Annotated in this window: 51 protein-coding genes and 2 tRNA genes (1 of these 53 running past the window's edge); 28 read left to right on the top strand and 25 right to left on the bottom strand. The window is 69.1% G+C overall.

Translation table 11 applies throughout. The features are described from left to right. The first annotated feature begins 112 nt into the window (after nt 1–112). On the top strand, nt 113–1,222 hold the full coding sequence (locus AC07O8_RS21195) for a DNA alkylation repair protein (protein ID WP_495049912.1): 1,110 nt from the start codon (nt 113–115) through the stop codon (nt 1,220–1,222). 226 nt (nt 1,223–1,448) lie between these two features. Here the strand turns inward: AC07O8_RS21195 and AC07O8_RS21200 are convergent, their stop codons facing one another. Beyond that, on the bottom strand, nt 1,449–2,507 hold the full coding sequence (locus AC07O8_RS21200) for an aldo/keto reductase (RefSeq protein WP_495049913.1): 1,059 nt from the start codon (nt 2,505–2,507) through the stop codon (nt 1,449–1,451). Between the two features lie 244 nt (nt 2,508–2,751). Here AC07O8_RS21200 and AC07O8_RS21205 point away from each other — a divergent pair, with 244 nt between their 5' ends. The 4 genes from AC07O8_RS21205 to AC07O8_RS21220 are packed head-to-tail and all read left to right on the top strand — an operon-like array spanning nt 2,752 to nt 5,329. After that, nucleotides 2,752–3,303 carry a DUF2975 domain-containing protein gene (locus tag AC07O8_RS21205; RefSeq protein WP_495049914.1) on the top strand — a complete coding sequence of 184 codons (552 nt, stop codon included), beginning with the start codon at nt 2,752–2,754 and terminating at the stop codon, nt 3,301–3,303. 25 nt (nt 3,304–3,328) lie between these two features. Next, entirely contained in the window at nt 3,329–3,571 is a 243-nt protein-coding gene (locus AC07O8_RS21210) for a helix-turn-helix domain-containing protein (RefSeq protein ID WP_495049915.1), read from the top strand. Continuing rightward, nucleotides 3,558–4,268: a hypothetical protein gene (locus AC07O8_RS21215; protein WP_495049916.1), complete on the top strand. Its 711-nt coding sequence runs from the start codon at nt 3,558–3,560 to the stop codon at nt 4,266–4,268. Before AC07O8_RS21210 ends, AC07O8_RS21215 begins: the two co-directional genes overlap by 14 nt. Continuing rightward, nucleotides 4,265–5,329, top strand: coding sequence for a hypothetical protein (locus AC07O8_RS21220; protein WP_495049917.1), 1,065 nt, complete (start codon nt 4,265–4,267; stop codon nt 5,327–5,329). Before AC07O8_RS21215 ends, AC07O8_RS21220 begins: the two co-directional genes overlap by 4 nt. A 232-nt stretch (nt 5,330–5,561) precedes the next feature. On the opposite strand, the gene AC07O8_RS21225 is transcribed toward AC07O8_RS21220, so the two are convergent. After that, nucleotides 5,562–7,337 carry an acetate--CoA ligase gene (locus tag AC07O8_RS21225; protein WP_495049918.1) on the bottom strand — a complete coding sequence of 592 codons (1,776 nt, stop codon included), beginning with the start codon at nt 7,335–7,337 and terminating at the stop codon, nt 5,562–5,564. 273 nt (nt 7,338–7,610) lie between these two features. On the opposite strand from AC07O8_RS21225, the gene arsC reads away from it, so the two are divergent. Then, nucleotides 7,611–7,961: an arsenate reductase (glutaredoxin) gene (arsC, locus tag AC07O8_RS21230; RefSeq protein ID WP_495049919.1), complete on the top strand. Its 351-nt coding sequence runs from the start codon at nt 7,611–7,613 to the stop codon at nt 7,959–7,961. A gap of 4 nt (nt 7,962–7,965) precedes the next feature. Further along, on the top strand, nt 7,966–8,796 hold the full coding sequence (locus AC07O8_RS21235; RefSeq protein ID WP_495049920.1) for an MOSC domain-containing protein: 831 nt from the start codon (nt 7,966–7,968) through the stop codon (nt 8,794–8,796). Between the two features lie 6 nt (nt 8,797–8,802). Here the strand turns inward: AC07O8_RS21235 and AC07O8_RS21240 are convergent, their stop codons facing one another. After that, the gene (locus AC07O8_RS21240; protein ID WP_495049921.1) at nt 8,803–9,297 is read right to left on the bottom strand and encodes a GNAT family N-acetyltransferase; all 495 of its coding nucleotides are present in this window, start codon (nt 9,295–9,297) and stop codon (nt 8,803–8,805) included. A 77-nt stretch (nt 9,298–9,374) separates the two neighbouring features. Here AC07O8_RS21240 and AC07O8_RS21245 point away from each other — a divergent pair, with 77 nt between their 5' ends. After that, nucleotides 9,375–10,301, top strand: coding sequence for an alpha/beta fold hydrolase (locus AC07O8_RS21245; protein ID WP_495049922.1), 927 nt, complete (start codon nt 9,375–9,377; stop codon nt 10,299–10,301). On the opposite strand, the gene AC07O8_RS21250 is transcribed toward AC07O8_RS21245, so the two are convergent. Next, entirely contained in the window at nt 10,298–10,783 is a 486-nt protein-coding gene (locus AC07O8_RS21250) for an acyl-CoA thioesterase (protein WP_495049923.1), read from the bottom strand. The genes AC07O8_RS21245 and AC07O8_RS21250 overlap by 4 nt on opposite strands. 224 nt (nt 10,784–11,007) lie before the next feature. Between AC07O8_RS21250 and AC07O8_RS21255 the strand changes: the two genes are divergently transcribed. Then, nucleotides 11,008–11,868: a ParB N-terminal domain-containing protein gene (locus tag AC07O8_RS21255; RefSeq protein WP_495049924.1), complete on the top strand. Its 861-nt coding sequence runs from the start codon at nt 11,008–11,010 to the stop codon at nt 11,866–11,868. 257 nt (nt 11,869–12,125) lie between these two features. Here the strand turns inward: AC07O8_RS21255 and AC07O8_RS21260 are convergent, their stop codons facing one another. Further along, nucleotides 12,126–12,446 carry a DUF4212 domain-containing protein gene (locus AC07O8_RS21260; RefSeq protein WP_297528945.1) on the bottom strand — a complete coding sequence of 107 codons (321 nt, stop codon included), beginning with the start codon at nt 12,444–12,446 and terminating at the stop codon, nt 12,126–12,128. Nucleotides 12,447–12,649: 203 nt separating this feature from the next. Here AC07O8_RS21260 and prfB point away from each other — a divergent pair. The 3 genes from prfB (at nt 12,650) to AC07O8_RS21275 (ending at nt 17,578) form a co-directional block, all read left to right on the top strand. Next, nucleotides 12,650–13,754 (top strand): peptide chain release factor 2 gene (gene prfB, locus AC07O8_RS21265; protein ID WP_495049925.1). Its coding sequence is split into 2 segments (ribosomal slippage): nt 12,650–12,730 and nt 12,732–13,754, totalling 1,104 coding nucleotides; the frame shifts between segments, so codons are not numbered across the junction. Nucleotides 13,755–13,829: 75 nt separating this feature from the next. Next, the gene (gene pepN / locus AC07O8_RS21270) at nt 13,830–16,535 is read left to right on the top strand and encodes an aminopeptidase N (RefSeq protein ID WP_495049926.1); all 2,706 of its coding nucleotides are present in this window, start codon (nt 13,830–13,832) and stop codon (nt 16,533–16,535) included. 23 nt (nt 16,536–16,558) lie between these two features. Beyond that, nucleotides 16,559–17,578 (top strand): class 1 fructose-bisphosphatase, encoded by a 1,020-nt coding sequence (locus tag AC07O8_RS21275; RefSeq protein WP_495049927.1) that lies wholly within the window; start codon nt 16,559–16,561, stop codon nt 17,576–17,578. Nucleotides 17,579–17,688: 110 nt separating this feature from the next. On the opposite strand, the gene AC07O8_RS21280 is transcribed toward AC07O8_RS21275, so the two are convergent. The 4 genes from AC07O8_RS21280 to AC07O8_RS21295 all read right to left on the bottom strand — a co-directional run bounded on the left by AC07O8_RS21280 (nt 17,689) and on the right by AC07O8_RS21295 (nt 21,285). Continuing rightward, complete coding sequence (locus AC07O8_RS21280) at nt 17,689–19,080, bottom strand: DUF2130 domain-containing protein (protein WP_495049928.1); 1,392 nt, start codon at nt 19,078–19,080, stop codon at nt 17,689–17,691. 20 nt (nt 19,081–19,100) lie between these two features. Then, on the bottom strand, nt 19,101–20,489 hold the full coding sequence (locus AC07O8_RS21285) for an alanine racemase (RefSeq protein WP_495049929.1): 1,389 nt from the start codon (nt 20,487–20,489) through the stop codon (nt 19,101–19,103). Nucleotides 20,490–20,658: 169 nt separating this feature from the next. Then, nucleotides 20,659–20,734: transfer RNA gene (locus tag AC07O8_RS21290), tRNA-Thr, on the bottom strand. Nucleotides 20,735–20,829: 95 nt separating this feature from the next. Further along, the gene (locus AC07O8_RS21295; protein ID WP_495049930.1) at nt 20,830–21,285 is read right to left on the bottom strand and encodes a MarR family winged helix-turn-helix transcriptional regulator; all 456 of its coding nucleotides are present in this window, start codon (nt 21,283–21,285) and stop codon (nt 20,830–20,832) included. A 58-nt stretch (nt 21,286–21,343) separates the two neighbouring features. On the opposite strand from AC07O8_RS21295, the gene AC07O8_RS21300 reads away from it, so the two are divergent. Continuing rightward, a complete protein-coding gene (locus AC07O8_RS21300) occupies nt 21,344–22,129 on the top strand; it encodes a siderophore-interacting protein (RefSeq protein ID WP_495049931.1) in 786 nt (261 codons plus the stop codon). A gap of 45 nt (nt 22,130–22,174) precedes the next feature. After that, nucleotides 22,175–22,564, top strand: coding sequence for a VanZ family protein (locus AC07O8_RS21305; protein WP_495049932.1), 390 nt, complete (start codon nt 22,175–22,177; stop codon nt 22,562–22,564). Here the strand turns inward: AC07O8_RS21305 and AC07O8_RS21310 are convergent. Further along, complete coding sequence (locus AC07O8_RS21310) at nt 22,536–23,423, bottom strand: helix-turn-helix transcriptional regulator (protein WP_495049933.1); 888 nt, start codon at nt 23,421–23,423, stop codon at nt 22,536–22,538. The two genes, AC07O8_RS21305 and AC07O8_RS21310, sit on opposite strands and share 29 nt — an antisense overlap. A 301-nt stretch (nt 23,424–23,724) precedes the next feature. On the opposite strand from AC07O8_RS21310, the gene egtB reads away from it, so the two are divergent. Next, nucleotides 23,725–25,032, top strand: a complete 1,308-nt coding sequence (gene egtB / locus AC07O8_RS21315) for an ergothioneine biosynthesis protein EgtB (RefSeq protein WP_495049934.1) — start codon at nt 23,725–23,727, stop codon at nt 25,030–25,032. Continuing rightward, the gene (gene egtD, locus AC07O8_RS21320) at nt 25,029–25,943 is read left to right on the top strand and encodes an L-histidine N(alpha)-methyltransferase (protein ID WP_495049935.1); all 915 of its coding nucleotides are present in this window, start codon (nt 25,029–25,031) and stop codon (nt 25,941–25,943) included. The genes egtB and egtD overlap by 4 nt, the downstream gene beginning before the upstream one ends. An 88-nt stretch (nt 25,944–26,031) precedes the next feature. Here egtD and AC07O8_RS21325 read toward each other — a convergent pair whose 3' ends face one another. From AC07O8_RS21325 to AC07O8_RS21340, 4 genes are all read right to left on the bottom strand, one after another. Next, a complete protein-coding gene (locus AC07O8_RS21325) occupies nt 26,032–26,676 on the bottom strand; it encodes an N-acyl amino acid synthase FeeM domain-containing protein (RefSeq protein ID WP_495049936.1) in 645 nt (214 codons plus the stop codon). Between the two features lie 576 nt (nt 26,677–27,252). Next, the gene (locus tag AC07O8_RS21330) at nt 27,253–28,632 is read right to left on the bottom strand and encodes a lyase family protein (RefSeq protein ID WP_495049937.1); all 1,380 of its coding nucleotides are present in this window, start codon (nt 28,630–28,632) and stop codon (nt 27,253–27,255) included. Nucleotides 28,633–28,786: 154 nt separating this feature from the next. Further along, a complete protein-coding gene (locus AC07O8_RS21335; protein ID WP_495049938.1) occupies nt 28,787–29,530 on the bottom strand; it encodes a SapC family protein in 744 nt (247 codons plus the stop codon). Next, the gene (locus AC07O8_RS21340) at nt 29,527–30,828 is read right to left on the bottom strand and encodes a hemolysin family protein (RefSeq protein WP_495049939.1); all 1,302 of its coding nucleotides are present in this window, start codon (nt 30,826–30,828) and stop codon (nt 29,527–29,529) included. The genes AC07O8_RS21335 and AC07O8_RS21340 overlap by 4 nt, the downstream gene beginning before the upstream one ends. Before the next feature lie 99 nt (nt 30,829–30,927). On the opposite strand from AC07O8_RS21340, the gene AC07O8_RS21345 reads away from it, so the two are divergent. From AC07O8_RS21345 to AC07O8_RS21365, 5 genes are all read left to right on the top strand, one after another. Continuing rightward, the gene (locus tag AC07O8_RS21345; RefSeq protein WP_495049940.1) at nt 30,928–31,758 is read left to right on the top strand and encodes a symmetrical bis(5'-nucleosyl)-tetraphosphatase; all 831 of its coding nucleotides are present in this window, start codon (nt 30,928–30,930) and stop codon (nt 31,756–31,758) included. A gap of 53 nt (nt 31,759–31,811) precedes the next feature. Beyond that, a tRNA-Ser gene (locus AC07O8_RS21350) sits at nt 31,812–31,901 on the top strand. 118 nt (nt 31,902–32,019) lie between these two features. Beyond that, nucleotides 32,020–32,574: a hypothetical protein gene (locus tag AC07O8_RS21355; protein WP_495049941.1), complete on the top strand. Its 555-nt coding sequence runs from the start codon at nt 32,020–32,022 to the stop codon at nt 32,572–32,574. Further along, nucleotides 32,561–33,247 carry a hypothetical protein gene (locus AC07O8_RS21360; RefSeq protein ID WP_495049942.1) on the top strand — a complete coding sequence of 229 codons (687 nt, stop codon included), beginning with the start codon at nt 32,561–32,563 and terminating at the stop codon, nt 33,245–33,247. Before AC07O8_RS21355 ends, AC07O8_RS21360 begins: the two co-directional genes overlap by 14 nt. Nucleotides 33,248–33,262: 15 nt before the next feature. Then, on the top strand, nt 33,263–34,186 hold the full coding sequence (locus AC07O8_RS21365; RefSeq protein WP_495049943.1) for a cyanophycinase: 924 nt from the start codon (nt 33,263–33,265) through the stop codon (nt 34,184–34,186). 55 nt (nt 34,187–34,241) lie between these two features. On the opposite strand, the gene AC07O8_RS21370 is transcribed toward AC07O8_RS21365, so the two are convergent. After that, the gene (locus AC07O8_RS21370) at nt 34,242–35,045 is read right to left on the bottom strand and encodes an NAD(P)H-dependent oxidoreductase (RefSeq protein WP_495049944.1); all 804 of its coding nucleotides are present in this window, start codon (nt 35,043–35,045) and stop codon (nt 34,242–34,244) included. 100 nt (nt 35,046–35,145) lie between these two features. Between AC07O8_RS21370 and AC07O8_RS21375 the strand changes: the two genes are divergently transcribed. The 3 genes from AC07O8_RS21375 to AC07O8_RS21385 all read left to right on the top strand — a co-directional run bounded on the left by AC07O8_RS21375 (nt 35,146) and on the right by AC07O8_RS21385 (nt 38,279). After that, nucleotides 35,146–36,102 carry a LysR family transcriptional regulator gene (locus AC07O8_RS21375; protein WP_495049945.1) on the top strand — a complete coding sequence of 319 codons (957 nt, stop codon included), beginning with the start codon at nt 35,146–35,148 and terminating at the stop codon, nt 36,100–36,102. Between the two features lie 181 nt (nt 36,103–36,283). Then, entirely contained in the window at nt 36,284–36,709 is a 426-nt protein-coding gene (locus tag AC07O8_RS21380; RefSeq protein WP_495049946.1) for a tripartite tricarboxylate transporter TctB family protein, read from the top strand. Nucleotides 36,710–36,722: 13 nt separating this feature from the next. After that, nucleotides 36,723–38,279 (top strand): tripartite tricarboxylate transporter permease, encoded by a 1,557-nt coding sequence (locus AC07O8_RS21385; RefSeq protein WP_495049947.1) that lies wholly within the window; start codon nt 36,723–36,725, stop codon nt 38,277–38,279. A 156-nt stretch (nt 38,280–38,435) separates the two neighbouring features. On the opposite strand, the gene AC07O8_RS21390 is transcribed toward AC07O8_RS21385, so the two are convergent. The 9 genes from AC07O8_RS21390 to AC07O8_RS21430 form a co-directional block, all read right to left on the bottom strand. Beyond that, the gene (locus AC07O8_RS21390; RefSeq protein ID WP_495049948.1) at nt 38,436–39,749 is read right to left on the bottom strand and encodes a hypothetical protein; all 1,314 of its coding nucleotides are present in this window, start codon (nt 39,747–39,749) and stop codon (nt 38,436–38,438) included. 165 nt (nt 39,750–39,914) lie between these two features. Then, a complete protein-coding gene (locus AC07O8_RS21395; RefSeq protein ID WP_495049949.1) occupies nt 39,915–41,519 on the bottom strand; it encodes a hypothetical protein in 1,605 nt (534 codons plus the stop codon). A 130-nt stretch (nt 41,520–41,649) separates the two neighbouring features. Beyond that, nucleotides 41,650–42,339 (bottom strand): urease accessory protein UreG, encoded by a 690-nt coding sequence (ureG, locus tag AC07O8_RS21400; RefSeq protein WP_495049950.1) that lies wholly within the window; start codon nt 42,337–42,339, stop codon nt 41,650–41,652. Further along, nucleotides 42,336–43,067 carry an urease accessory protein UreF gene (locus AC07O8_RS21405; RefSeq protein WP_495049951.1) on the bottom strand — a complete coding sequence of 244 codons (732 nt, stop codon included), beginning with the start codon at nt 43,065–43,067 and terminating at the stop codon, nt 42,336–42,338. Before AC07O8_RS21405 ends, ureG begins: the two co-directional genes overlap by 4 nt. Continuing rightward, the gene (ureE, locus tag AC07O8_RS21410; protein WP_495049952.1) at nt 43,033–43,674 is read right to left on the bottom strand and encodes an urease accessory protein UreE; all 642 of its coding nucleotides are present in this window, start codon (nt 43,672–43,674) and stop codon (nt 43,033–43,035) included. Before ureE ends, AC07O8_RS21405 begins: the two co-directional genes overlap by 35 nt. Continuing rightward, a complete protein-coding gene (gene ureC, locus AC07O8_RS21415) occupies nt 43,675–45,393 on the bottom strand; it encodes an urease subunit alpha (RefSeq protein ID WP_495049953.1) in 1,719 nt (572 codons plus the stop codon). Further along, a complete protein-coding gene (locus AC07O8_RS21420; protein WP_495049954.1) occupies nt 45,393–45,698 on the bottom strand; it encodes an urease subunit beta in 306 nt (101 codons plus the stop codon). The genes ureC and AC07O8_RS21420 overlap by 1 nt, the downstream gene beginning before the upstream one ends. Continuing rightward, nucleotides 45,695–46,354, bottom strand: coding sequence for a HupE/UreJ family protein (locus AC07O8_RS21425; RefSeq protein WP_495049955.1), 660 nt, complete (start codon nt 46,352–46,354; stop codon nt 45,695–45,697). The genes AC07O8_RS21420 and AC07O8_RS21425 overlap by 4 nt, the downstream gene beginning before the upstream one ends. A 93-nt stretch (nt 46,355–46,447) precedes the next feature. Then, nucleotides 46,448–46,750, bottom strand: coding sequence for an urease subunit gamma (locus AC07O8_RS21430; RefSeq protein WP_067283776.1), 303 nt, complete (start codon nt 46,748–46,750; stop codon nt 46,448–46,450). Between the two features lie 279 nt (nt 46,751–47,029). Between AC07O8_RS21430 and AC07O8_RS21435 the strand changes: the two genes are divergently transcribed. The 4 genes from AC07O8_RS21435 (at nt 47,030) to AC07O8_RS21450 (ending at nt 53,049) form a co-directional block, all read left to right on the top strand. Beyond that, nucleotides 47,030–50,518 (top strand): hybrid sensor histidine kinase/response regulator, encoded by a 3,489-nt coding sequence (locus AC07O8_RS21435; RefSeq protein WP_495049956.1) that lies wholly within the window; start codon nt 47,030–47,032, stop codon nt 50,516–50,518. A 65-nt stretch (nt 50,519–50,583) separates the two neighbouring features. Further along, nucleotides 50,584–51,624, top strand: a complete 1,041-nt coding sequence (locus tag AC07O8_RS21440; protein WP_495049957.1) for a response regulator — start codon at nt 50,584–50,586, stop codon at nt 51,622–51,624. A gap of 71 nt (nt 51,625–51,695) precedes the next feature. Beyond that, a complete protein-coding gene (locus AC07O8_RS21445; RefSeq protein WP_495049958.1) occupies nt 51,696–52,166 on the top strand; it encodes an Rrf2 family transcriptional regulator in 471 nt (156 codons plus the stop codon). Continuing rightward, entirely contained in the window at nt 52,156–53,049 is an 894-nt protein-coding gene (locus tag AC07O8_RS21450) for an NAD(P)/FAD-dependent oxidoreductase (protein WP_495049959.1), read from the top strand. Before AC07O8_RS21445 ends, AC07O8_RS21450 begins: the two co-directional genes overlap by 11 nt. Nucleotides 53,050–53,133: 84 nt before the next feature. On the opposite strand, the gene secA is transcribed toward AC07O8_RS21450, so the two are convergent. Then, nucleotides 53,134–55,512: the 3' portion of a preprotein translocase subunit SecA gene (gene secA, locus AC07O8_RS21455; RefSeq protein ID WP_495049960.1), read on the bottom strand. 381 nt of this gene lie beyond the right edge of the window; the window shows 2,379 of its 2,760 coding nt (coding positions 382–2,760); the start codon falls outside the window, past its right edge — the gene reads right to left on this strand; it ends in the stop codon at nt 53,134–53,136.

The following is a 55,512-nucleotide window of genomic DNA, read 5'->3' on the forward strand; positions in this document are numbered from 1 at the left end:
GATTCTCCGCGCTGGCCGTGCCCGCGCGCTTGTACGAGCTTGCTGCGCCTGCTGACAGCCGATGGCAGCGCCCGCGCTACGCTCCGGCGCACTTCGTGTTCACCCAGCCCCCATGACGGACGCCGCCTCGCCCTCCAGCTACAACCTCAAGGACCTGATCGGCGAGACCGCGCTGCGATCGGTGGCGTCCGTGTTCGCCGAGTCCGCGCCCGGCTTCCAGCGCAAGCGCTTCCTGGCCGTGGCGACCGAGGGGCTCGAACCGCTGTCGATCATGCAGCGCGTGCACCGCGTGGCGGAGGCGCTGGACGCCGCCTTGCCCGGCAGCTTCGCGGCGAAGCTCGACGCCGTCGTCGCGGCGGCGCCGAAGACCGGCGGCGCGTTCGTGAACATGGGGCTGTGCGATTTCGTGGCGAGCTACGGCCTGCATGACCCCGTCGCGTCGCTGAAGGCGCTCAAGCGCATGACCGCGCATGGCACCGCCGAATTCGCGATCCGCCCTTTCCTGCGCCAGGACCTGGCCGGCACGATGAAGACGATGACGCGCTGGACCGCCGACCGCGACGAGCACGTCCGCCGCCTCGCCAGCGAGGGCTGCCGGCCGCGGTTGCCGTGGTCGTTCCGGCTCGACGCGCTGGTCGCCGATCCGGCACCGCTGGCGGAGATCCTGCAGGCGCTGCGCGCCGACGACAGCCTCTACGTGCGGCGCTCCGTCGCCAACAACCTGAACGACATCACCAAGGACCACGCGGATTGGGTCTTCGCGCACGTGGCCGATTGGGACCTGACCGACGGACGCAGCGCGTGGATCGTCAAGCATGCGCTGCGCTCGCGCATCAAGCAGGGCGACGCGCGGGCACTGAAGCTGATCGGCGCGAGCGAGGGCGCGCTGGCCGTCGTCGAGCGCCTGGCGATAGCGCCGTCACGCGTCGCGATCGGCGGCGAGGTCGAGATCGCCTTCGAGCTGCGCTCCACGGCCGAGGCGACGCAACGGCTGGTCGTCGACTACGCCGTCCACTACGTGAAGAAGAACGGCCGCGCGTCGCCGAAGGTCTTCAAGTTGAAGACCGTGGAGCTCGAGGCCGGCGCGTCGACGCCCATCCGCATTCGGCGCGCGCTGCGCAACTTCACGACACGCACGCACTACGCGGGCACGCATGCGATCGAGGTGATGGTCAATGGTCAGAAGCTGGCCGGCGGCACGTTCGAGCTGCTGGTCGTTTGACTGCCTAGACCCCGCGCGCTGCGCGCGCCCCTCACCCCTGCCCTCTCCCGCAAGCGGGAGAGGGGGAAAGAGGCGCCGCTGCGAACAGAGCCGGTCGGACTCCCTTTCCCGCAAGCGGGAGAGGGGGAAAGAGGAGGCGATGCTACGAGTGGAGCCGGTCGGACTCCCTCTCCCGCTTGCGGGAGAGGGCGGGGGTGAGGGCCAGCGGCGGTGGCAGTACGGAAGCTCACTGCGCCGGGTCGCGGATCTCCCAGCGGATGCGGTCGATGCGCGCCAGCGTGTCGGTGTCGAGCGTTCGACCCAGCGCCGCGATGTTCTCGTCCAGCTGCGCCGCCGTGGTGACGCCGATCAGCGTGCTCGCCGTCAACCAGCGCGAGCTCACCCACGCGATCGCCAACGTCGACGGCGACATCCCCAACTCCGCCGCCAACGCGTTGTAGCGCCGCGCCGCAGCCAGCGTCTCTGGCCGTGCCCAGCGCTGCTTCTTCATGCTCTCGAAGATCGCCAGCCGGCCCGGCTTGGCGGGGTCGCTCAAACCATGCTGGTCGTACTTGCCCGTCAGCGAACCGAAGCCCAGCGGCGAATACGCCAGCAGCCCCACCTGATGCCGATACAGCGCCTCATCGAGGCCGTTCTCGACGACGCGGTTCACGAGGCTGTAGGGGTTCTGCACGCTGACGACACGCGGCAGTCCATGCTGCGCGGCCAGGTGCACGAACTCGCCGACGCCATAGGCCGTCTCGTTGGACAGACCGATGTGGCGGATCTTCCCGGCGCGCTGCAACTGCGCGAGCGCCTCCAGCTGCTCATGGAGGGACGCGACCGGCTTGTCCTTCGCCGGTTCGAAATAGATTCCGCCGAACATCGGCACGTGCCGCGCCGGCCAATGGATCTGGAACAGGTCGATGGTGTCGAGCTGCAGCCGCTTCAGGCTGTGCTCGCAGGCCTGCACGATCTGCGCGCCGGTCAGGTCCAGGCTGCCGTCGCGGATCCAGTCGTAGCCGCGCGAAGGCCCCGCGACCTTGGTCGCGACGACGACCCGCTCGCGCATCCCGGGCCGCGCCTTCAGCCAGCGGCCGATGATCTCCTCGGTCCGCCCGAACGTGTCGGCGCGCGCGGGCACCGGGTACATCTCTGCGATGTCGAGCAGATTGATGCCCGCGGCCACCGCGCGATCGAGCAGCGCCTGGCTGCCAGCCTCGTCGACCTGCTCGCCGAAGGTCATCGTGCCCAGGCCGATGCGGCTGACCGAGAGGTCGGACTGTCCGAGGGTGATGCGTTCCATCCTGTTCTCCATGAAGCGCGGCGCCATCGAGAACCCGTGACTGAGGCCGGGTCCGAACGCCGCAAACGGTCAGTTTGCATGAGCCCGCACCCCGTCGCCGCGCGCACGGACGATGGCCGGGCGATCGCCGCGCGGACATCGCATGCCTGTCGCCTGGACGGCCGACGCCCGCTTTTACGCGCCCCGCATTGCATCCGAAGAATTATTGTTTTACAGTAATTTCTTGCCACCCCACGGTAAGACCATGAGCGACGCCCCCTTCCCCGCCAGCCTTCGCCGCATCCGCTGGATCGCCCACTGCGTGCGTGCGATGGCTTTGATCGCAATGGCGGTGGTGGTGGGTTTCCACGCGATGTTCTGGACCAACCGCGGCCTGGTCGAACGCACCGCGCGCAAGGACTGGTGCCTGGACTGCCCCATGCAATTCGACGCCGTCTCGCGCGCCTGGGGCCTGGTGGTCAACCTGCCGCAGGCGCTGTTGACCCTGTTCGCGCTGTTGTGCCTGTGGCGTCTTTTCGGCGCCTACCTGCGCGGCCAGGTCTTCACCGACGGCGCGACGCGCCACCTGCGGCGCCTCGGTCAGTCGGTGACGGCGATGGCGCTCGTGATGCCGCTGACCGACACGGTCACCATCCTGGCGCTGACGCTCGGCAACCCGCCGGGACAGCGGATGCTCTCCGTTCACCTCGGCAGCCAGCACTACGTCGTGTTGCTGCTCGGGCTGGTGCTGATCGCCATGGCCATGGTGATGCGCGAAGCGCAGCGCATGGCCCAGGAGAACGCCGAGTTCGTCTGAACGGACCGGCGCAGGAACCCCGCCCATGCCCATCGTCGTCCGACTCGACGTGATGCTCGCGCAGCGCAAGATGCGCTCGAAGGAGCTCGCCGAGGCCATCGGCATCACCGAGGCCAACCTCTCGCTGCTCAAGTCCGGCAAGGTGCGCGGGGTGCGCTTCGACACGCTGTCGCGGATCTGCGCGACGCTGCAGTGCCAGCCCGGCGACCTGCTCGCCTGGGAACCGGGCGACGAGCCCGAGGACGGAGGCCCCGATGGCGGCGCGTGAGTCTTCAGGGGGCCTCCTTGATACGCCCGCTCCTGGCGAGCCCCATGCGGCCCAGCGCCGCGTCGGCTCGCGGACGATCGCGATCGGCGCGGTGCTGCTGCTGCACGTCGCGCTGATCGGCTGGCTGCAGCAGGCCTGGCACCGGGCCGACGCGCACCGCGGGCAGCGCCGGTCCACCGTCCGGATGGTGACGATCCAGCTGCCACCGCTGACCAGGCCCATGCCGAAGCCCATGCCGACGAAGACGCCGGTCGCCCGATCTCCGGACCGCCGGGCAAGTCCTGACCCCAGGCTGCGATTGCAGGAAGCGGCTCCGTCGACGCGCCCCACCGCGCGCGTCCAGGCGCCGCGGCCCGAGGTCGATCGCCTCGAGGAGGAGCCCCGCGCGGCGGTGATCGTCGCCGCTCCGATGCCGGCGTCGGCCGCGTCCGGTCCGACCGGGCGGGACCTGATGTACGGCGCCGCGACGCAACGCGCGATCCGCCAGGGGACGCAGGGACAGCCGCTGCTGGCCGAGCGCGCGGACCAGGCGAGCCTGGCGCCCGACAAGACCGATGCGTCGACCAAGCTCGGCAAGGAAATGATGAAGGGTGCCACCGGCGACTGCCTGAAGGGCGAGTTCGCGGGCGGCGGCGCGGGCTTGCTCAGCCTGCCGTTCTGGGTGCTCGCCGAGGCGCGCGGGAAATGCCGGCGATGAACGCGGGCACGAGCACCAGCACCAGCACGAGCACGGGCACGGGCGACGACGCCTTGGCGGCCCCGCCCGCTGAAGCGCCGATGCTGGACATGCGTCGTCAACCGACGCCGGCCGCGCGCCGTTCAGCGCAGATCGCCTTTGCGACACCCGTCGTGCGACACAGGGAGAGAGTCGAAGTGAAGCCCCAGCAGTTCCTCCGCGCGGTACGCCGCGTTCCCGTCGCCGCGATCGCCGTCGTCGTGATGAGCGCCCTTGCCGCCTGCGATCCGGTCGCCGCGGCGACCGGCGTCGACCCGGTGCCGGCCGGTGCGGCCGCGACGTCGGCCACCGCGACTTCGGCGACTTCGGCGACTTCGGCGACGACGAGCGCGGTCGCCCTGCCCACCGTGCAGAGCGACATGAAGCGGGGTGCGTCCTTCCCCTACAAGCGGCTCAACGAGTTGCTGCAGAAGCTGCGCACCGAGGGCGAGGGCCTGTTCGTGAGCCGCTTCGTGCTGACCGACGCGAAGGACAACACGAAGCCGCCGCCGGCCGGCACCAAGCTCGCGCTGATGAGCGACGACGACTACATCCCGATCCCCATCGACGAGAAGGGCCGCTTCGACCTGCCGACCTTCTCCGAGCAGCGCGTCAAGGACATGGACTTCGGCACCAACGTGCCCAAGGGTGAGCTGGGTGTGCGGCTGAGCATCGACCTCGCGACGCCGCCGGAGATGCTGGACATGGCCACGGTGCGCCGCATCGTCGCGGTCGGGCAGCGGCTGCGCACCGAGCTGCTGCCCTGGTACGTGCGCTGGATGTTCCCGCAGATCGACGGCGTGATCGTGTGCAGCGACCAGCCGCAGTGGAGCCTGGACTGGACGGAGAGCGGCCAGCACCTGCGCCTGCCGCTGCCGTCCGAGGCCCAGCAGCGCGAGCCCGAGACGCCCAAGGGCAAGCCGTCCCGCGCCTGCACCGTGCTGACCGGCCAGGAGCAATGGCCCGACGCGGCGCTGCTGCAGCCGCAGCCCGGCGCCAACACCAAGCTCTACGTCAAGCTGAGAAACGCGCGCGCGAACTGACCAGACTTGCTCCTCTCGCGGTCTGGTGGGTGGTTCGTGCGTGAGTCTGCTGGCCCTCACCCCTGCCCTCTCCCGCAAGCGGGAGAGGGAGTCGTTACACCGAGTGTTGCGCGCTCCCGCAAGCGGGGACGGGGATAGAGGCGACGGCGCTGCGAGTAGAGCCGGTCGGACTCCCTCTCCCGCTTGCGGGAGAGGGCGGGGGTGAGGGCCAGCGGACTAGGCAGTCAACGGATCAGCCAACGCGCCCCGTCGCGCGGTCCGCTTCCAGCTGCCGCAGCACGCGGCGCTGCACCTTGCCGGTGGTCGTCATCGGCAGCGCGTCGAGGAACTCGATTTCCTTCGGGTACTCATAAGGCGCGAGCCGCTGCTTGACGAAGTCCTGCAACTCCGCAGTCAACGCCGCCGACGGCTGCCGGCCCGGCGCCAGCACGACGAAGGCCTTCACCAGCGCGCCGCGCTCGGCATCGGGCTTGGGCACGACGGCGGCGTTGGCGACGGCCTCGTGGCGCACGAGGCAGTTCTCGATCTCCCCCGGCCCGATCCGATACCCCGCAACCTTGAACTGATCGTCGGCGCGGCCCTGGTACCAGAGGTAGCCGTCCTCGTCGGTGCGGGCCAGGTCGCCGGTGCGGCACCAGCTGTCCGCCGGATCGCCGGTGAACTTCGCGGCCGTCGCCGCCTCGTTGCGCCAGTAGCCAAGGAAGAAGATCGGATCCGGCACGCTCTGCGCGTCGCGGCGATGCACGGCGACTTCGCCGATCTGTCCGGGCGGACAGACCTGGCCCTCGTCGTCGATGACCGCGACGCGGTGGCCCGGATAGGCTCGGCCCATGCTGCCGGGCTTGGCCGGCCACAAGCGCGCGCAGTTGCCGACCACGTAGTTGATCTCGGTCTGCCCGAACATCTCGTTGATCGTCACGCCGAGTTCGCGCTGCCCCCAGTCGAAGACGGCGTCGCCGACGGCCTCGCCCGCGCTCATGACGGCCTGCAGGTGCAGCGTGTAGTGCTGGGCGGGATGCGGCACGGCCTTCATCATCGCCTTCAGCGCGGTGGGGAACAGGAAGGTGTGGCTGACGCGGTAGTGCTGCATCAGCTCGAAAGCCTTCTCCGGCGAGAAGCGTCCCTGGTAGCCGAGGATGGGCCGGCCGAAGCACAGCGACGGCAGCAGCGCGTCCATCAGGCCGCCGGTCCAGGCCCAGTCGGCGGGGCTCCAGAACACGGCCTCGCTGCGCACGGCGGGATCGTGGGGGTCGAAGCCGAACCAGTTCTGGCTCGCGATGAAGCCGGTGAGGTTGCCCAGCAGCGCGCGCTGCGGCAGCAAGGCGCCCTTGGGTGCGCCGGTCGTGCCGCTGGTGTAGATCAGGATCGCGGGATCCTCGGCGGCGTTGTCGCGCGCGGCGAAGCGCGCGTCCTCGGCCTGCAGCGCGGCCATCCAGCCGAGCTCGCCCTCGTGGGCATCGGACTCGCCGACGACCAGCACGTGGCGCAGCGCCGGGCAGGACGCGCGCACCGACCGCAGCCCGGCCAGCGCGCCGCCCTCGACGATCGCGACGCTGGCCTCGCTGTCGTTGAGGCGGTACTCGAGCGCATCGGGCCCGAAGAGCATCGACAGCGGCATCGCGACCGCGCCGAGCTGGTTGATCGCGATGTGCGCGACGGCGGTCTCGAAGCGTTGCGGCAGCACCAGCGCGACGCGGTCGCCAGGCTCGACGCCCAAGCGTTTCAACGCGTTGGACAGCCGGTTGGCCGCGCGTTGAAGTTGTCCGAACGAGTACTGGGCGCGGCAGCCGCTGTCGCTGTCGAAGAAGATCGCGGGCGCATCGGGCGTCTCGCGGGCCCAGCGGCCGCAGCAGAGCTCGGCGATGGCCAGCCGTTCCGGCACCTGCCAGCGGAAGGCGCCATGGATCAGCGCGTAGGCGTCGGGCGCGGCGCGGGTGGCCGCGGCGGGCACGGTGATGCCGTCGGCCGGGCTGGCGTCCTTGACGGTCCTGCCGGTCTTCCCGGTCATCGTGTCTCCATCCTGGTCTGGCACAAGAGCGTGGATGCTAGCGAGCGGGTCCTGGACGGGCGTCATGGAAAGCCCGTAGCGCCAGGTCGGTGCCTTTGGACGGTCGTGATGCCCGTCAGAGGTGCATCAGCAAACATGGGGGGCGATCCGCATATCGATATGTGGATGGGCTTCAGCACTGCCACCGCCGCTGGCCCGCACCCCCTGCCCTCTCCCGCAAGCGGGAGAGGGAGCCAGAAGATCCGCCGCGGATCGGTCGCTACACTGGTCCGAATGAGCCTCAAGATCCTGCACAACCCCCGCTGCTCCAAGTCGCGCGAGGCGCTCGCGCTGCTGGAGTCCCGCGGCCTGCGGCCCGACGTCGTCGAGTACCTGGCGACGCCGCTGACGCTGCCGGAACTGCAGGCCCTGCACCGGCAGCTCGGCACCCCGGTGCGCGCGATGGTGCGCGACAACGAGGATGACTATCGCGAGTTGAATCTCGGCGACGAGGCGCTCACCGACACCCAGTTGCTGCAGGCGGTCGCGGACCGCCCGAAGCTGCTGCAGCGGGCGATCGTCGTGCAAGGCGACCGCGCGTTGATCGCGCGTCCGCCGGAGTTGCTGAACGAGTGGTTGAAGTAGCTTGATGCGCAAGCTCTCAGTGGATGATCCCCAGTCCTGCCACGAGCCTTGTGTCGACGAGTCGAAAGAACAGCCCGGCGAAGCGCACTGGCAGACGATCGGCAAAGTCGCGAGACTTTTTGTCCGAGGCCCCAAGGATCCCTCTGCGCGCCCGCAGTCCTCGCTGCAATTGATCAAGAACTTCGGCGCTGCTGGAGATCGGCATGCGTCCCCACGCTCCCCTCGACAGTTGTTGATCGCAGGTCAGCCGGCCTATGACCGGTTGAAGCTTCCAAGCAATACGCTGAGAGAAAACCTGCTGGTGGACATCTCGACCGACGACTTGAATTCCGGAGATCTCCTTGCAATCGGACCAGACGTCGTGCTGTGGCTCACTTTCCAGTGCGAGCCTTGCAGCCTTCTGGAAAGACGCAGTCCCGGGGTGCTTCGGTCCATGGGATCGAGTCGAGGTGTGCTGGCGCGCGTTGTGCGCGGAGGCACCCTGACGCAGGGCGATCAGATGCGGTACTCGCGATCGGCCATCCCCGCGATGAGCGGAAAATGGCAAGCTCGTGTGATTCGCGTCCTGCACGCGATGCCGCCAGATTGCTGCATTTCCTATCGCCAACTGGCCGAACTCGCCGGCGTCGCCACCGCCTACTGCCGCGCCTTTCCGAGACTTCTGTCCACGCTTCCTTCCGACATCGCGGGTCGTGCGCAAAGCGGGCTTGCCCACACCAGGTCCTTGTCGTGGGAAGGTGCTGAACTGTTTGATGTGTCCGCACACCTGGACCGCGTGCTCCGCCCATCTGGCTCGACGATGCCAGAGGCTGTGCCACCTGCGGCTTGCGCCTGAGCTTCCTCAGCCCTTGAAGCGCGCCAGCGCATCGCCGGCCAGGCGGCACAGCCGCCAGTCCGGCATGATGGTCGCGCCCATCTTCTCGTAGAAGCGGATGGCGTTCTCGTTCCAGTCGAGCACGCACCATTCGAAGCGGCCGTAGTCGCGCTCGATCGCGATCTGCGCCAGGCGCGTCAGCATGCGCTTGCCCAGGCCCGCGCCGCGATGCACGGGCTGCACGTAAAGGTCCTCGAGGTACATCCCCGGCTTGCCGAGGAAGGTCGAGAAGTTGGTGAAGGTCAGCGCGAAGGCGACGACCGCGCTGCTGTCGTGCTCGGCGACCAGGGCCTCGCAGACGGGGCGCTCGCCGAAGAGATGCGGGCGCAGCTTGTCGGGCGTCACGTCCATCAGGTGCGACAGGCTCTCGAAGTCGGCGAGTTCGCCGATCAGGCCGACGATCGCAGGCAGGTCGTCGGGGCGCGCGGGGCGGAGGGTGTAGGGGTCGGTGGAGAGGGTCATGTCGATGCTTCCGGGAAGTCGCGCCCATTGTCTCCATGGCGAAAGCGTCCAGCCGATCCTCACACTAAAGTCGCTGGATGAGCACCGACACCAGTTCCACGCCCACGCCGGAGTACCCCGTCCGCCGTCCGCATCGCAGCGAGTTCCTGACGCTGCGCGGCCTGCGTCATCACGTGCTGCATTGGGGACCCGAGCCCGATGGGCAGCGGCCGCTGCTCGTGATGGTCCATGGCTGGATGGACGTCGGCGCGTCGTTCCAGTTCATGGTCGACGCGTTCCGCGAGGAACGCAGCGTCGTCGCGATCGACTGGCGCGGCTTCGGTCTCACCGATGCCAACGGCGGCGACGCGTACTGGTTCCCCGACTACCTCGGCGACCTCGATGCCCTGCTGGATGCCGTCAGTCCTGGCGCGCCCGTCGACCTGCTCGGCCACAGCATGGGCGGCAACATCGCGATGACCTATGCGGGCGTGCGGCCGCAGCGGCTGCGCAAGCTCGTGAACCTCGAAGGATTTGGGCTGCCGGACACCACGCCCGAGATGGCGCCGGCGCGGCTCGCAAGCTGGCTCGACGAGCTCAAGGAGCCGCAGAGCCTCAAGACCTACGACAGCGTCGAGGGCGTCGCGCAGCGGTTGATGAAGACGAATCCGCGGCTGTCCGCCGACAAGGCCGCGTGGCTCGCGCCGCACTGGTCGCGGCAAGGCGACGACGGGCGTTGGCACATCCTCGGCGACCCGGCGCACAAGCGGACCAATCCGGTGCTCTACAAGAAGGCCGAGGCCCTCGCCTGCTGGTCGCGCATCGAGGCGCCCACGCTGTGGGTCGAGGGCAGCGAGACCAAGCTCTCGCAGTGGTGGGGAGACCGGTATCCGCGTGAGGACTTCGAGACCCGGCTCAGCGTCGTCAAGGACCTGCAGCGCGTCACGCTCCAGCAGGCGGCGCACATGATGCATCACGACCAGCCGGAGGCGCTCGCGCGAGCGGTGCAGGAGTTTCTCGGCTAGTCCGTCGACACCACCGCCGCCTGATACGCCGCGACGAACTCCGGCGGCATCCGCTTCGGGCGGCCGCCGCTGATGTCGATGCAGACCAGCTCCCAGCGGCCGCGCATCAGCGTCTGGCCGTCGCTCGCGCGGCGCAGCTGGAAGCGGCGCTCCATCGCGAGCTTCCCGTCCCCGGAGGTCAGCCAGGTGCCCAGCACCAGCGCCTCGCCTTCGAAGGACGGCAGCAGGTAGTCGTAACCGCCGTGGCGGATCGCCATCGCGCGGTCGAGCCGGCGGTAGTCCTCGATGTCCAGGCCCAGCGCCACGGAATGCGACCACGCCACCTGCTCGCACCACTTCACGTAGACCGCATTGTTGGTGTGGTTCAGGCCGTCGATGTCCGCCGGTTGGGGGCTCACCGCCAAGCGATGGGGGGACGGATAGTCCCAGCCGCTGGACAAGGGGTCGGCCGGCGCGGGGGTCGCTTCGCTCATCTCGCTCATCGGGGGGCGCTCATCTGGGGGTGGGTTCCGTGGGATATCCGACGCTCGTGTTCGGGGTGCGACAGGTTAGCGTCGCGAGGCAGGCAGAATGCCGCCCTTTTCCGGCGTCGTCCGTCGCCCGCGCGACCTGCGCGGCCTGCGCACAAACCGCCCCTTCCGAACACCTCGTCGATCGGGCCCCGCCCGGTCGGCTCCGCCTCCCTGCCGTCCCGCTGTCCGTCCCCATGAACATCATCGTCACCGAAGAACTCAAGGCCTACATCGATCCCCTGACCGAGGACGAACACGCCGCGCTCGAGCGCAGCATCCTCGCCGAGGGTTGCCGCGACGCACTCGTGCTCTGGGGGGATATCCTCGTCGACGGCCACAACCGCTACGGCATCTGCACCAAGCATGGCATCCCCTTCCAGACGGTGCAGAACACCCGCTTCAAGTCGATGGAAGACGTCCACCTGTGGATGATCGACCAGCATCTGGGCCGTCGCAGCGTCTCCGACTTCCAGCGCGGCGTGCTCGCGCTGCGCAAGAAGGAGATCATGGAAGCGCGCCGGCTGGCCGTGCTCAACGACCCCGCGCCAGAGGCGCCCGCCGCCGACGCCAGCGCCACGCCCGTGCCCGACGCCCCGCCGCTGAAGAGCCGCGAAGCGATCGCACGCGCCGCGCGCATCAGCAGCGCCACCGTGACGCAGATCGAGAAGATCCAGAAGGCCGCCGCGCCGGAGCTCGTGGCCGCGGTGAAGTCGGGCGAGGTCTCGATCAGCGCCGCCGCCGTGATCGCCGATCTGCCCGCCGAGGAGCAGGCCGCCGCCGCGGCCGGTGGCAAGAAGGAACTGCGCCAGGCCGCCAAGCGCGTGCGCGAGTCCAAGGTCGGCAAGAAGGCCGCCGGCGACGCCGTCGCCGAAGTGGCCGTCGAGCTGCTGGGCGTGCCGACGAACGAAGACGGTGAGCTCGAAGCCGATCCGGCAGTCGCCCTGCTGCGCGCGCAGGTCGGCGCGCTGCAGGACGAGAACATCAAATTGCGCGCGCAGGTCGCGGAGCTGCAGGCACAACTTGCCGCCGCGAAGCAGGACTCCTCGCCGTTCTGAGCCTTTGCCCCCGCCGGCGGCGGAAGCCGGGGTGGGGTCTCCTCATACGTCTCGCAGGCTCCACAAATCGTCGACCCCACCCCGGCTTCCGCCGCCTCGAACCGAACCCCCCGCACGAAACATCGTGAGAGTCCTCGGTAGCAAATCCGGGGAAGGACGGCAGTGGTCGGGGACGGTGAGGTGTGGGGTTTCCGCGCTTGCCGCGGAGGCCCCATACCTCGGCGGCCAACGCCAAGGCCTGAGCAGGTGGGCGGTCTTCAGAACCCGGTGATCGGCCCGGAGCGCTCCTTCTCCGGGCGCTTGGCTTCCACCTCGTCGAAATACGGTGCCGGGTCTTGCACGCCGGCCTCCGCCTCCCGGCGGTTCATGACGGTCGCGTAGATCACGACGATCGCGACGTAGACGATCAGCGCCCCCTGCGATCCCACCCAGAAGCTGAACGGCCATCCGAAGAAATCGAAGCTGAGCGCACGCGCGAAGTACGCGACGCCGAAGGTCACCAGCGCCCACACGACGAGCAGCGTCAGCGTCAGCCGCCAGTTCCCGCGCCGCACCCGGCGGCGCCGGGCGCGGAACATGCCGGAGGGGGTGCCCGAAGGGGTGCCCGAAGGGGAGCCTGACGGGGGCCCCGAGGGCGTTCCGGACGGGTAACCCGCATCGGGGACAGGCGGTTCTGGACGCATGCCGTCATCTTAGGGAGCCCGTTCGCGTCAGCATGAGAAAATACCCGGCTTCGGGCCCCCTGTCGGGGGCTCCACCTTTCGAACGCTTCGAACGAATCATGGACATCGAACATATCAATGCGATCGGCAACACGCTGGCCGATCTGCAAGCGCGTACCGACGCGCTAAGGGGGTACCTTTGACTACGACCGCAAAGCGCTGCGGTTGAATGAAGTCAACGCCGCCCTGGAGAACCCCAACGTCTGGAACGATCCCAAGCGGGCCCAGGAACTCGGCAAGGAGAAGCGCACGCTGGAACAGGTCGTCGAGACGATCAACCACCTGACGTCCAACATCGCCGACAACCTCGAACTGTTCGAGATGTCCAAGGACGACAACGACATCGCCGGCATCCAGACCATCGAGGCCGAGTCCGTCAAGCTGGGCGAGAAGGTCGAGGAACTCGAGTTCCGCCGGATGTTCAACAACCCGGCCGACCCGCTGAACTGCTTCATCGACATCCAGGCCGGCGCCGGCGGCACCGAGGCCTGCGACTGGGCCGGCATGCTGCTGCGCCAGTACCTGAAGTACTGCGAGCGCAAGGGCTTCAAGGCCGACGTCGAAGAGCAGACCGACGACGAGATCGCCGGCATCAAGAGCGCCACCATCAAGGTGGAAGGCGAGTACGCCTTCGGCCTGCTGCGCTCCGAGTCGGGCGTGCACCGCCTGGTGCGCAAGAGCCCGTTCGACTCCTCGGGCGGCCGCCACACCAGCTTCGCCTCGCTGTTCGTGTACCCGGAAGTGGACGATTCGATCGAGATCGACATCAACCCGTCGGACGTCCGCACCGACACCTACCGCGCGTCCGGCGCCGGCGGTCAGCACATCAACAAGACCGACTCGGCGGTGCGCCTGACCCACATCCCGACCGGCATCGTCGTCCAGTGCCAGGACGGCCGCAGCCAGCACAGCAACCGCGACGTCGCATGGAAGCGCCTGCGCTCGCGCCTGTACGACCACGAGATGAAGAAGCGCATGGCCGAGCAGCAGAAGCTCGAGGACAGCAAGACCGACGTGGGCTGGGGCCACCAGATCCGCTCGTACGTGCTGGACCAGAGCCGCATCAAGGACCTGCGCACCAACGTCGAGATCTCCAACACCCAGAAGGTGCTGGACGGCGACCTCGACGCGTTCATCACGGCGTCCTTGAAGCAAGGCGTCTGAGAAAAACATTGAGACAAACGCCCCGGCGCTCGATCCCCGGCCCGGGGCTTCTTCATTCCTACAAGGAAGCCCGCCATGCGTGAAGGCACTGCCACCCTGATCCGCCGCGCCGATTACGTCGCGCCGATCTTCTGGATCCGTACCGTCGACCTGTGCTTCGACCTCGATCCGGCCAAGACGCTGGTCGCCAGCAAGATGCGCCTGGAACGCAACGCCGCGGTGCCCCACGGCCCCCTGCGCCTGCATGGCGAGGAGCTCAACCTGCTGCGCGTGCTGATCGACGGCGAGAGCGTGTCCTTCCGCCAGGAAGGCCATGAGCTGATCATCGACAACGTGCCCGACGCGGACTTCACGCTCGAGATCCGCAACACCTGCTGCCCGGAGAAGAACACGACGCTGTCGGGCCTGTACACCTCGGGCGGCAGCTTCTTCACGCAGTGCGAGGCCGAAGGCTTCCGCCGCATCACCTACTTCCTGGACCGCCCCGACGTGATGGCGGTCTACACGGTGACGATGCGCGCCGACAAGGCCAGATTCCCGGTGCTGCTGTCCAACGGCAACCTGGTCGAGTCGGCCGCGCTGGACAACGGCCGCCACATGGCCAAGTGGCACGACCCCTTCCCCAAGCCCAGCTACCTCTTCGCGATGGTCGCCGGCGACCTGGTCGCGCGCGAGCAGCGCATCCGCACCCGCGGCGGCAAGGACCACCTGCTGCAGGTCTACGTCCGCCAGGGCGACCTGGAGAAGACCGAACACGCGATGAACTCGCTGATCGCGTCCGTCGTCTGGGATGAGGCGCGCTTCAACCTGCCGCTGGATCTGGAGCGTTTCATGGTCGTCGGCGTGTCCGACTTCAACATGGGCGCGATGGAGAACAAGGGGTTGAACATCTTCAACACCTCGGCGCTGCTGGCCTCCCCCGCCACGGCGACCGACGCGGACTTCGCCCGCATCGAGTCCATCGTCGCGCACGAGTATTTCCACAACTGGACCGGCAATCGCGTGACCTGCCGCGACTGGTTCCAGCTGTCGCTCAAGGAAGGCCTGACGGTCTTCCGCGACCAGGAGTTCAGCCAGGACATGGCCGCCACGCCGAGCGCGCGCGCGGTCTGCCGCATCGAGGACGTGCGCGCGCTGCGCGCCCGCCAGTTCCCCGAGGATGCCGGCGCGATGGCGCATTCCGTGCGTCCCGACGAGTACGTCGAGATCAACAACTTCTACACCGCCACCGTCTACGAGAAGGGTGCGGAAGTCGTCCGCATGTACCAGACGCTGGTCGGCCGCGACGGCTTCGCCAAGGGCATGGCGCTGTACTTCGAGCGCCATGACGGCCAGGCCGTGACCTGCGACGACTTCGCGCAGGCGATCGCGGACGCGAATCCGGGCTCGCCGCTGACGACGCGCCTGGACGCGTTCAAGCGCTGGTACGCGCAGGCCGGCACGCCGCGCCTGCAGGCCCGTGGCGTGTACGACGCCGATGGGCAGACCTGGACGCTGACGCTGACGCAATCGAGCGCGGCCGCGCCGGGCCAGGCAGCCAAGCTGCCGCAGGTGATCCCCGTGTCGCTGGGCCTGCTGTCGCGCGACGGCCAGTCGCTGCCGCTGATGCAGCAAGGGGAAGACGGCGCCGCCGGCGCCACCGACACCGAGCGCGTGCTGGTGCTGGACCAGACCGAGCAGTCCTTCGTCTTCGTCAACGTGCCGTCCGAGCCGGTGCCGTCGCTGCTGCGCGGCTTCTCCGCGCCGGTGGTGCTGGACGACGGCCTCGGCGACGCCGAGCTGCTGGTGCTGCTTCAGCATGACAGCGACGCCTTCAACCGCTGGGAAGCCAGCCAGCGGCTCGCGCTGAACCGCATCCTGGGCGCGGTGCGCGCGGGCCAGCCGCTGGTGCTGGATGCCGCTTACATCGACGCGATGCGCGCGGTGCTGCGTCATCCGGAACTGGATCCCGCCTTCAAGGCGCTGGCGCTGCAACTGCCCGACGAGGCCTACATCGCCGAGCAGCTGGACGTCGTGGACCCGCAGGCCATCCACGCCGCGGTCGAGGCGGCGCAGACGCAGCTGGCCTCGGCGCTGCAGGCCGACTGGGCCTGGGCCTTCGACGCGCACCAGGTGACCACCGGCTACAACCCGGACCCGGTGCAGAGCGGCAAGCGCGCGCTGGTGAACCTGTCGCTGGCGATGCTGGTGCTGAACGCGACCCGCGGCGGCGACGGCGTGTGGCCGGGACGCGCGTACCAGCGCTTCAAGGACGCGACCAACATGACCGACCGCATGGGCGCGCTGTCCGCGCTCGTGAACGCGCATGCGGAACTGGCCGACAGCGCGCTGGCGCGCTTCCACGCCCAGTTCAAGGGCGAGGCGCTGGTCATCGACAAGTGGTTCGCGCTGCAAGGCCGCGCGGCCGAGCGCGACGGCAAGACCTTCGCGAAGGTCAAGCAGCTGATGAAGCACGCCGACTTCACGCTGAAGAACCCCAACCGCGCGCGCAGCCTGATCTTCTCGCTGGCGATGTTCAACCCGGCCGCCTTCCACCGCGCCGATGCGGCGGGCTACGTCTTCTGGGCGGAGCAGGTGCTGGCGCTGGACGCGATCAACCCGCAGGTCGCCGGTCGACTGGCGCGCGTGATGGACCGCTGGACCGCGCTGGCCCAGCCGTACCGCAGCGCCGCCCGCGAGGCCATCGCCCGCGTCGCCGCCAAGCCGGACCTGTCCAACGACGTGCGCGAGATCATCCAGCGCGCGCTGGCGTCCGACACGCAGGCCGAGCCCGCCCCCTGATTCGCAACCATCGGAGTCGTTTCATGAGTCAACGCGTCAGCCTGACCCAATACCTCGTCGAGCAGCAGCGGCTGCACGGCCACATCCCCCAGCAGCTGCGGCTGCTGATCGAGGTGGTCGCACGGGCCTGCAAGCGCATCGCCATCAGCGTCAACAAGGGCGCGCTGGGTGACGTGCTCGGCACGGCCGGGTCCGAGAACGTGCAGGGCGAGGTCCAGAAGAAGCTGGACATCATCGCCAACGAGGTGCTGATCGAAGCCAACGAGTGGGGCGGCCACCTGGCCGCGATGGCCTCGGAGGAGATGGAGAGCATCCACCTGGTGCCCAACCGGTTCCCGCAGGGCGAGTACCTGCTGATGTTCGATCCGCTGGACGGCTCGAGCAACATCGACGTGAACGTGTCGATCGGGACCATCTTCTCGGTGCTGAAGAAGCCCGAGGGTGCCAAGGGCATCAGCGAGGAAGACTTCCACCAGCCCGGCACTGCGCAGGCGGCGGCGGGCTACTGCGTCTACGGACCGCAGACCACGCTGGTGCTGACGGTGGGCGACGGCGTGGCGATGTTCACGCTGGACCGTGAGCAGGGCTCGTGGGTGCTGACCGCCGACGACGTGAAGATCCCCGCGGACACCAAGGAGTTCGCGATCAACATGTCCAACATGCGGCACTGGGACGAGCCGGTGAAGCGCTACATCGACGAGTGCCTGGCCGGCACGACGGGTCCGCGCGGCAAGGACTTCAACATGCGCTGGATCGCGTCGATGGTGGCGGACGTGCACCGCATCCTGACCCGCGGCGGCGTCTTCCTATACCCGTGGGACAAGCGCGAACCGAACAAGGCCGGCAAGCTGCGCCTGATGTACGAGGCCAACCCGATGGCCTTCCTGGTCGAGCAGGCCGGCGGCGCGGCGACCAACGGCCGCCAGCGCATCATGGACCTGCAACCGGGCAAGCTGCACGAGCGGGTCTCGGTCGTGCTGGGCTCGAAGAACGAGGTCGAGCGGGTGACGCGGTACCACCTGGAAGCCGACCAGGCGAAGTGAGGGGCGGTCGCGATCCGGCGCCCGCCGGATCTGCGACATCCATCCTGCAGAAGGCCGCTCGATGAGCGGCCTTCTTGCTTTCCCGTGCCCTCGGCGCTCAGCGCAAGACCTCAGAACAGGCTGCCTTCGACGCCGTTGTCCTCGACGCCGTTGTTCTCGCTGCCGCGCTCGCTGCCGCGATCGGCGGCGGCGGGCTTGTCGTCCACCTTCAGCTCGGCGAACTTCGCGGCCATCGTCGGATTGCCCTTGGTCAGCTTCTTGATCGTCACGTCCTGCGCCTTGTCATTGGCCAGGCGCAGGTTGCGATCGGTGCCGAGCAGCGCTTCCTTGGTCTTCTGCAGGTGGTCGATGGACTTGTCGATCTCGTCGATCGCCGTCTGGAAGCGCCGCGACGCCAGTTCGTAGTTCTTCCCGAACGCCGACTTGAAGCCCTCGAGCTGCGCCTCGAAGTGGGTGATGTCGATGTTCTGCGCCTTCACCAGCGCGAGCTCGGTCTTGTACTTGAGCGAGTTCATCGCCGCGTTGCGCAGCAGCGTGATGATGGGAAGGAAGAACTGCGGCCTCACCACGTACATCTTCGGATAGCGGTGGAAGACGTCGACGATGCCGGTGTTGTAGAGCTCGCTCTCCGGCTCCAGCAGCGAGACCAGCACCGCGTACTCGCAGCCCTTCTCGACGCGGTCCTTGTCGAGTTCCTTGAGGAAATCCTCGTTGCGGTTCTTCGTGGCGGTGCGGTCGTTCTCGTTCTTCATCTCGAACATGATCGAGACGATCTCCGTGCCGGACTCATCGGCGTCGCGGAAGATGTAGTCGCCCTTGCTGCCCGAACGCGCGTCGTTGTCCTTCTCGAAGTAGGCACGCGGGAACGCGGTCGCGCGGATGCGGTTGAACTCGGTCTCGCAATGCAGCTCGAGGGTCTCGCCGACCATCTTGGTGGACAGCCGCGCCTTCATGTCGCGCAGGCGCTCGATGGCGTCGTCGCGGTCCTTGATCTGCGTCTCGTACTTGTCCTTGAGCGATTTCTCGGCGAGTTGCTTCTCGAGCTCGGCGCGTTCGAGACCGCTGCGCAACTGGTCGCGCTCCTTCTCCACCGCGACGACGGCCTGCGACATCGCCAGCTGCTGCTTCACGCCGGCCGCGTCGAGCTTCGCCTTCAGGCCCTGGATCTCGGCGTCCTTCGCCGCGGCGGCCTGCTGCGCCTGCTTCTCCAGCGCGCCGAGCGCCTCGGCCACGGCGAGCTTGCGTTGCATCTCGCCGGCATCGAGCCGGGCCTTCAGCTCCTGGATCTCGCCGTCCTTGAGCGCGGCGGCCTTCTGCAGCTCGCCGGCGGTCTTCGCCTGGGCCAGTTCGACGGCGTTGCGCTTGTCCTGCTCGGCCAGCGCGAGCCGCTCATGCAATTGCTTCTCGAAGTCGGTGTCGCGCACCTGCTTGAGGATGTCGGCGTACCCCGCCTCGTCGATCTTGAAGGCCTTGCCGCAGTGCGGGCAGATGATTTCATGCATGGCGGATTCTCGCCGTCGATTCAGAAGAAGGTCCGCACGCCGCCGATGACGCGGTAGCTGTCGTCGACCGTGTAGAGCAGCGGCCATTTGTCAAAGGTCGTGCACGGGTGGCCGACGCCGAAGGCGATCAGGTCGCCGACCTGCAGCAGCAGCGCGCCGCCGTCGGAGCCGCTGCCGCCCTCCCCGCCCGCATCGACATAGGCATGCTGGTCGTTGAGCTTCGTGACCGCCCAGTGGGCCGGCGTCGCCCGCGGCGCGTCATGCAGGCTCGGGCGGTACCACCACAGCGGTTGCGGCAGGCAGGCGTCGTAGCTCAGGTCCCGTCGGCCCGCCGTGCAGATCGCGCGGCCCGGTTCGGGCACCGACTGCACGTAGGCCCAGACCTCGATGGCGTTGCGCAGCCCGGGACCGTCGCCCCACAACGCGCCAGCGCGTTGCCGCATGCGGTCCTGCATGCGCTCGTACTGCAGGCTGTCATGGCTGAGGTAGCAGCCGCTGCGCAGCACCACGCGCAAGGCATGACCGGTGCCGGCCGCCTCGACCGACGCCAGCGTCTTCGCCGCCATGTCGAAGAACGCTGAGCCGCCCGCGGTCAGCAGCACCTCGTCCGCCGCGAACCACCCTTCGGCGCAGCCCAGGCGGGTCAACTCCGCGACCGTCTCGATCATCGTCAGCGCGCCGAGTTCCACGCGCGCCGTGTCGTCGCCGCTGTAGACGCCCTCGAAGGCTTCCACGCCTCGCAACACGATCGTCGGCGCGGCATCGCGAATGAGGCGGCCCAGCGCGACGCCCTCCTCCATCGTCCGGACGCCGGTGCGTCCGCCCGGCGTGCCGACTTCCAGCAGCACTTGAAGCGGTCGCTTCAAGCCACGCTCGACGGCGGCGCGGCGCAGCAGGTCCAGGCCCGCGGCGGAATCGACCAGCAGATAGAAATCGAAATCGGGCGACGCTTCCAACTCGCGGAACACGAGCTCCAGGTCCGCCTTGCCGATCAGCTGGTTCGCCAGCAACACGCGCGGCACACCGAAGCGCCGGTACGTGCGCACATGCGCCGCCGTCGCCGCCGTCATGCCCCAGGCGCCTTCGTCGAACTGGCGCTGGAACAGCTGGGGCGCCATCGTCGTCTTGCCGTGCGGCGCCAGGCTCACGCCGGCGCGCGCCGTGAACTCGCGCATCCAGCGCCCGTTGTGAGTCAGCGCCGAGTCTTTCAGGATCGCCGCGGGCAAGGGCAGGTCGCCGGCCAGCAGCGAGAGCCCCAGAGCGCCCAGCCCGTTCAGCGGCACGCCTTCAGCGACCGCCGGCAGGCCCTTGAGGGTGCCGGGCAGCGGCTCGGCCTCGAGGGCGGCGAGCGTGAGCGTCACCGGCGCGTGGCCGGGCAGATCGTCGTGGTCGTGGTCGTGGGGGCTCATGGCGCGCCATGTTGCCACCGACGGCGCGCGCCCGTGGCGCCACACGCCCGTCGATCGTCGTCACAGGAAGTCGACGGAGGCCGGCAGGCCGAGCCGAGCCGAGCCCAGCCGAGTAATGCGCGCAGACAAAGAAAAAGCCGCTTGGGAGAACCCAAGCGGCTTTTCAGATTGGTGCCGATGAAGAGAGTCGAACTCCCGACCTTCGCATTACGAATGCGCTGCTCTACCAACTGAGCTACATCGGCGCTGTCGCGAACAACAGAGTCTGCGACTATAGCGCAGATTTTCGGGGTCGACAATTTCCGCGCCGACGTCGCACGGAGACAACGCCTCCCCCGATTCACTCCTCGCCCAGATTCAGCTGCACGCGCTTCAGCAGCGCGGCAAGTTGCGACTGTTCCTCCGCGCTCAACCCGGCGAGTGCCTGCACCGACACCTGCTTCGCCTGACGCTTGAGCTCGCGCTGCACCGTCAGGCCCGCATCGCTGACGCTCAACCGCACCTGGCGGCGATCGACCTCGTCGGTCTTCGCGTCGAGCAGGCCCTTGTCCCGCAAGGTCTTGATCAGCCGCGCCAACTGCGCCTTGTCCCGCCCGCTGTGCGACGCGAGATCGCTCTGCGTGGCGCCAGGGTGCCGCTCGAAGAAGAACAGCACCTTGCCTTCCATGTGCGTAATGTCCTGCGGGCCGTCGCGCAGGAACCGGTACTGCAACGCGCGGTAGCGATGCATCACCGAATGCACCAGCTCCAGCACGTCCTCGTCCTTGCCCCTTCGGCTGGTGGTGTTAGTTGACATTATCAATCGTTCCGTCGCAAGATGGATGACATTGTCAACGATATCGAGATCAACCGCAATGAAGCCTGATCCCCTGAACACACCCAGCCCTGCGACGACTGCCGCCGTCCCGTCGACGCTTGCCGCCAGCCGCGTCCAGCGCGTGCGCCATGAACTCAAGCGTCGCGAGCTGACCGTGACCGGCGTCGACGACGTGACGCCGAACTTCCGACGCGTGACCCTGACGGGCGATTCACTCGCCGACTTCGTCAGCGCTTCCTTCGATGACCACGTGAAGCTGATCTTCGCGCCCGACGCCGACGGCGCGCCGGTCATGCGCGACTACACGCCGCGCCGCTTCGACAACGGGGCACGCGAGCTGGTGATCGAATTCGCCCAGCATGGCGATGGTCCCGCCGCGGCCTGGGCGGCGCAGGCGCAGCCGGGTCACACGCTGACCGTCGGCGGACCGCGCGGCTCCTTCATCATTCCGACCGACTTCGATTGGCACCTGCTGGTCGGCGACGAGACCGCCCTCCCCGCCGTGGCGCGCCGCCTCGAGGAGCTGCCCGCCGGCGCGCGCGTCATCGCGCTGCTCAATGTGCCGGCAAGCGATCGCCGCGCCTTCGGCACCCAGGCCGACCTCGATCTGCGCTGGGTCGACGGCGACGACGCCCTGCTGGCCGCCACCCGCTCACTGACGCTGCCGTCCGGCGAGGGCTACGCCTGGTGCGCCGGGGAAGCTGCGGCGATGGCCGCGGTGCGCAAGATCCTCGTCGACGAGAAGGGCCACGACCGCCACGCGATCCGCGCGGCGGCCTACTGGAAGCGCGGCGCCAGCCATCATCACGAAAACCTGGCGTGAGGGGGCCTCACTTTGGCTTCACACGTGCGTGGCACACTGACCCGCATGTCTGAAGTCCTGCATGACCCGCGCTGGCGCAACGCCTGGCGTTTCCTCTTCCTGGCGGTGGTGGCCGGCGCGAGCTGGCTGGCGTTCTCGCCCCATCCGCCGCCGGCGGCGGACCTCGGGTGGGACAAGGCGAATCACTTCACCGCCTTCGGCACGCTGGCGTTCATCGGCATGCAGGGCCTGGCCGCCGGTCCGCGCCGCCGCTGGATCGTCCTGGCGACGCTGCTCGCCTACGGCGTGGGGATCGAGCTGGTCCAGTCGCAGATCCCCGGCCGCGATGCCGACGCGCAGGACGTGCTCGCCGACATGATCGGCGCCGTGATCGGCGTCGCGGTGCACGCGCTGGTGCTGCGCCTGTTCACGCCGCGGGCGTCTCCGGCTCGCTGAATTCCCGGCGCGACATCGCGATCGCCACCGCCTGCGCGCGGTTGTTCGCGCCCAGCTTGCGCAGGATCTTGCGCACGTGGTTCTTGACCGTGAACATGCTGATGCCCAGCTGGATCGCGATCCCCTCGTTGCTCAGGCCCGCGCGCAGCCCCTCGACGATCTGCTGCTCGCGCGGCGTCACCAGCGATCCCGCCCGACGCGGCAAGGCCTGTCCCCGCGACTGCAGGCGCGCCCGCCGCCAGGCGGCGTGAAGCGCCGGCGTCAGCAGCTCCAGGCGGCGCAGGTGGTCGTCCTCCCAGCCCTCCCCGGCGAACAGGAACAGGCTCTGCGGCCGATCGCCGTCGGCGGCGACGCCATGCAGCGCCACTTCCCGCAGACCCGCTTCCAGCAGCGGCTGGAACAGCGCCGAGTCCGATTCCCGCGCGAGATCGATGTGCAGCGGCCGCCGCCCGTCGCCCCAGCGACGGATCAGGTGCAGCCACAGGCCGTGATCCGAGGATTCGAGCTGCGTGTGCAACGCGTCGCCGATGGGCTTCAGATGGAAGAGCTGCGCCGCCAGCCGCGGCGACGGCGACTGATCGCCGACGCAGACCATCAGCCGATGCGGCAGCAGCGGTTGCAGCCGGCTCTGGCTCCAGACGAAGAACTGCGCCGGCGTCGCCGGCTGGCGCGCGCTCCACAAGGCCTCGAGCAGACGCTCGGCGAGCACGCGGTCCTGCAGCCACGACAGCGGCAGGCCGTCTGCGTCCAGACCGGCGAACGGCATGGCCATCGCCGGCAGCCCGGGCGCAGAAGCGGTCGAGGCCAGCGCAGGGGTCGGTGGCGAGGTCAGCGACGAGGACATCGAGGGCGGTGTCATGGGCGTGGCGTCATGGGCATGGGCGGCGGCGGGGGCGGCGTGAAGCCGGATCGCCGTCAGCCTGCCCGCGCGGCGTGACGTCCCGATGAATCGACCGCGCGAGCGCCCCTCGGATGCCCTCGACCTTCCGCCACCTCCGACGGCGAATCGCGGGTACCCGCCTTGCCCTACCTGACATCGGGTGGCAGTTGAGCCGTCCCGCCGGAGCCCGCCGAGCGGCCCACGCCGGACGGGGACACGGCAAATCGGCTACCGTTGTCGTCCGGCCCTTCCTCCCCCCGGGGCCGCAGGAGTTGCTTGCATGTCGGATCACGATCTGCCGCCGGCGCGGCGCGATCTCGCGCGCCGTTTCGAAGCGGTCCGGCGCCACACGCTGACGCTGGCCGAGCCGCTGTCGGTCGAAGACCAGGCCGCGCAGTCGATGCCGGACGCGAGCCCGGCCAAGTGGCACCAGGCCCACACGAGCTGGTTCTTCGAAGCGCTGCTGCTGCGCCCGCACCTGCCGGGATACCAGCCGCTCGACGAGTCCTTCCACTTCCTCTTCAACTCGTACTACGAGGGCCTCGGCCCGCGCCATCCCCGCCCGCAGCGGGGCCTGCTGACGCGGCCGTCGCTGGATCAGGTGCGCGCCTACCGGCGCCATGTCGACACGCACATCCGGCAGTTGATCGCGCACTGCAGCGATACGCAGTGGGACGAGATCGCCCCGACGCTGACGCTCGGCCTGCATCATGAGCAGCAGCACCAGGAGTTGCTTCTCACCGACGCGCTGCATCTGCTGTCCTGCCATCCGTGGCGGCCCGCGCTGATGGACAGCCCGCCCGCGCCGATCGCGGCCGGCACGAGCGAATGGCTGGGCCATGAAGGCGGCCTCGTCGAGATCGGCCGCGACGTGCGCGTCGAAGGCGCGACCCCGGCGACGTTCGCGTTCGACAACGAGGGACCGCGCCATCGCGTCTGGCTGGAACCCTTCGAGATCGCGAGCCGGCTCGTGACCTGCGGCGACTTCCTGCGCTTCATCGAGGCCGGCGGCTATCGCGAGCCGCGCTGGTGGCTGTCCGACGGCTGGGCCACGGTGCAGCAGCAGGGCTGGCGGGCGCCGATGTACTGGGTGGACGACGGCGGCGATGCCACCGCGGACGCAAGCACTGGCCCCCGAACTGGCACCCGGACTGGCACCGGTCCGCGCTGGTCGGTGTTCGGCCTGCACGGGCTGCGTCCGATGGACCCGGCCGCGCCGGTGATGCAGCTCAGCTTCTACGAGGCCGCCGCGTATGCGGAATGGGCCGGCGCCCGCTTGCCCAGCGAGCAGGAATGGGAGGCCGCGTCGAGCTTGTCCGGCATCGAGCAACTGGCCGACCAGGTCTGGCAGTGGACCCGCTCGGCCTATCACCCGTATCCCGGCTTCCGGCCGTTGGACGGTGCCGCATCCGAATACAACGGCAAGTTCATGGTCGGCCAGCTGGTGCTGCGCGGCGGCAGTGTCGCGACGCCGCCCGGCCACACGCGCCCGACCTACCGCAACTTCTTCCCGCCGGCCGCGCGCTGGCAGTTCACCGGGCTGAGACTGGCCCGCGATGCGCGACCCCGCGCGGAGACCCACGCATGAGCAGTTTCGCCGAGGACCTTCACGCGGCGCTGGCCGGCCCCGAGCACGCGATTTCCCCGAAGTACTTCTACGACACGCCAGGCTCGGCCCTCTTCGAGCAGATCTGCGACCTGCCGGAGTACTACCCGACGCGCACCGAGCTCGCCCTGCTGCGCCGCTTCGCCGACGACTTCGCCGCGCGCATGGGGCCGGGCGCCCAGCTGATCGAGTACGGCGCCGGCGCGCTGGTGAAGGTGCGCCTGCTGCTGGCGCGCACGCAGCAGTTGCACAGCTTCGTGCCGGTGGACATCTCCGGCCCGCACCTGCTGGCCGCCTGCGAGTCGCTGCAGCGCGAGCATCCCGCGCTGCGCATCCTGCCGGTGGTGGCGGACTTCACCCGCATGCATGTGCTGCCCGACGCGCCGACGGACGGCCGGCGCGTGGGCTTCTTCCCCGGGTCCAGCATCGGCAACTTCAATCCGGACGAGGCGCTGGCGTTCCTGCGACTCCTGCGCGAGGAGCTGGACGGCGGCGCGCTGCTGATCGGCGTGGACCTCATCAAGGATCCCGCCCGGCTGCATGCCGCCTACAACGATGCCCAAGGCGTGACGGCGCGATTCAACCTCAACCTGCTCCGCCACGCCCAGCGCGAGCTGAAGCTGGAGTGCGACCCGGACGGCTTCGACCACTACGCGTTCTACGACCCGCGCCAGCATCGCATCGAGATGCACCTGCTGCCGCGCGGCGAGCAGCACCTGCAGCTGCAGGGTCGCCGCTACACGCTGGTGCCCGGCGAGAGCCTGCACACGGAGAACTCGTACAAGTACAGCGTGGAGAGCTTCCAGGCATTGGCGCGGGAAGCCGGGTTCAAGCCGTCAGCGCATTGGACGGACGATCAGCGCTGGTTCAGCCTGCACTGGCTGGAGGCCTGATGGTCGCTCGCCCCGGGGATCCGAGGGCTTCAGGACTTGAGGACTTCAGGACTCGGCGGACGGAGCGGCGCGGGAGGCCGCGGCCCGATCAGGCGTCGTAGCCGTAGACGTCGGCCAGCTTGTTCAGCAGCGCCGGTTCGTCCTTGGTCGCGAAGAAGTACGGGAACAGCGTGCGGGAGCGGCTGTCCTCGTTCAGCGAGCCGCCGAACTTCTTGACCTGCGTCGCGCCGTAGGCCAGCGACAGGCTCATCAGCACCGCCGGGGCGCCGACGCTGCGGTGCAGCCGCTCCTCGCCGTGCGGCTGGAAATCCAGCATCCGGCGGTAGAAGCCCTTGTGGCGAGGATTGACCTCGATCACCAGGAACTCCGCCCCCCAATGGTGGGCCGCATGCAGGTAAGCCAGATGGAACAGGCTGGCCAGCACCAGCTTGGACGGGCCTTCAGGATCGGCGGCCAGCCGGGTGAATTCGCACAGCTGCCAGCCTTGACGGCGCATGCCGGCCATTTCCGCCGGGAAACTCTGGTCCGCGGCCAGGTTGCCGCTGTCACGCCGCAACCCCAGCGTCGACACCAGCCGACCTTCCCAGTAGGCCCCCAGGGTGACGTCCGCGGACCGGCTCAGCCTGTAACCCCGTGACGCGTACCGACGCTCCAGCAACGCATGACCGGTGCCCTCCATGAGGGCACGGATCTCGATGCGGCCGAACTCCGTCTCACGGGAAACGAGCTCCACGGAATCGGAGCGGAGAAACGACATCTCCGAACCAATGGACTGCAGCGCCTGCAAAGGGCTTGCGGGCGCTTCCAATTCAATGTTCGACATGCGAGATTCGTCGCTCATTCCCAACTCCAGACTGCTTGGTTATCAAGGGCGAGTCTATGACCTACTCAAAGTAGTTACTGCCGGTCGCTACGATAGTTAACAAATGCGACCCTCGTCTTACGGGTCTGTCCCGGGTCCGAACCCGGGTCAATCCCTTGCCAGGGCGAAACCCCGCATTTGAGGGAATTCCGTTACATAGCGGGCACCCACGTGGGGAACCGCGTCCTCCCTTGCCGCCACGTGCATTTCCCGAGTTCCATGCCCTTGGCGGTCACGCCTCCCGGCGCGTTACTTGTTGCAGGCGTAACCAGTTGCAATTGGTTCAAATGCCGAATTCATGGGACAGCTCACCCCCACTTTTTTGCTGAAATCCATACAGCATCTGGGGATATTTGTCGTTTCAGGCCCGGATTGTCCGCCATTCGACCAACAAGTTCGTATCGCGTTGCGTCCGACCGCCGGTCGTGAAACCGGTCACGAACGGGCCTATACGCAGGGTCGGGCGGCCAGCCCATCCAGGCGCTGACGCGCCTCGGCCATCAAGGTGTCGACACGCCCGTCCGCCTGTACGGCGATGGCGTCGAGGTCGAACATGGCGGCAAGTTCGTTGGGCGAAATGGATGTCGGCGGCAGGTCGCAGACGTCGAGCGCCAAGCGCAGCAGTTGCTCGAGCGAGCCCTCGCCCTGGCGCACGCGGTGGATCAGGTCGCGGATCATCGCGCCCGTGCGCTGGCGCCCCAGGCGCGGCATCAGCAGATGCTCGAGGCGCTCGCTGGCCACCAGCCCCTGACGTTCGAGGACATGCGCCCGCATCCGGTCCGTCCGGATGACGGGTTCAGCCAAGGCACGATTGAGCGCCTGCACCGCCGCATGCGCGCCGCCCATCAGGCCGCTCCACTCCGCCAATTCCGCCTGATGCTGGCCGAGCCCGCGCTCATGCTCCGGCGTCATGCACCCCATCAGCCCGGCGACGCGCTGCGGCGCGCGCTGCACCGCCGCCATCGCCTGCAGGGCCGCGACCGGGTTCTTCTTGTGCGGCATCGACAGGCAGGCCCCGTAGCCCTCGCCGGGCGGCTCGTTGAGTTCGTCCACCTCGGCCTGCGCCATCAGCGCGAAGTCCTGCGCCAGCTTGCCGAGGTTGCCGCAGAGCAGGCCGACCTCCAGCCCCAGGCGCAGCCAGCGGTCGCGCTGCGTGTGCCAGCACATGTCGGGGCGCGGCAGCGAGAGTTCGGCGGCGACGGCGGCCAGCATGTCGTCGGCGCGATCGCCCATCGCGTCCAGCGTGCCGACCGCGCCGCCGAGCTGCAGCAGCAGCGAGTCCTGGCCCTGCTCGCGCAGCCGTTCGGCGCTGCGCAGCAGCGGCATCAGCCAGTTCATGAGCTTGTAGCGCAGGCTGATCACCTGCGCCGGCTGCATCATCGTGCGGCCCAGCATCGGCACGGCGGCATGGCGCTCGGCCAGATCCAGGAGCTGCCCGCAGAGCTGCTGCAGGTCGTCGTCGAGCAGGCGCAGCGCCTCGCGGGTGCGCAGCACCATCGCGGTATCGACGAGATCCTGCGCCGACGCGCCGCGGTGCACGTAGACCGCGGCGGCGGGATCGAACAGCGCGACCGTCTCGCGCAGGCGTTGCACGACCGGCTGCGCCAGGTTGCCGCTGTGGGGCGCGGCGGCGATGAGGGCCGGCACGTCGTAGAGCTCGGCGCGGCACAGGCTGGCGATGGCCTGCGCGGCCGGCGCGGGAATCAGCCCCGCCCGGGCCGCGGCGCGGGCGAGCGCGGCCTCCACATCCATCATCGACTGGACCACCGCGGTCGGCGAGAACACCGATTCCATCGCGGTGGACGACAAAAAAGCCTCGAACAGCATCCAACGTCCTTTAAGGACTTCGGATGCTATCGAGGCTGACGCGTACGCCGTACTCAAGCAAACCCGCTTGGGGTTTGTCTCGGCCGGTGATCGCCCGTCGGCGCCCCCGGGTCCAGGGGGCCGCCGGGCGAGGTTTCAACGCCGGTTCAGAGCTTCAGTTGGCCGGCACGTACATCTGGGCCAGGCGGCTCATCAGGCGCAGCGACAGGCGATGCATCGTGATGACCTCCAGCAGGCCGTTGCGGTGCAGCTCGACGACCTTCGCGTCGGGCAGCTCGGCCAGGGCCTTCTCGTTGATGGTCAGGAAGCCGTCCACGTCGAGCTTCTCGCCGCTGGGCAGCTGTGCCTCGAAGCGCATGTCCTGCAGCAGGTCCAGGTCCTGCAGCAGTTCGCAGGCCTGGCGGGTGCGTTCGGCCTCGCGCTCGAAGTCCTCGCAGAACTGCTTGGCGTTGAGCAGCAGCTCGGTCGCCTCGCCGTCTTCCTTGAACAGCGGCTCGCCGTCGGTCTCGGAGAACGCGCCCGAGCCCATGTCCAGGCACAGCGCCATGTCGGCGGTGTTCTCCTCGATGCGGGCCATCGCGAAGGGCCAGCGGCGGATGTAGGCCGGCACGTAGCGGCCGGTCCACTGGCCGTCCTTGATGAACAGGTTGCTGCCCTGGCGCAGGCCGAACACCGCCAGCGGGGCCACCGCCGGACGCTGGCCGTCGACCGCCTGGCCGACGCGCACGAAGACCACCGGGTACTCGAGGCTGGCGTCGGCGAACTCGGCCACGGCGACGAACAGCGAGTTCAGCTGCGTCACGCGGTCCAGCACCGGGGCGCCGATCTTCATGCGCGTGTTCTTGTGCTGCACGCGGTCCACGGGGACCAGGTTCTCATACATCGGGGGGTTGCTCATTGATTCACTCCATCATCCGCCAGTCGCGAGACCAGCACCTTGTCCACACGCTTGCCGTCGAGGTCGACCACCTCGAATCTCCACGCGTCCCACTCCGCCACATCGGCCGTGCGCGGCAGACGCCCCAGCAGCAGCATCACCATGCCGGCCAGGGTGTTGTAGCGCCCACGGTCCTCCTCGGGCAGTTCCTTCAGATCCAGGCGGTCCTTCAGCTCGGTGACCGGGATCAGGCCGTCCATCAGCCAGCTCCCGTCCTCGCGCTGGACCGCCCAGGCGTCCGCGCCATCGGACGAGTTGAACTCGCCCGCGATGGCTTCCAGGACGTCGCGCATCGCGACGACGCCCTGCACTTCGCCGTATTCGTCGACGACGAACACGAGCGGCGTTTCCGACCCGCGCATGTGCGCGAGCAGTTCCATGCCGGACAGCGTCTCGGGCACGAAGACCGGCGCTTCCAGGCCGGTCGACAGGTCCAGCGACTCACCGGCCAGCGAGCGCGCCAGCAGGTTCTGCGCGCTGACCGTGCCGACCACGTCGTGCAGGCCGCCGCGGCAGACCGGGTAGCGGCTGTAGCCGTGCGCGCGCAGGATCTGCAGCATCTGGTCGGGCCGGTCGGTGATGTCGAGCCACGCGATCTCGGCGCGCGGGATCATCATCGAGCCGATCTGGCGCTCGTCCAGGCGGAACACGTTGCGCACCATCTGGTGCTCGTGTTCCTCGATCACGCCGGCATCCCGGCCTTCGTCCAGGCTCGCGGCGATCTCCTCTTCCGTCACCGCGCGGTTGGCGCGGCCGCCCATGCCCAGCAGCTTGAGCGTGAACTCGGTGCAGAAGCTCAGCAGCTTGACGAAGGGCCGCGTCACCAGCGACATGATCTCCATCGGCGGCGCGACCAGGCGGGCGACGTTCTCCGGGTACATCTGGCCCAGGCGCTTGGGGACGAGTTCGCCGAAGATGATGGTCACGAAGGTCAGCACCAGCACGACCAGGCCGGTGGCGGTGATGTCCGCGGCGCGCGTGCTCAGCGGCGTGTTGGCGCGCAGCACGTCGGCCAGCGGTCCGGAAAAGGCGGCCTCGCCGACGATGCCGTTGAGCACGCCGATGGAGGTGATGCCGATCTGGACCGTGGACAGGAACTTGGTGGGGTTCTCGTGCAGGTCCATCGCGGCCTGCGCCCCGGCCTCGCCGCCCTCCACCATCACTTGCAAGCGTGCCTTGCGGGAAGCCGTGAGGGCCATCTCCGACATGGCGAACAAACCGTTGAGCAGGATCAGGAAGAGAACTAGGGCGGTATCCATCGACAGCGCGGACCGGGTACTAACCCCGAGTCGCGCCCAAAACACAAGGTCGGCAAGGTTAGCAGAGCCTGTGTGACATCGGCACCGCAGAATCCCGCTATGCATTACCTCATCGGCGATCTCCAGGGCTGCTGCGACGCGCTGGCCCGGCTCCTGGAAAAGATCGATTTCTCCCCGTCCCGCGACCGGCTCTACCTCCTGGGGGACCTGGTCAACCGCGGTCCCGATTCCCTGACGACCTTGCGCCGGCTGCAGTCGCTGGGCGACGCGGCGCAGTGCCTGCTCGGCAACCACGACCTGCACCTGCTCGCCACGGCGGCGGGGGTGCGGGCCCCGCACAAAGGGGACACCCTGGACGCGATCCTGCAGGCGCCGGACCGCGAGGCGCTGCTCGAGTGGATGCGCCGGCAGCGGCTGGCGATACGCGCGCAGGGCTGGCTGATGGTGCACGCGGGCGTCGTGCCGCAGTGGGACGCGGACGAGACGCTGGCGCTGGCCGAAGAGGTGCACGCGCTGCTGCGCGGACCGGAGCTGGCGGAGTTCCTGCCGCAGATGTACGGCAACGAACCGGACCGGTGGAAGGATGAACTGACGGGCGTGCCGCGCATGCGCTTGATCATCAATGTGCTGACGCGCATCCGCTTCTGCAACGCCAAGGGCCGGCTGGACTTCAAGACCAAGGAAGGCCTGGGCACCGCGCCGGAGGGCTTCATGCCCTGGTTCGAGGTGCCAGGGCGGCGCACGGCGGGGCATCCCATCGCGTTCGGTCACTGGTCGACGCTGGGGCTGGTGCAGCGTCCGGACCTGCTGGCGCTGGACACCGGCTGCGTGTGGGGCGGCGAGCTCACGGCCGCGCGCGTGGCGGACGGCCAGGCGCTGGAGATCATCCAGGTGGACTGCGTGCAGGCGAAGAAGCCAGGCGCGGACTGAGCCGGCTTCCCTCGGAGGCGTCGCGGCGCGCTTACAATGCGCGCCTTCTTCCAGGAGATGTGGCCGAGTGGTTTAAGGCAGCGGTCTTGAAAACCGCCGAGGGTTCGCGCCCTCCGTGAGTTCGAATCTCACCGTCTCCGCCAGGAGCACCTTAGAAATGGGCCTTGTGGCCCAACGTTCGCGCCGCCTGAAGCAATCAGTTGCCAAGCGCCGCGGCCTCAGCGATATTCGCAATTCGCGAATACCGAATATCAGGCTGAGATGGACCTCAAACCGCAAGACCTGCTGGTGCTGCTGAAGGCCGCTGCGCACCCGCCGCAACGTTGGACCTATGCCTCGCTGGGCGAGGCACTGGCGATGAGCGCCTCGGAGACGCACGCGAGCGTCAAGCGGGCCGTCGCCTCCGGCTTGGCCGTGGCGCCCTCCCGCGGTGAATGGTCGCCCGTTCACTCCAACTTGCTGGAGTTCGCTCTGCACGGCGTGCGCTACGTCTGGCCGGCCATGCCCGGGCCGGTCAAGCGCGGCGTGCCGACGGCCTTCGGCGCCGAGCCGCTGGCAAGCCAGTTGACGGTGACTCCCGGTGAGGCACCGGTCTGGGCTCATCCGACCGGCAGCGCCAAGGGGCCGACGCTGTCGCCAATCTATCGGACGGCGCCGCAGGCCGCGCTGGCCGATCCGGCTCTGCATCGCCTCCTCGCACTGCTCGATGCCCTGCGAACGGGCCGGGCTCGCGAGCGCAGCCTGGCGTCGAAGCTCATGGAAGTTGAATTGACGCAGGCGTTTGCTGGAAAGGTGACAGCCCATGCGCCGCGATGACCCCAACCTGCCCTACCTGCGCAGCGTCGCCGAAGCGCTGGGCGAATTGCGCGAGCAGGTGGTTTTCGTCGGCGGCGCCGTGGCCGGCCTATTGGTGACAGATCCGCTGGCCGAGGCAGTGCGTGCCACCCGCGATGTCGATGCCGTGGTGAACGCCAACCGGGCGATGTTCCATCGCATCGAGGAGGCCGTCGCGGCCCGAGGATTCGCACGCGACGTCAGCAGCGACGTGATCTGCCGCTGGGTGCACAGGGAATCGGGTGTGCTGTTCGACCTGATGCCGGTGCAGCCCGAGGTGCTGGGTTTCACAAATCGTTGGTATCCATTCGCCGTCGAAACCGCCGAGGTGGTGGACCTCGGCGCGGGCTGCTTGATTCGATTGGTGAGCGCGGTGGCCTTCGTGGCAACCAAGCTGGAGGCCTTCGCCAGCCGCGGTGAGAACGACTACATGACCAGCCACGACCTGGAAGACGTGCTGAACATCGTCGACGGGCGCCAGGAACTCGTCGCCGAACTGGCGGGCGCTCCCGTCGAATTGCGAAACGCCGTGGCGACGACCTTCACGCCGCTGCTGAAAAGTGCTGGCTTCTTGAACGTGTTGCCGGGCTTGCTTGCCGAGCCCGAGCGTGCGGGGTTGGTGCTGGCTCGTCTGAAAGAAATGAGCCAGCAATGACCACGAATCTGCATCATGAACACCACTTCGAACTCCGACGACCGCATGCCGCAGATGTCTGGATCCATCGGCATGAACGCCCGCACGTCGTCACGCCCCCCAGCCCTGCTCGCCCTCATCGGCGGCAATGAGGACCGGCTGACGCCGGGACCGGTGCTGCGTGAGCTGATCGCGGCCTGTCTTGAGACGCACCCAGCGGCCACGCCGCTGCAAGTCGTCGTCCTCAGCACGGCCAGCGGCGAGCCCGACCTGCTCTGGTCCCAGTACGAACCCGCCTTCCGCTCGCTCGGTGCGGCGCCGCATTGGCTCGATCCGCGCGATCGCGAGGCGGCCGGCGCCGCGGACGCACTCGAAGCCGTGCGGGCGGCGGACCTGCTCTTCCTGACCGGCGGCGACCAGGAACGGCTCGTCGACGTGCTCATCGACACGCCGCTGCTCGCGCTCATCCGTGAACGTCACCGCGACGGCGTACTCGCCATCGCCGGCACCAGCGCCGGCGCCTCCGCGATCGGCGCGCACATGCCGGTCGGCGACCTCGACGAGCAGTTCGCCGGTCCGCCGCGGGCGCTGCATCGCGCGCTCGGGCTGATGCCGGCGCTCGTCATCGATCAGCACTTCGCGCAGCGCAAGCGCCACGCGCGGTTGCTGCGCCTCGTGTCGCTCGATCCTCGGCGGCTCGGTGTCGGCATCGATGAAGACACCGCCCTGCTGATCCGTCCGGACGTCGACCTGCGCATCGTCGGCAGCGGCGCCGCGACCGTCGTCGACGCCACCCGCGCCAGCGATCGGCGCGACCCCGCCGGCGTCATCGCATTGGAGAACCTCGGCTTCTCCCTGCTCGCGCCCGGCACTTCGCTGCGCTTCAACGACCCGGCCGTGCCGCCGCATCTGCTGCGGCTGCTACACACGCTGGCGGCCTCGGCCTCCCTGCGCGACTGACAAGCCGACGAATTGACGAGCCGGCCGCCGCATCGCCGCACCGTCACTCCGCCGCTCAAGCGGCCACGTGCGCCGCGAAGCCGGTGACCCCCGGGGCGACCTCGTCACCCAGCTCGTGCCCGTCGGGATAGTCCCCGCCGTTCTGCGCTCGGAAAGCCACCGGCGCTTCGTCGAAGACATGGGCCAGCCGCTCGCGCCACGCGACAGACGCGGATTCGACCGCTTCCGGCGTCATCCGTCCCGCGCCGTGCACCGCATGCGTCCTCAGCACCGACATGCCGGGATAGAACAAGGTCCCGTGCGTGATCGGGAACAGCAACTGGTCGATGGGTCCGTTGATCCCGCGCGGTCCGTAGTCCGACGCCGGGCCACCGGTCGTGACCGACACCATCGCGCGCCGGCCTTCGAAGCCGCCTTCACCGTAGCGCAGCCGGTTGCCCTGGCCGCTGCGGCCGTAGGCCAGACCGCGCGCCCAGACGCGATCGATCCAGCCTTTCATGATGGCCGGCATGCCGAACCACCACAGCGGGAACTGCAGGATCACCAGATCCGCGGCGAGCAGCTTGCGCTGTTCCTCGACCACGTCGGCCGGCTGGTGCCCCTGCTCGAAGGCGTGACCGGACTCGCGCACGAAGTCCAGTCGGCCGGCGTCCGCGCGGACCGGGAAGTCCTGCGCGTCGTAGACGGCCTTCCATCCCATTGCGTAGAGGTCGGAATGCAGCACCTCGTGGCCGGCGGCTCGAAACGTCCGCTCGGCGACGTCGACCAGCGTGCGCGTCAGCGAGGTCGGTTCGGGCTGGGCGTGGACGATCAGCACGGTCTTGCGATCGGGGAAATCGGTATCGGGCGAACGGGTCATGCGAAGCTCCAGAAGGTCGAAGTGGAACGGGAATGAAGGCAGTCTGACGATCTGCGATCCATCCGTAAAATCACGTCTTCTCTGTCCTACCATCGATGCGATGGATACCAGCCGCCTCGACCTGAACCTGCTCGTGACGCTCGAAGCGCTGCTCACCGAGCGCAACGTCACCCGTGCCGCCGCGCGGCTGAGCCTCAGCCAGCCGGCCGTCAGCGCGCAGCTCGCGCGGCTGCGGGACGTCTTCGAGGACCCGCTGCTGCTCCCCGCGCAGCGCGGCATGACGCCGACAGCCAAGGCGCTGTCCTTGCTGGAGCCGCTGCGCCAGGCGCTGGATCAGGTGCGCGGCGTCGCGAGCTCGCACCTGAACTTCGACCCGGCGACCGCCGACCTCACGGTCACGATCGCGGCCTCCGACTACCTGCAGACCAGCGTCCTGCAGCCGCTGGTGCTGCGGCTGCGCCGCGAGGCGCCCGGCATCCGCATCGCCGTGCGCCACATGGACCCGGCCCAGCACGCTGCGCAGATGGCGCGCGGCGACGTCGACCTCGGCCTGATGCAGCCGATCGAGGCCGCGCCCAGCCTGCGCATGCGCGCGCTGTTCCACGAGCGCTACGTGCTGATCGCGCGCCGTGGTCACCCGGCGCTGGCGGGCAAGCCCGGCGCAAAGGCAGATGCGAAAGCGAGCACAAGACTCAGCGCCAAGGCCTTCGCGAAGCTGGAACAGGTCATCGTCTCGCCCGCGGGCGGCGCATTCTCGACCCCCGTCGACCAGGCGCTGGCCGGACTCGGCCTGAAGCGCCAGGTCGTGCTCTCCGCCGCGTCCTTCCTCTTCGTGCCGGACATCGTCGGCCGCTCCGACCTCGTCGCCCTGGTGCCCGAACGTCTCGTCAAGGGACGTGCCGCCGGCCTGCAGGTCCTCCCGCCACCGCTGCCGATCGAGGGCTTCGACATCGCCATGGTCTGGCACGAGCGCAACCAGGGTCACGCCGCCCAACGCTGGCTGCGCGAGCAGGTGCTGGCCGTCGGCGCCCCACGCGAGGGCGCGGCGGCGTCGTGAATCAACGACGCTCCGACGTCATCGGAACGCTCACTCAACGCATAGCAAACATCTTCTTAACCTGAAGCTGTCGGCAAGCTGTCGAAGGCCCGCCGACGACGGCTCGCTGCGCAGAAATGCGTACGACAGGGGAGAGCCGGGCCGGAACCATGGGCACATCTCGATACCTCCCCGGTGTGCCATGACCCTCAACCGTTCGCTTGCCCGAGGCCTGTTCCTCGCCGCGGTGGCCCTGTTCTTCGGACTGGGTGCGCTGCGTTATCCCATCGGCCGCATGGACCATGCCGGCGCCGGCATGTTCCCGCTGATGATCAGCATCCTGCTGGGCCTGGTGGCCATCTCCACCATCGTGCGCGGCATCGTCGCCGGCGGCCCCGGCCTGGAATTCCAGGTCAAGAACATCGGCCTGATCCTGGGCGCGCTGACCGCGTTCTCGCTGACCTCGCGCTTCCTCAACATGTCCGCCGGCATCGTCGTGATGGTCTTCATCGCGACCGCCGCCGGCAGCAACTACTCCTGGAAACGCAACATCGTGATCTCGATCGGCCTGCTGGCCATCGCCTTCGCCTTCCAGAAGTTCCTCGGCCTCAACCTGCCGCTGCTGTAAGGCACCGACGACCATGGAAATCCTCCACAACCTCGCCTTCGGCTTCGAGCACGCGCTGACCTGGGAGAACCTGATGTTCTGCGCGATCGGCTGCGTGGTCGGCACCCTCGTCGGTCTGCTGCCGGGCCTCGGCCCGCTGGCCACCATCAGCGTGCTGCTGCCGCTGACCTACTCCATCCCCGTCAACGGCGCGCTGATCATGCTCGCCGGCATCTACTACGGCGCGCAGTACGGCGACAGCGTCAGCGCCATCACGATGAAGATCCCGCATGCGAGCTCCATCGTGGCCTGCATCGACGGGTACCAGATGACCTTGAAAGGGAAGACGGGCCTGGCCCTCTTCACCGCGGGCATCTCGAGCTTCATCGGCGGCACCGTCGCCATCGTCGTGCTGGCCTGCCTGGCGCCGACGCTGGGGGAGGTGGCCTTCCTGTTCGGCCCGGCCGACTACTGCTCGCTGATGCTGCTGGGCTTCCTCTGCGTCAGCTTCGTGACCACCGGCAGCCTGCTCAACGGCCTGGCGATGTGCCTGATCGGCGTGCTCTTCGGCCAGATCGGCACCGACGTCAACTCCGGCATGGAGCGCTACACCTTCGACATGCCCTTCCTCGCGGAAGGCGTGGGCCTGGTGAGCATCGCGCTGGGCTGCTTCGGCATCGCGGAGATCTCCAAGAACCTGGATGCCAAGAACGAGCGCACGCCCTTCAACGGCAAGATCCACCTGATGCCGACCTGGCCCGAGTTCAAGCGGATCATCCCCAGCGCCCTGCGCGGCAGCGTGATCGGCTCGGTGCTGGGCATCCTGCCTGGCGGCGGCCCGACCATCGCCCAGTTCGCGGCCTACGCCGTGGACAAGAAGGTCAGCAAGTACCGCCACGAGATCGGCGACGGCGCCATCGAAGGCGTGGCCGGCCAGGCCGCGGCCGACGAGGCCGCCGCCCGCACCAGCTTCATCCCGCTGATGTCCATCGGCATCCCGGAGAACCCGGTGATGGCGCTGATGATGGCCGCGTTCATCATCAAGGGCATCCAGCCGGGTCCCAACATGATCGGCGGACACCCCGACATCTTCTGGGGCCTGGTCGCCTCGATGTGGGTGGGCAACGTCTTCCTGGTCGTGCTGAACGTGCCGCTGGTGCGCTACTGGCTGTCGGTCTTCAAGATCCCGTACAACGTGCTGTTCCCGTCGATCCTGTTCTTCTGCTGCATCGGCACCTTCAGCGTCAACAACAACCTGGACGACATCTTCGTCACCGCGGCCTTCGGCCTGGCCGGCTACATCTTCATGCGGCTGGACATGGACCCCGCGCCGCTGATGCTGGGCTTCATCCTGGGCCCGATGCTGGAAGAGAACTTCCGTCGCGCCATGCTGATCAGCCGGGGACACTTCGACGTCTTCGTGCAGCGCCCGATCAGCGCGACGCTGCTGGCGATCATCGCCTTCTTCATCGCGTGGCAGTTCATCGCCTTCATCCTGGCCAACCGCAAGGGCGCGAAGCCCGCGGGCGGCCCTGACGACGACGACACCAAGGGCAAGGACGGCGGCGGGGTGACGCCGCAGGTGGCCTGATTCATCCCCATCGACGCGGCGCCCGCGCCGCGTTCGTGCGCATTCGGGCGCACCAGCCACCTTCAGCCGCCGGCCGCGATCGCGACCGGCGGCTTTTTTACGGACGGCTCCTTTTGCGGACGGCTCCTTCTGCGAACGGCTTCTCGACGGCCGGCGTCAGAAGACCCCGCCGCCGCCCGCGGGACCCGAGGCGGTCCTGGAATCGAATGCGCGCAGGGCGACCGGGCCGAGGTCCGGCAGCGCCGGCTCCATGCGGTTGCCGGCGTGCTGACGCCGCGGCGACTGGCCGCGACGCTGCTCGTCCAGCGTCTGGAGTTCGATGCCGCGCGCGTGCGTCGGGTCGGTCCAGAAGACGTAAGTGGGTCCGGCCAGCGCGCCCACGATCAGTTCCGTGGTCCAGTCCGCCACCGTCGCGGCGCCCGCTTGCCCGACGGCCGAGGCCCACAGCCGGGCCAGCGTGCGCGCCTCCCTCAGCGAGTCGTCCATCTGGCCGAAGCTGGCGACGAAGCTGCCCCGCGCCGCCATCGTGTCCCAGTGACGCGAAGTGCCCAGCGCCTCGATCAGGGCGCCGTCGGCGATGCGCATGCGCGGCTGCGTGGTGGCGCCGTGCCGGGACGCGTGATGCAGCATCAGCAGCGTCCACAGGTCGACCGCCTCTCCCCCCCAGTTGGCCAGTCCGCGCAGCACCACACCGCCCGGCAGCAAGGCCTGCGTCTCGGGATCCAGGTCCGGCGCCGCGAGGGAGGCCCGGTTCACCGCCAGCTGGTTGATCGTGTAACCCAGCGCGCCGAGCGCCAGGGAGCGCCCCGTCGGCGCGCTGTCGGGGTCCACGCGGATCGGCCAGCGGGCCTGGACGCCGTCCCGCAGCAGCGGATACAACACGACCTCGGCGAAGCGGGCACCGGCGTTCAGCAGCGTGCCGGTGGCGAGGCCGAGCACGCCGGCCCCGGCGGGCAAGGCCATCAGCGCGATCCGCGTGGCGCGCGAGTAGCCCGTGGCTTCGCCACGCCGCTCGTCGCGCACCAGCAGCACCACCTGGGCCATCGCCGGCACCGCGAGACAGCCGCAGGACAGCACGGTGCGCGCGGTCTCCGACAGGCCCTGGGCGAGCGCCACATCCAGCGCCCGGCCCACCGCCTGCCTCACCATCGTCGGCAGCGCCACCGCGACGAGGTTGCGCGCGCCGCAATGCGCGGCGTTGACGGCGCCGCGGCCCAGCGCGGCGATGACGGCGCGGAGCCGCCCGCTGGGCCATCCCCGATCGCGCTCCTGATCGAGCGCCGCGCCCATCGGCTCGCGCAACTCGCGCGGCAGGGTCCGCAGCTCCCCATCGATGACGACATCGTCGATCGCCGCGGCGAGGGAGCCCGACGCGCGCCGCAGGTCCACGCCTTGGGCCAGTTCGCGCGCCAACATCGCCAGATCGGCCACGCCCGCCTCGCCCATCGCGGTGATGGCGTCGTCGATCACGGGCCCGTCGGTCGCCTGGGTGTCGGCGCCAGGCCCCGGACGCAGCGCGACATCGGAGGTCGGCGGTGTCGAACTCGGTGTCGATGGCGATATCGATGCCGGGATCGATGACGGGATCGAGGCGGACAGTGCGTCAGGTCGCAATGAAGAAGGCTGCATGACCGCTCACTCCCCACCCTTCGTGCCTGATGTCGCGCCTGGTGTCCCGCCTGGTGCCGCGCCGGATGCCGCCTCAAAACCGGCGCGCCCCTGGGCGCGGATACCCTCGCGGTCATTCGCAGGGAAGCTGACGGATCGCCCGCCCGCGCCGCGATAAGCGGTCAGCACCACGTCGCTCGCGTCCGGCAGCGCCGGCTCCGCGTTGTTGCCCGCGTACTGTCGCGGCGGCGGAAGTCCGCGATGCTGCTCGTCCAGCGTCTGCAACTCGACGCCGTGTGAATTCAAGGGATCGGTCCAGAACATGTAGCTCGGCGCCGTCAACGCGCCGACGATCAGCTCGGTGAGCCAGTCCGCGGCGACCGGCGCGCTCGCGCCGAAGGTCGGGCGCACCCATCGCGCCAAGGTCCGATCGTCCAGCAGCGAGTCGTAGAGCTGGTTGAAGCCGGCGACGTAGCAGCCCCTCGCCGCCATCGTGTCCCAGTGACGCACCGTTCGCATCGATTCGGGCAGGCTGGCCTGCCCCACGCGCATGCGCACCTGCGTGGTGGTGCCGTGCCGGCACGCGTGATGGAGCATGAGCAGGGTCCACAGGTCGAGCGCCTCGCCGCCCCAGTTGCCGAGTCCTCGCAGCACGATGCCGCCGGGCAGCAGCGCGCACGCCGCCAGGTCCACGTCGGGCGCGGCCGCGAACACGCGGCTGACCGCCAGCTGGTTGATGGCATAGCCGAGTCCCGCCAGCGCGAGCGAGCTCCGCGTCGGTCCGCTGTCGGGCTCGGTGGTCAAGGGCCAGCGGGCCTGGATGCTGTCACGCATCAGCGGATAGAGCACGGATTCCGCGAAGCGCGTGCCGGCGAAGACCATCGTCCCGGTCGTCGCGCCGAACAGGCCCGCGCCCGTCGGCAGCGCCATCAGCACCACGCGGGTGACGCGCGAATAGGGCGTCGCCTCGCCGCGCGCCTCGTCCCGGATCAGCAGCACGGCCTGGCCGAGGACCGGCACGGCCAGCGCGCCGCAGGACAGCCAGGTCCGCGCGGTCTCCGACACGCTCTCCGTCAGCGCGATGTCCAGCGCCCGGCCGATGGCCTGACGCACCATCGTCGGCACGGCCACCGAGGCGAAGTTGCGCGCGCTGCAGTGGGCCAGATTGACCGCCGCCCGGCCCAGCGCCGCGATGAAGGCCCGCAGGCGGCCGCTCGGGCAGTCGCGGTCGCGCTCCTGGCCGAGCGCCTGGGCCGCCGACGCCCGCAGCAACTCCGGCAGGCCCCGCCGATCGCCGTCCAGGATGAAGCGGTCCACGCCCTCGGCGACCGAGCCGCGCCTCATCCGAAGGTCGCAGTCGGCGACGAGTTGCCGGGCGAGCAGCATGGCTTCGGCCGCGCCGCGTGGTCCCAGGGTCACGAGCGCGCCGTCGATCAGGGCGGCATCGGACGCGGCAGACGCACCAGAAGCGCCAGACCCACCAGACGCGACAGAGCCGGGTGACAGCGGCGGACTGCCGGACTCGTTGCCGGTACACGCGTGGGCGCGCGTTGGCGGCAGGATCGGACGGGTGTCGTCGCCCCAGGAGCAGGACGAGGACACGGTGGAGGAGAACGACGCGGAGGGATGCATCGCCGTTCAGTCCGGCGGTCAAGGGACGGGTTCTTCCCTCCTTCGGGCGTGGTCGGACGACCGACGCGCTCCGCGGCGAAGCCCGCGGTCAGGCTTCATGCTTGAGGCGTGAGGCGTGGCGTGTGAGGCGTCAGGCGGTGCCCAACATCCCCTTCTGCTCGATGAAGGCGACCACCTCGTCCAGACCGCTCAGCGTCTTGAGGTTGGTCATCACGAAGGGCCGTGTCGGCCGCATCCGTTGCGTGTCGGCACGCATGACTTCTAGGTCCGCGCCCACGTACGGCGCGAGGTCGGTCTTGTTGATCACGAACAGGTCGCTCTTCGTGATGCCGGGACCGCCCTTGCGGGGGATCTTCTCGCCGGCGGCGACGTCGATGACGTAGATCGTCAGGTCGCTCAGTTCCGGGCTGAAGGTCGCGGCGAGGTTGTCGCCGCCGGACTCGATGAACACGACGTCCGCCTCGGGGAACTGGCCCAGCATGCGGTCGATGGCCTCGAGGTTGATCGACGCGTCCTCGCGGATGGCCGTGTGCGGACAGCCGCCGGTCTCCACGCCCATGATCCGTTCGGCGGGCAGCGCGCCGCTGATGGTCAGCAGGCGCTGGTCTTCCTTCGTGTAGATGTCGTTGGTGATCGCGACCAGGTCCCAGCGCCCGCGCATCGCCTTGCAGAGCATCTCCAGCAGCGTCGTCTTGCCGGAGCCGACCGGACCGCCGATGCCCACGCGCAGCGGCGGCAGCCGCTTCGTGCGGCCGGGGATGTGATGAAGGGCGGACGCAGGCGTCGGCGAGGTCGTGGCGGCGGTGGAGGTCGTGCTCATGATCGGAACAATCGGGAGTACTGGGTTTCGTGGCGCGCCGCGAGGACGGACAGCATCGGCGCGAACAGCTGCCGCCGCGCGGGCGGCGTGGCGATGGCCTCGGCCACCGCGGCGGGGATCTCGCAAGCCAGCCGCGTCAGCACGCGCTGGCCGGCGGTCTGGCCCAGCGGCACGGCCTTGAGCGCGGCCTGGACCTGGTTCTCGGCCCAGCCGAAGGCCTGCGTGAACAGGGCCTGCTCGACCGGAACGGCAATCGTGGCGAGCGCCAGCGACATCACGAAGGCGTAAGGCATCGGCTGATCCTCGCCGCAAGCCGCGAGCAGCGCGAACTGTGCGGCCGAGGCCATCGGCTGGCCGCGCAGCCAGCCCAGCAGCGACTGCCCCATCTGCTCGCTCTGCAGCCGGGCCTCGGCACCGTCGCGCGTGGTGCGCAGCCAGCGGACGATCTCGCGCAGCGCGATCTCGTCGTCGGCCCGCCACGCGACGATGCCCTGCGCGATCGCCGCGAGGTCACCGCGTGCGAGCAGCCGCAGCTGCTGGCTGAGCCACGCGCCGGCACTGACGTCGTCATGCACGAGGCCGTGCTCGACCGCCGCCTCCAGCACCTCCGAGTAGGAGAACGCCCCGATCGGCAGCGCCGGGGACGCGAGCCACGTCAGCCGCAGCAGCGGCGGAACGGGATCGATGATCGGCTCAGTGGTCGTGACCACAGCCCGGCCCATGCACATGGGGCGCCGCAGCGGCCTGGATCGCGATGGTCTTCCTGGCCGCGGGCTTGTGATCGTGCGCGTGGTCGTGCTTGTGCTCGTGCTCGTGCGCATGACCGTGGTCATGCGAGGACGCGGGGTCATGCGCATGCGCGTGGCCGTGGCCGTGGCCGCCGGCCGCGTATGCGCCGGCTTCGGGCTCGAAGCCCTCCTCGACCTCGTTCACGATCAGGTGCATCGCGCGCAGCATGTCGGCGAGGACATGGTCGGGCTCGATCTTCAGGTGGTCCGGCTTCAGCTCGATCTGCACGTGGCGGTTGCCGAGGTGATACGCGGCGCGGATCAGGTCGAACGGCGAGCCGTGCGCCGTGCAGGCCGTGATGCGCAACAGCGCCTGGGGCGCCGCGACGACGCGGATCAGCGAGCCGTCCTCGGCCACCAGCACGTCGCCGCCGCGCACCGAGGTGCCGCGCGGCAGGAAGACGCCGAGCTCGCGGCCCTGGCTGTCGGTCACCTGGAAGCGGCTCTTCTGGCGCGTGTCCCAATCGAGCGTTACGGCAGCGGCGCGCTTGAGCAGCACGGGCGCCAGGCCGGCGCCCTGGGCGAGCAGTTTGGAGACTTGGATCATTCAGAACAGGAAGTAGCGCTGCGCCATCGGAAGCACCGAGGCGGGCTCGCAGTGCAGCAGCAGGCCGTCGGCGCGCACCGCGTAGGTCTGGGGATCGACCTCCATCCGCGGGGCGTAGGCATTGTGGACCATGTCCTTCTTGCCCACGCCGCGGATGCCCTTCACCGCGACCGCGGTCTTGGCCAGGCCGTAGCGCTGCGGCGCGCCGGCCGCGATCGCCGACTGCGACACGAAGCTCAGCGAGGCCCGCGCCAGCGAGCCGCCGAAGCTGCCGAACATCGGCCGGTAGTGCACCGGCTGCGGCGTCGGGATCGACGCGTTCGGGTCGCCCATCGCCGCCATCGCGATCACGCCGCCCTTGAGGATCAGCGACGGCTTCACGCCAAAGAAGGCGGGGTTCCAGATCACCAGGTCGGCCCACTTGCCGACCTCGACGCTGCCGACCTCGTGGCTGACGCCGTGCGCGATCGCCGGATTGATCGCCAGCTTGGCGACGTAGCGCTTCACGCGGCCGTTGTCGTGGCGGTCGCTGTCGCCGGGCAGCTGTCCGCGCTGCTGCTTCATCTTGTGCGCGGTCTGCCAGCAGCGCAGCACCACCTCGCCCACCCGGCCCATGGCCTGCGAGTCCGAGCTGAACATGCTGATCGCGCCCAGGTCATGCAGGATGTCCTCGGCCGCGATCGTCTCCTTGCGGATGCGGCTCTCGGCGAAGGCCAAATCCTCCGCGATCGCGGGGTCCAGGTGGTGGCACACCATCAGCATGTCGACGTGCTCGTCGAGCGTGTTGATCGTGTAGGGCCGCGTCGGATTGGTCGAGCTCGGCAGCACGTTGGCCTCGCCGACGACCTTCAGGATGTCCGGCGCATGGCCGCCGCCGGCGCCCTCCGTGTGGAAGGTGTGGATGGTGCGGCCCTTGAAGGCGGCCACCGTGTCCTCGACGAAACCGCTCTCGTTGAGCGTGTCGGTGTGGATGGCGACCTGCGTGTCGGTGACTTCGGCCACGTCCAGGCAGTTGGAGATCGCCGCCGGCGTCGTGCCCCAGTCCTCGTGCAGCTTCAGGCCGATCGCGCCGGCCTCGATCTGTTCGACCAGGCCTTCAGGCCGGCTCGCGTTGCCCTTGCCGAGGAAGCCCAGGTTCATCGGGAACGCATCGGCGGCCTGCAGCATGCGCTCGATGTGCCACGGCCCCGGCGTGCAGGTGGTCGCGAAGGTGCCGGTCGCGGGACCGGTGCCGCCGCCCAGCATCGTGGTCACGCCGCTGGCCAGCGCTTCCTCGATCTGCTGCGGGCAGATGAAGTGAATGTGCGAATCGATCGCGCCGGCGGTGACGATCGCGCCCTCGCAGGCGATGACCTCGGTGCCCGGGCCGATGACGATGTCCACGCCCGGCTGCGTGTCCGGGTTGCCGGCCTTGCCGATCGCGACGATGCGGTGGTCCTTCAGGCCGATGTCGGCCTTGACGATGCCCCAGTGGTCGAGGATCAGCGCGTTGGTCATCACCGTGTCCACGGCGCCCTGCGCGCGCGTGCGCTGAGACTGCGCCATGCCGTCGCGGATGGTCTTGCCGCCGCCGAACTTCACTTCCTCGCCGTAGCCGCCGGCGCTCAGGGTCAGGTCCTGCTCGACCTCGATGACGAGCGCCGTGTCGGCCAGCCGCACGCGGTCGCCGACGGTGGGGCCGAACATCTCGGCATAGGCGCGTCTGCCAATGCGGGCCATCAGAGCGCTCCCTGGATCAGGCCGCGGAAGCCCCAGACCTCGCGGCTGCCGGCGTAGTCGACCAGCTCGACGGTGCGCTGCTGGCCGGGCTCGAAGCGCACGGCGGTGCCGGACGCGATGTTCAGGCGCATGCCGCGCGCGGCTTCGCGGTCGAAGACCAGCGCGCCGTTGGTCTCGGCGAAGTGGTAGTGCGAGCCGACCTGGATGGGCCGATCCGCGCCGTTGACCACGGTCAGCGTCAGCGTGCGGCGGCCCGGGTTGAGCAGGAGTTCGCCGTCGTCGACCAGCAGTTCGCCGGGCGTCATGCGACCACCATGCGGGCGAGCAGTCCCAGGCCCAGCAACGCGATGGCGCCACCCGCCGCGCGCGACCAGACCGGCGCGAGCGAACGCAGCGTCATCCCGAGGGCGAGACCGCCCGCATGCAGCAGCGCGGTCGCGACGACCATACCGGCGAGCGCGGCGCCGCCCTGCAGCTCGGCGCCGTGCGCCAGGCCGTGGAAGACCGCGAAAGCCCCGACGAGCGCGGCCGACATCGTCGCGCCGAGGCGCCAGCGCGCGGCGGCGACCAGTCCCAGCACCAGAACCGACGCGGCGACCATCGGCTCAACACCTGGCACCCGCAGTCCTTCGTCGCCCAGCGCAAGGCCGAGCAGCGCGCCCGCCAGCAGCAGGCCCGCGAACGCGATCGGCGCGGCCAGCATGCGGCGGCCGGTCTGCGTCAGCGCGCTCCACAGGCCGACGGCCAGCATCGCGGCCAGGTGGTCGAGGCCGGTGAACGGATGGGTGAAGCCTTCACCGAAGGCGGCCCCGGCGCTCTGCGTCCCGTGGTCATGCAGGCTGCCGTCGCCGGTGTGGGCGAAGACGAAGACAGGCAGCACGGCGGCGACGGTCAGGGCCAGCGCCTGGAGGGCGGTCACGGCGGCGTCGGCGAAGGACGCGGGAAGGAGTCGTGCGGTCATCGCGGTCCTCTGGGGAATCAATGGATCAATGAATCGGGGGCTCGGTGCTCGTGCTCGCGCTCGTGCTCAAGGCTGGTCGTCGGGGATCCGGGATCAGGGAATCGGCTGGTGGACGGTGACGAGCTTGGTGCCGTCGGGGAAGGTGGCTTCGACCTGGATGTCGGGGATCATTTCGGGCACGCCGTCCATGACGTCGTCGCGGGTGAGGAGCTCGCGGCCTTCCTTCATCATCTGGGCGACGGTCTTGCCGTCGCGGGCGCCTTCCATGACGGCGGCGCTGAGGAAGGCGACGGCTTCCGGATAGTTGAGCTTCAGACCTCTGGCCTTGCGCCGCTCGGCGAGCAACGCGGCGGTGAAGATCAGCAGCTTGTCTTTTTCGCGGGGCGTCAATTCCATGGTCCTGCTGCTCTAGCAAGCCCCATGCCGGTGCAAAGGGACACGCGGACTGCTTCACTGCCACGGCCGCTGGCCCTCACCCGTGCCCTCTCCCGCAAGCGGGAGAGGGAGTCGTTGCACCGAGTGTTGCGCGCTTCCGCCAGCGAGAGAGGGAGCAAGAAGCCCAGGCGCCGCGATGAGAGCCGGTCGGACTCCCTCTCCCGCTTGCGGGAGAGGGCGGGGGTGAGGGCCAGCGGACTCGGCAGTGCGGGCATGTTTCATGCAGTTCTCAACTGCCCCATGGACGCTCCGCTCCCCTCCCAAGACGCCCCGCAGCACATCATCAAGCTGCGGCGGGACTACAACGCCTGGGTGGCGCGGGAGACGCTGGAGGACTACGCGCTTCGCTACACGCCGCACCGTTTCCGGCGCTGGTCGACCTGGCGCGTGGCCAACACGGCTTTCGGCGCGGCGTCCTTCCTGATCCTGGAGGCGGTCGGCGCCACGCTGCTGCTGCATTACGGCTGGACCAACGCCGCGCTGGCGATCCTGGCGACCGGACTGGTCATCTTCCTGGCCGGCCTGCCGATCAGCGTCTACGCGGCGCGCCACGGCGTCGACATGGACCTGCTGACGCGCGGCGCGGGCTTCGGCTACATCGGCTCGACGCTGACCTCGCTGATCTACGCGAGCTTCACCTTCATCTTCTTCGCGCTCGAGGCGGCGGTGATGGCCTATGCGCTGGAGCTGGCGCTCGACATCCCGCCGCAGTGGGGCTACCTGATCTGCGCCGTGGTGGTGATCCCGCTGGTGACGCACGGCATCTCGGCGATCAGCCGGCTGCAGCTGTGGACCCAGCCGCTCTGGCTGGCGCTGCTGGTGCTCCCCTTCGCCTGGGTCGGATGGCTTCACCCTGGTGCGTTCGACGGCATCACGACCCAGGTTGGGTCGCAATCGGGCACGGCCGCCTTCGACGTGCACGCCTTCGGTGCGGCGCTGACCGTCGGGGTGGCGCTGATCACCCAGATGGGCGAACAGGCCGACTACCTGCGCTTCATGCCCCGCCAGACCCCGGAGAACCGGCTCCGCTGGTGGGCCGCCGTGCTGGCCGGCGGACCGGGCTGGATCGTGCTGGGCGTGCTGAAGATGCTGGGCGGCGCGCTGCTGGCCTACCTCGCGGTCAGCCACGCGGTGCCCGCCGAGCGCGCCGTCGATCCCAACCAGATGTACCTCGCCGCCTACGAGTACGTGTTCCCGCAATACGGCTGGGCGGTCGCGGTGACGGCACTGTTCGTCGTCGTCTCGCAGCTCAAGATCAACGTCACCAATGCCTACGCGGGCTCGCTGGCGTGGAGCAACTTCTTCTCGCGCCTGACGCACAGCCATCCGGGCCGCGTCGTCTGGGTGGTGTTCAACACGCTGATCGCCTTCATGCTGATGTCGATGAACGTGTTCGAGGCGCTCGGGCATGTGCTCGGCCTCTACGCCAACATCGCCATCGCCTGGATCATGGCCGTCGTCGCGGACCTGGTGATCAACAAGCCGCTGGGCCTGTCGCCGCCGGGCATCGAGTTCAAGCGCGCCCACCTCTACGACGTCAATCCGGTCGGCGTCGGCGCGATGGCACTGGCGTCGGTGCTGTCGGTGGCGGCGCACCTCGGCACGATGGGCGCGCTGGCGCAGGCGTGGTCGGCGGCGATCGCGATGGTGACGGCGCTGGTCACCGCGCCCTTGATCGCGTGGGCGACGAAGGGGCGCTACTACCTCGCGCGGCCGTTGGCGGAGATCCAGGCCGCGGGATGCCAGACGGAGACCGCGGACGGCGTGCGCCGCTGCGTCATCTGCGAGCGCGACTACGAAGGCCCCGACATGGCGCACTGCCCGGCCTACCGCGGGCCGATCTGCTCGCTGTGCTGCACGCTGGACGCGCGCTGCGGCGACCTGTGCAAGCCGCACGCGAGCCTGTCCGCGCAATGGACGGCCGCCCTGCGCCGCGTGCTGCCGCGGCGCAGCTGGCGCTACATCGACACCGGCCTGGGCCACTACCTGCTGCTGATGCTGGTGATCACGCCGCTGCTGGCGACGCTGTTCGGGCTGCTCTATCACCAGCAGCTGCAGCAGCTGCCGCTGATCGACGCCGCCGCGCAGGACGCGCTCCGCGCCAGCCTCAAGGCAGGGATGCTGAAGGCCTTCTTCGCGCTGCTGCTCGTGGCGGGAACGGTCGCCTGGTGGCTGGTGCTGGCGCACCAGAGCCGCGTGGTCGCGCAGGAGGAATCGATGCGGCAGACGCAGGCGCTGATGCGCGAGATCGCTTCCCACCGCCGCACCGACGAGGCGCTGCAGGGCGCGCGCCTGCAGGCCGAGCGCGCGCAGGCCGCGGCCGAGGCCGCCAACCAGGCCAAGAGCCGCTACATCAGCACCATCAGCCACGAGCTGCGCACGCCGCTGAACAGCATCCTCGGCTACGCGCAGCTGATGGCGGCGGACGCCTCGCTGCCGCCGCAGCGACGGCAGGCGGTGCAGGTCATCAAGCGCGGCGGCGAGCACCTGATGCAACTGATCGACGGCACGCTGGACATCGCGCGGATCGAGGCCGGCCGGCTGAGCCTGGAGCCGGCGCCGGTGCGCTTCGACGAGCTGCTGCGGGAGCTGGCCGACATGTTCGAGCCGCAGGCCGCGGCGAAGGGCCTGCGCTTCCGCTTCGAGCCACAAGGAACGCTGCCCGAGTGGGTGCGCGCGGACGAGCAGCGCCTGCGCCAGATCCTGATCAACCTGCTGGGCAACGCGATCAAGTTCACCAGCGAGGGCGAGGTCACCCTGCGCGTGCGGCACGGTCGCGAGATGGCGACGCTGGAGATCGCCGACACCGGCCCCGGCATGGACGCGGCGGAGCTGGCGCGCATCTTCGAGCCCTTCGCCCGCGGAACGGGTCGCACCAGCGGCGCCGGCGGCGCGCCGGGCGCGGGGCTGGGGCTGACGATCTCCAAGATGCTGACCGCGCTGATGGGCGGCGAGATGTCGGCGACCAGCGAGCCCGGCCGCGGCTCGACCTTCCGCGTGAGGCTGTTCCTGCCCGAGCTGCACGGCCGCATCTGGGACACGCCGCGCATGCGCCGCGCGGCGAAGGAGCGGCTCGGCCTGGACGGCGTCTCGCCGCGGGTGCTGATCGTCGACAACGAGTCGGACGACCGGCAGTTGCTGACGGCACTGCTGGAGCCGCTCGGCTTCACCGTGCGCGACGCATCGAGCGGGCATGACGCGCTGGATCTCGTCGCCGCCGGCTGGGTGCCGGACGCGGTGCTGATGGACCTGGCGATGCCCGGCATCGACGGCTGGGAGACGATACGGCGGCTGCGGCGGATGCTGGGCGACCAGGGCGTGAATGCGCCGGCGGTGGCAGTGGTGTCCGCCAACGCGTTCGAACGCGGTCAGGACAACGATGCCGGCATCGCCGCGCGCGACTTCATCCTGAAGCCGGTCCGCCACGAGCTGCTGCTGGACTGGCTCACCGAGCAGCTGTCGCTGTCCTGGCGCGTCGGCCCCGAGCGCGCCACGGCCGATCCGCAGCCCGCGCCCGAACCGGTCGAGGTACCGCCGGCCGAGCGCTTGTCCGGCCTGCGCGAGGCGTTGCAGCTCGGCTACTACCGCGGCGTGCTGCAGCAGCTCGACGCGATCGAAGCGGCCGACGCCGTGTGGCGCCCCTTCTGCGAAGCCCAGCGCGCGCTGGCGCGGCAGTTCCAGTTCGAAGCGATGCTGCGGGCCCTGGCGCGCAGCGAGAACCCCGCGTGAGCGCGGCCATGACGACGCCCGCGATCCCCGTGGATGTGTCCGGGACAGATGTTGGACGACCTGCGATGAACTCTCCGCTTCCCTCCGCCGTGGCCGCGCTGCTGGACCAGCAGCAAGGCGATCGTGTCTTGATGGTGGACGACGTGCCGGACAACCTGTCGCTGCTGCACGATGCGCTCGACGAGCACGGCTACGTCGTGCTCGCGGCGACCAGCGGCGAGGCCGCGCTCGCCTGCGTGCAGCAGGGCCGGCCCGACATCGTGCTGCTGGACGCGATGATGCCCGGCATGGACGGTTTCGAGGTCGCGCGGCGGCTGAAGGCCGATCCGTCGACGGCGCACATCCCGATCATCTTCATGACGGGGCTGACGGAGACCGAGCATCTGGTCGCCGCGCTGCAGGCCGGCGGTGTCGACTACGTGACCAAGCCGCTGGACCCCCGCGCGGTTTTGGCGCGCATGCAGGTCCACCTGCAAGGGGCGCGGCAGGCGCGGCAGACGCGCCAGGCGCTGGACGCCTTCGGCTACGCGAGCATCGCGGTGCGCGCGTCCTCGGGCCGGCTGCTGTGGCAGACGCCGCTGGCGCGCGAGCTGCTGCAGCTCTACTACGGCACGATCGCGCCGCAGACGCCGGCGCCGGTGCTGGCGTGGCTGCGCAAGACGCTCGATGAGATGGCGGCCCACACGCCCGCCGACGGCCTGCCGCCGCAGGAGCCGGCGCGGCTGTGCGCCGAACTGGGCGCACGGCGCCTGAGCTTCCGGTTGCACCACTGCATCGGCGGCGAGGACACGCCCGGCGTGGGCGTGGGCGTGGGCGCGGCCGCCGGCGGCGACTGGCTGATCGTGATGCGCGAGGTCTCGGACGTCGCGGTGATCCGCTCGCTGGGCTTGGCCTTCAGCCTGACGGCGCGCGAGGCGGAGGTGCTCTACTGGGTCGTGAAGGGCAAGATCAACCGTGACATCGGCGAGATCCTCGGCGCCAGCCCCGCGACGGTGAAGAAACACCTGGAGCGCATCCACGCCAAGCTCGGCGTGGAGACCCGCACCGCGGCCGCGTCGATGGCGCTCACGCGGGTGAGGGAGATGCATCCGCAGTGGGAGGTGTGAGGGTTTGGGTGGAGAGGGGGGCCCAAGCCCCTCATCGCGCATCGACAATTTCTTGCAACTCATAATGTTGCATGAAATCCAACAGCCAGCTGTCCGACGTCCTCCACGTGCTGCTGCACATGGCCGAGGGCGACGGCCCCGCCACGTCCGAATCGCTCGCCGCCGCGATGCAGACCCACCCCGTCGTCCTGCGCCGCCTGATGGGCGGCCTGCGCGAGGCGGGCTTCGTCGCCTCCGCGAAGGGTCACGGCGGCGGCTGGGTGCTGTCCTGCCCGCTCGATCGCCTCACCCTGCGCGACGTGCATGACGCACTCGGCAGCCCGTCGCTGGTGTCGCTCGGCTTCCGCGAGGAACACCCGGCGTGCCTCGTCGCCCGCGCCGTCAACGACGCGCTCGGCAACGCCGTGCAAGAGGCCGAAGCGGTCCTGCTGAAGCGGCTCGGCGCGGTGACGCTGGCCACGCTGGCCCGCGACTTCCATCAGCGCATGGGCGAACTCGGTCAGGCGCCTCATCGACTCGAGGAGCATCACCATGAAGATTGATTTCGCCGTCATCGGCGGCAGCTATGCTGGCATGGCCGCGGCCCTTCAACTGGCGCGCGCGCGTCGGCAGGTCCTCGTGGTCGACGCGGGGCAGCGACGCAATCAGTGCGTCGACGACCACGACGGCGAAGCGCACGGCTTCCTGACGCAGGACGGCCGCGCGCCCGGCGCGATCGCCGAGGAAGCCCGCCGTCAGTTGCGGCTCTATCCGACCGTGCAATGGATGGCCGGGCTTGCCGACGACGCCCGCGTGGCGCCGGACGGCCGGCTGGAGTTCCGCGTCGGCGACGTCGCGGTCAGCGCCGGGCGGCTGATCCTCGCCACCGGCGTCCGCGATGAACTGCCGCCCGTGCCCGGCCTCGCCGAGCGCTGGGGACGCAGCGTCTTCCATTGCCCGTACTGCCACGGCTACGAGCTGGACCAGGGACGGATCGGCATCGTCGCCGCGTCACCGCTGGCCCAGCACCACGCGAGGATGCTGCCCGACTGGGGCGTGCCGACGCTGTTCCTGAACGGCGCCTACGAGCCCAGCGCCGAGGATCTCGACGACTTCGCCCGCCGCGGCACGCGCGTCGAGCCGACGCCGATCGCCCGCATCGACGGCTTCGCCGACGTCGTGCTGCAGGACGGCCGGACGTTGACGATGGAGGGCCTCTTCACCCAGCCGCGCACGACGCCGTCCAGCACCATCGCCGCGCAACTCGGCTGCACGATGGAAGACGGACCGATGGGGCCTTTCGTCAAGGTCGGTCCGATGCAAGACACCAGCGTGCCGAACGTCTTCGCCTGCGGCGACGCGGCCCGCGCGGCCGGCAGCGTCACCCTCGCCGTGTCCGACGGCGCGATGGCCGGCCTCGGCGCGCATCGGTCGACGATGTTCTGAATCGGGACCGGTCGCGCCCCTGCGGGGCGCACAACGACAACGGCGCCCGCGAGGGGCGCCGTCCAGCTCAGGCGAAGCGACCGGTCAGGCCAGCTTGCCGTGGCAGCTCTTGAACTTCTTGCCGCTGCCGCAGGGGCACGGGTCGTTGCGTCCGACGTGGCCCCACTCGGCCGGCACGGCCTCGGTCCCGCCGGCGATCGGCGCGGCGTCCTGCGACACCGAGCCATCCTCGTTCGGATGCGTGTAGGTCACGTTGCCGACGTTCTCGGCGCGCTGCTCGATCGCGTCGGCGGCGGCCGTGGCCTCTTCCTGCGACTGGATGCGCACGTTCAGCAGCACGCGGGTCACTTCCAGCTTCACCGCGTCCAGCAGTTGCGAGAACAGCTCGAAGGCCTCGCGCTTGTATTCCTGCTTCGGATTCTTCTGGGCGTAGCCGCGCAGGTGAATGCCCTGGCGCAGGTAGTCCAGCGAGGCCAGATGCTCGCGCCAGTGCTGGTCGATGCTCTGCAGCAGGACCATGCGCATGAAGGGCGTGAACTGCTCCAGGCCGACGCGGTCCAGCTTGTCCTGGAAGGACGCGTCGCCCGCCTTCAGCACGGCGTCCAGCACGTCCTCGTCGGTCAGCGTCTCGCTCTTCCTGAGCATGTCGCCCAACGGGACCTCCAGCTTCCACTCGTCGCGCAGCACGCGCTCCAGCGCGGCCAGATCCCACTGCTCTTCCAGCGATTCCTCGGGCACGAAGCCGCGGACCACGTCCGTCAGCGTGCCCTTGCGCAGGTGGGTGATCTGGTCGAGCACCTCCTGCGCCTCGAGGATTTCGTTGCGCTGCTGGTAGATGACCTTGCGCTGGTCGTTCGACACGTCGTCGTACTCGAGCAGCTGCTTGCGGATGTCGAAGTTGCGGGCCTCGACCTTGCGCTGCGCGCTCTCGATCGAGCGCGTGACGATGCCCGCCTCGATCGCCTCGCCTTCGGGCATCTTGAGCCGGTCCATGATCGCGCGCACGCGGTCGCCGGCGAAGATGCGCATCAGTTGGTCGTCCAGCGACAGGTAGAAGCGCGACGAGCCCGGGTCGCCCTGGCGGCCCGAACGGCCGCGCAGCTGGTTGTCGATGCGGCGGCTCTCGTGACGTTCGGTCGAGATCACGCGCAGGCCGCCGGCGGCCTTCACCTGCTCGTGCAGCTTCTGCCATTCGGCCTTCAGCGCGGCGATCTTCGCGAGCTTGTCGGACTCGGACAGCGCCTCGTCGTTCTCGATGGCTTCGACGTCCTTCTCGATGCTGCCGCCCAGCACGATGTCGGTGCCGCGGCCGGCCATGTTGGTCGCGATCGTGATCACGCCCGGACGACCGGCCTGCGTGATGATGTCGGCCTCGCGGGCGTGCTGCTTGGCGTTCAGCACCTGGTGCGGCAACTTCGCCTTGGTCAGCAGCTCGGAGACCATCTCCGAATTCTCGATCGAGGTCGTACCCACCAGAACCGGCTGGCCGCGCTCGTGGCAGTCGCGGACGTCCTGCGTGACGGCGTCGTACTTCTCCTTGGTCGTCTTGTAGACCAGGTCCAGCTCGTCCTTGCGCACCGTCGGCCGGTTCGGCGGGATCACCACGGTCTCGAGGCCGTAGATCTCCTGGAACTCGTAGGCTTCGGTGTCGGCCGTGCCGGTCATGCCCGACAGCTTGCCGTACATGCGGAAGTAGTTCTGGAAGGTGACCGAGGCCAGCGTCTGGTTCTCCGCCTGGATCTGCACGCCTTCCTTGGCCTCGACGGCCTGGTGCAGGCCGTCGCTCCAGCGGCGGCCCGTCATCAGGCGGCCGGTGAACTCGTCGACGATGATGACTTCGCCGTTCTGCACGACGTAGTTGGTATCGCGGTGATACACGTGGTGGGCGCGCAGCGACGCGTACAGGTGGTGCATCAGCGTGATGTTGGCGGCGTCGTACAGCGACGCGCCCTCGGCCAGCAGGCCGGCCTGGCCCAGCAGGCGCTCGGCGTTCTCGTGACCTTCCTCGGTCAGGTAGATCTGGTGCGACTTCTCGTCGACGGTGAAGTCGCCCGGCTCGATCACGCCCTCGCCGGTGCGGGGATCCAGTTCACCGATCTGGCGCTTGAGCTGCGGCGAGACCGCGTTGATCGCCACGTACATCTGGGTGTGGTCTTCGGCCTGGCCGGAGATGATCAGCGGCGTGCGGGCCTCGTCGATCAGGATGGAGTCCACCTCGTCGACGATCGCGTAGGCCAGGCTGCGCTGCACGCGGTCGCGCACCTCGTAGACCATGTTGTCGCGCAGGTGGTCGAAGCCGTATTCGTTGTTGGTGCCGTAGGTGACGTCGGCGTTGTAGGCGGCCTGCTTCTCCTCGCGCCCCAGGCCGGAGTAGTTGATGCCCACGGTCAGGCCGAGGAAGCGGTACAGGCGACCCATCCACTCGGCGTCGCGACGGGCCAGGTAGTCGTTGACCGTCACGAC

Source organism: Roseateles sp. GW821-FHT09G09, from assembly GCF_059415965.1.

Coding starts and splice junctions, on each gene's coding strand:
- AC07O8_RS21195 (WP_495049912.1), top strand. CDS start 113: ATGACGGACGCCGCCTCGCCCTCCAGCTACAACCTCAAGGACCTGATC.
- AC07O8_RS21200 (WP_495049913.1), bottom strand. CDS start 2,507: ATGGAACGCATCACCCTCGGACAGTCCGACCTCTCGGTCAGCCGCATC.
- AC07O8_RS21205 (WP_495049914.1), top strand. CDS start 2,752: ATGAGCGACGCCCCCTTCCCCGCCAGCCTTCGCCGCATCCGCTGGATC.
- AC07O8_RS21210 (WP_495049915.1), top strand. CDS start 3,329: ATGCCCATCGTCGTCCGACTCGACGTGATGCTCGCGCAGCGCAAGATG.
- AC07O8_RS21215 (WP_495049916.1), top strand. CDS start 3,558: ATGGCGGCGCGTGAGTCTTCAGGGGGCCTCCTTGATACGCCCGCTCCT.
- AC07O8_RS21220 (WP_495049917.1), top strand. CDS start 4,265: ATGAACGCGGGCACGAGCACCAGCACCAGCACGAGCACGGGCACGGGC.
- AC07O8_RS21225 (WP_495049918.1), bottom strand. CDS start 7,337: ATGACCGGGAAGACCGGCAGGACCGTCAAGGACGCCAGCCCGGCCGAC.
- arsC (WP_495049919.1), top strand. CDS start 7,611: ATGAGCCTCAAGATCCTGCACAACCCCCGCTGCTCCAAGTCGCGCGAG.
- AC07O8_RS21235 (WP_495049920.1), top strand. CDS start 7,966: ATGCGCAAGCTCTCAGTGGATGATCCCCAGTCCTGCCACGAGCCTTGT.
- AC07O8_RS21240 (WP_495049921.1), bottom strand. CDS start 9,297: ATGACCCTCTCCACCGACCCCTACACCCTCCGCCCCGCGCGCCCCGAC.
- AC07O8_RS21245 (WP_495049922.1), top strand. CDS start 9,375: ATGAGCACCGACACCAGTTCCACGCCCACGCCGGAGTACCCCGTCCGC.
- AC07O8_RS21250 (WP_495049923.1), bottom strand. CDS start 10,783: ATGAGCGAGATGAGCGAAGCGACCCCCGCGCCGGCCGACCCCTTGTCC.
- AC07O8_RS21255 (WP_495049924.1), top strand. CDS start 11,008: ATGAACATCATCGTCACCGAAGAACTCAAGGCCTACATCGATCCCCTG.
- AC07O8_RS21260 (WP_297528945.1), bottom strand. CDS start 12,446: ATGTTCCGCGCCCGGCGCCGCCGGGTGCGGCGCGGGAACTGGCGGCTG.
- pepN (WP_495049926.1), top strand. CDS start 13,830: ATGCGTGAAGGCACTGCCACCCTGATCCGCCGCGCCGATTACGTCGCG.
- AC07O8_RS21275 (WP_495049927.1), top strand. CDS start 16,559: ATGAGTCAACGCGTCAGCCTGACCCAATACCTCGTCGAGCAGCAGCGG.
- AC07O8_RS21280 (WP_495049928.1), bottom strand. CDS start 19,080: ATGCATGAAATCATCTGCCCGCACTGCGGCAAGGCCTTCAAGATCGAC.
- AC07O8_RS21285 (WP_495049929.1), bottom strand. CDS start 20,489: ATGAGCCCCCACGACCACGACCACGACGATCTGCCCGGCCACGCGCCG.
- AC07O8_RS21295 (WP_495049930.1), bottom strand. CDS start 21,285: ATGTCAACTAACACCACCAGCCGAAGGGGCAAGGACGAGGACGTGCTG.
- AC07O8_RS21300 (WP_495049931.1), top strand. CDS start 21,344: ATGAAGCCTGATCCCCTGAACACACCCAGCCCTGCGACGACTGCCGCC.
- AC07O8_RS21305 (WP_495049932.1), top strand. CDS start 22,175: ATGTCTGAAGTCCTGCATGACCCGCGCTGGCGCAACGCCTGGCGTTTC.
- AC07O8_RS21310 (WP_495049933.1), bottom strand. CDS start 23,423: ATGACACCGCCCTCGATGTCCTCGTCGCTGACCTCGCCACCGACCCCT.
- egtB (WP_495049934.1), top strand. CDS start 23,725: ATGTCGGATCACGATCTGCCGCCGGCGCGGCGCGATCTCGCGCGCCGT.
- egtD (WP_495049935.1), top strand. CDS start 25,029: ATGAGCAGTTTCGCCGAGGACCTTCACGCGGCGCTGGCCGGCCCCGAG.
- AC07O8_RS21330 (WP_495049937.1), bottom strand. CDS start 28,632: ATGCTGTTCGAGGCTTTTTTGTCGTCCACCGCGATGGAATCGGTGTTC.
- AC07O8_RS21335 (WP_495049938.1), bottom strand. CDS start 29,530: ATGAGCAACCCCCCGATGTATGAGAACCTGGTCCCCGTGGACCGCGTG.
- AC07O8_RS21340 (WP_495049939.1), bottom strand. CDS start 30,828: ATGGATACCGCCCTAGTTCTCTTCCTGATCCTGCTCAACGGTTTGTTC.
- AC07O8_RS21345 (WP_495049940.1), top strand. CDS start 30,928: ATGCATTACCTCATCGGCGATCTCCAGGGCTGCTGCGACGCGCTGGCC.
- AC07O8_RS21355 (WP_495049941.1), top strand. CDS start 32,020: ATGGACCTCAAACCGCAAGACCTGCTGGTGCTGCTGAAGGCCGCTGCG.
- AC07O8_RS21360 (WP_495049942.1), top strand. CDS start 32,561: ATGCGCCGCGATGACCCCAACCTGCCCTACCTGCGCAGCGTCGCCGAA.
- AC07O8_RS21365 (WP_495049943.1), top strand. CDS start 33,263: ATGAACACCACTTCGAACTCCGACGACCGCATGCCGCAGATGTCTGGA.
- AC07O8_RS21370 (WP_495049944.1), bottom strand. CDS start 35,045: ATGACCCGTTCGCCCGATACCGATTTCCCCGATCGCAAGACCGTGCTG.
- AC07O8_RS21375 (WP_495049945.1), top strand. CDS start 35,146: ATGGATACCAGCCGCCTCGACCTGAACCTGCTCGTGACGCTCGAAGCG.
- AC07O8_RS21380 (WP_495049946.1), top strand. CDS start 36,284: ATGACCCTCAACCGTTCGCTTGCCCGAGGCCTGTTCCTCGCCGCGGTG.
- AC07O8_RS21385 (WP_495049947.1), top strand. CDS start 36,723: ATGGAAATCCTCCACAACCTCGCCTTCGGCTTCGAGCACGCGCTGACC.
- AC07O8_RS21395 (WP_495049949.1), bottom strand. CDS start 41,519: ATGCATCCCTCCGCGTCGTTCTCCTCCACCGTGTCCTCGTCCTGCTCC.
- ureG (WP_495049950.1), bottom strand. CDS start 42,339: ATGAGCACGACCTCCACCGCCGCCACGACCTCGCCGACGCCTGCGTCC.
- AC07O8_RS21405 (WP_495049951.1), bottom strand. CDS start 43,067: ATGTGCATGGGCCGGGCTGTGGTCACGACCACTGAGCCGATCATCGAT.
- ureE (WP_495049952.1), bottom strand. CDS start 43,674: ATGATCCAAGTCTCCAAACTGCTCGCCCAGGGCGCCGGCCTGGCGCCC.
- ureC (WP_495049953.1), bottom strand. CDS start 45,393: ATGGCCCGCATTGGCAGACGCGCCTATGCCGAGATGTTCGGCCCCACC.
- AC07O8_RS21420 (WP_495049954.1), bottom strand. CDS start 45,698: ATGACGCCCGGCGAACTGCTGGTCGACGACGGCGAACTCCTGCTCAAC.
- AC07O8_RS21425 (WP_495049955.1), bottom strand. CDS start 46,354: ATGACCGCACGACTCCTTCCCGCGTCCTTCGCCGACGCCGCCGTGACC.
- AC07O8_RS21430 (WP_067283776.1), bottom strand. CDS start 46,750: ATGGAATTGACGCCCCGCGAAAAAGACAAGCTGCTGATCTTCACCGCC.
- AC07O8_RS21435 (WP_495049956.1), top strand. CDS start 47,030: ATGGACGCTCCGCTCCCCTCCCAAGACGCCCCGCAGCACATCATCAAG.
- AC07O8_RS21440 (WP_495049957.1), top strand. CDS start 50,584: ATGAACTCTCCGCTTCCCTCCGCCGTGGCCGCGCTGCTGGACCAGCAG.
- AC07O8_RS21445 (WP_495049958.1), top strand. CDS start 51,696: ATGAAATCCAACAGCCAGCTGTCCGACGTCCTCCACGTGCTGCTGCAC.
- AC07O8_RS21450 (WP_495049959.1), top strand. CDS start 52,156: ATGAAGATTGATTTCGCCGTCATCGGCGGCAGCTATGCTGGCATGGCC.